General features: G+C 41.6%; 64 protein-coding genes (1 of these 64 only partly in view). 2 read left to right on the forward strand and 62 right to left on the reverse strand.

The window, feature by feature from the left end:
* Window positions 1-76: 76 nt before the first annotated feature.
* The 47 genes from tsf to KFT32_RS04760 form a co-directional block, all read right to left on the reverse strand.
* Complete coding sequence (tsf, locus tag KFT32_RS04530; protein WP_211745916.1) at window positions 77-724, reverse strand: translation elongation factor Ts; 648 nt, start codon at window positions 722-724, stop codon at window positions 77-79.
* 120 nt (window positions 725-844) lie between these two features.
* A complete protein-coding gene (rpsB, locus tag KFT32_RS04535; RefSeq protein ID WP_211745917.1) occupies window positions 845-1,543 on the reverse strand; it encodes a 30S ribosomal protein S2 in 699 nt (232 codons plus the stop codon).
* 198 nt (window positions 1,544-1,741) lie between these two features.
* Window positions 1,742-2,317: a hypothetical protein gene (locus tag KFT32_RS04540; RefSeq protein WP_211745918.1), complete on the reverse strand. Its 576-nt coding sequence runs from the start codon at window positions 2,315-2,317 to the stop codon at window positions 1,742-1,744.
* A complete protein-coding gene (locus tag KFT32_RS04545; protein ID WP_211745919.1) occupies window positions 2,314-2,847 on the reverse strand; it encodes a DUF6115 domain-containing protein in 534 nt (177 codons plus the stop codon). Before KFT32_RS04545 ends, KFT32_RS04540 begins: the two co-directional genes overlap by 4 nt.
* A 31-nt stretch (window positions 2,848-2,878) precedes the next feature.
* Window positions 2,879-3,199 (reverse strand): hypothetical protein, encoded by a 321-nt coding sequence (locus tag KFT32_RS04550; RefSeq protein ID WP_211745920.1) that lies wholly within the window; start codon window positions 3,197-3,199, stop codon window positions 2,879-2,881.
* A 44-nt stretch (window positions 3,200-3,243) separates the two neighbouring features.
* Window positions 3,244-4,650 carry a DUF342 domain-containing protein gene (locus KFT32_RS04555; protein ID WP_211745921.1) on the reverse strand — a complete coding sequence of 469 codons (1,407 nt, stop codon included), beginning with the start codon at window positions 4,648-4,650 and terminating at the stop codon, window positions 3,244-3,246.
* Between the two features lie 42 nt (window positions 4,651-4,692).
* Complete coding sequence (locus tag KFT32_RS04560; RefSeq protein WP_211745922.1) at window positions 4,693-5,481, reverse strand: FliA/WhiG family RNA polymerase sigma factor; 789 nt, start codon at window positions 5,479-5,481, stop codon at window positions 4,693-4,695.
* Between the two features lie 14 nt (window positions 5,482-5,495).
* Window positions 5,496-5,939 carry a hypothetical protein gene (locus KFT32_RS04565; RefSeq protein WP_211745923.1) on the reverse strand — a complete coding sequence of 148 codons (444 nt, stop codon included), beginning with the start codon at window positions 5,937-5,939 and terminating at the stop codon, window positions 5,496-5,498.
* Complete coding sequence (locus KFT32_RS04570; protein WP_211745924.1) at window positions 5,936-6,433, reverse strand: chemotaxis protein CheD; 498 nt, start codon at window positions 6,431-6,433, stop codon at window positions 5,936-5,938. The genes KFT32_RS04565 and KFT32_RS04570 overlap by 4 nt, the downstream gene beginning before the upstream one ends.
* Window positions 6,426-7,052, reverse strand: coding sequence for a chemotaxis protein CheC (locus tag KFT32_RS04575; RefSeq protein ID WP_249435643.1), 627 nt, complete (start codon window positions 7,050-7,052; stop codon window positions 6,426-6,428). The genes KFT32_RS04570 and KFT32_RS04575 overlap by 8 nt, the downstream gene beginning before the upstream one ends.
* Window positions 7,052-7,513, reverse strand: coding sequence for a chemotaxis protein CheW (locus KFT32_RS04580; RefSeq protein WP_211745925.1), 462 nt, complete (start codon window positions 7,511-7,513; stop codon window positions 7,052-7,054). The genes KFT32_RS04575 and KFT32_RS04580 overlap by 1 nt, the downstream gene beginning before the upstream one ends.
* Window positions 7,514-7,561: 48 nt before the next feature.
* Entirely contained in the window at window positions 7,562-9,625 is a 2,064-nt protein-coding gene (locus tag KFT32_RS04585) for a chemotaxis protein CheW (protein ID WP_211745926.1), read from the reverse strand.
* Between the two features lie 21 nt (window positions 9,626-9,646).
* Window positions 9,647-11,059, reverse strand: a complete 1,413-nt coding sequence (locus KFT32_RS04590; protein WP_211745927.1) for a chemotaxis protein CheB — start codon at window positions 11,057-11,059, stop codon at window positions 9,647-9,649.
* A 34-nt stretch (window positions 11,060-11,093) separates the two neighbouring features.
* Window positions 11,094-11,999: a MinD/ParA family protein gene (locus tag KFT32_RS04595; RefSeq protein WP_211745928.1), complete on the reverse strand. Its 906-nt coding sequence runs from the start codon at window positions 11,997-11,999 to the stop codon at window positions 11,094-11,096.
* Window positions 11,992-13,344: a flagellar biosynthesis GTPase FlhF gene (flhF, locus tag KFT32_RS04600; RefSeq protein ID WP_211745929.1), complete on the reverse strand. Its 1,353-nt coding sequence runs from the start codon at window positions 13,342-13,344 to the stop codon at window positions 11,992-11,994. Before flhF ends, KFT32_RS04595 begins: the two co-directional genes overlap by 8 nt.
* Window positions 13,341-15,374: a flagellar biosynthesis protein FlhA gene (gene flhA, locus KFT32_RS04605; protein ID WP_211745930.1), complete on the reverse strand. Its 2,034-nt coding sequence runs from the start codon at window positions 15,372-15,374 to the stop codon at window positions 13,341-13,343. Before flhA ends, flhF begins: the two co-directional genes overlap by 4 nt.
* The gene (gene flhB, locus KFT32_RS04610; RefSeq protein ID WP_211745931.1) at window positions 15,371-16,483 is read right to left on the reverse strand and encodes a flagellar biosynthesis protein FlhB; all 1,113 of its coding nucleotides are present in this window, start codon (window positions 16,481-16,483) and stop codon (window positions 15,371-15,373) included. Before flhB ends, flhA begins: the two co-directional genes overlap by 4 nt.
* Window positions 16,484-16,501: 18 nt before the next feature.
* Window positions 16,502-17,299 carry a flagellar biosynthetic protein FliR gene (gene fliR, locus KFT32_RS04615; protein ID WP_211745932.1) on the reverse strand — a complete coding sequence of 266 codons (798 nt, stop codon included), beginning with the start codon at window positions 17,297-17,299 and terminating at the stop codon, window positions 16,502-16,504.
* 11 nt (window positions 17,300-17,310) lie between these two features.
* Window positions 17,311-17,580, reverse strand: coding sequence for a flagellar biosynthesis protein FliQ (gene fliQ, locus KFT32_RS04620; RefSeq protein WP_211745933.1), 270 nt, complete (start codon window positions 17,578-17,580; stop codon window positions 17,311-17,313).
* Between the two features lie 33 nt (window positions 17,581-17,613).
* Window positions 17,614-18,369, reverse strand: coding sequence for a flagellar type III secretion system pore protein FliP (gene fliP, locus KFT32_RS04625; RefSeq protein WP_211745934.1), 756 nt, complete (start codon window positions 18,367-18,369; stop codon window positions 17,614-17,616).
* Window positions 18,366-18,893, reverse strand: a complete 528-nt coding sequence (locus tag KFT32_RS04630; RefSeq protein ID WP_211745935.1) for a flagellar biosynthetic protein FliO — start codon at window positions 18,891-18,893, stop codon at window positions 18,366-18,368. The genes fliP and KFT32_RS04630 overlap by 4 nt, the downstream gene beginning before the upstream one ends.
* Before the next feature lie 6 nt (window positions 18,894-18,899).
* Window positions 18,900-19,265 (reverse strand): response regulator, encoded by a 366-nt coding sequence (locus KFT32_RS04635; RefSeq protein ID WP_211745936.1) that lies wholly within the window; start codon window positions 19,263-19,265, stop codon window positions 18,900-18,902.
* Between the two features lie 31 nt (window positions 19,266-19,296).
* A complete protein-coding gene (gene fliY, locus KFT32_RS04640; protein WP_211745937.1) occupies window positions 19,297-20,595 on the reverse strand; it encodes a flagellar motor switch phosphatase FliY in 1,299 nt (432 codons plus the stop codon).
* Window positions 20,585-21,583 (reverse strand): flagellar motor switch protein FliM, encoded by a 999-nt coding sequence (gene fliM, locus KFT32_RS04645; RefSeq protein WP_211745938.1) that lies wholly within the window; start codon window positions 21,581-21,583, stop codon window positions 20,585-20,587. The genes fliY and fliM overlap by 11 nt, the downstream gene beginning before the upstream one ends.
* A gap of 42 nt (window positions 21,584-21,625) precedes the next feature.
* Window positions 21,626-22,087, reverse strand: coding sequence for a flagellar basal body-associated FliL family protein (locus KFT32_RS04650; RefSeq protein WP_211745939.1), 462 nt, complete (start codon window positions 22,085-22,087; stop codon window positions 21,626-21,628).
* Window positions 22,088-22,312 carry a flagellar FlbD family protein gene (locus KFT32_RS04655; RefSeq protein ID WP_211745940.1) on the reverse strand — a complete coding sequence of 75 codons (225 nt, stop codon included), beginning with the start codon at window positions 22,310-22,312 and terminating at the stop codon, window positions 22,088-22,090.
* A 67-nt stretch (window positions 22,313-22,379) separates the two neighbouring features.
* The gene (gene flgG, locus KFT32_RS04660; protein WP_211745941.1) at window positions 22,380-23,195 is read right to left on the reverse strand and encodes a flagellar basal body rod protein FlgG; all 816 of its coding nucleotides are present in this window, start codon (window positions 23,193-23,195) and stop codon (window positions 22,380-22,382) included.
* A gap of 82 nt (window positions 23,196-23,277) precedes the next feature.
* Complete coding sequence (locus tag KFT32_RS04665) at window positions 23,278-23,655, reverse strand: TIGR02530 family flagellar biosynthesis protein (RefSeq protein ID WP_211745942.1); 378 nt, start codon at window positions 23,653-23,655, stop codon at window positions 23,278-23,280.
* Window positions 23,652-24,191: a flagellar hook capping FlgD N-terminal domain-containing protein gene (locus KFT32_RS04670; RefSeq protein WP_211745943.1), complete on the reverse strand. Its 540-nt coding sequence runs from the start codon at window positions 24,189-24,191 to the stop codon at window positions 23,652-23,654. Before KFT32_RS04670 ends, KFT32_RS04665 begins: the two co-directional genes overlap by 4 nt.
* 20 nt (window positions 24,192-24,211) lie before the next feature.
* Window positions 24,212-25,642: a flagellar hook-length control protein FliK gene (locus KFT32_RS04675; protein WP_211745944.1), complete on the reverse strand. Its 1,431-nt coding sequence runs from the start codon at window positions 25,640-25,642 to the stop codon at window positions 24,212-24,214.
* 34 nt (window positions 25,643-25,676) lie between these two features.
* Window positions 25,677-26,627, reverse strand: coding sequence for a MotE family protein (locus KFT32_RS04680; protein ID WP_211745945.1), 951 nt, complete (start codon window positions 26,625-26,627; stop codon window positions 25,677-25,679).
* Between the two features lie 41 nt (window positions 26,628-26,668).
* On the reverse strand, window positions 26,669-27,112 hold the full coding sequence (gene fliJ / locus KFT32_RS04685; protein ID WP_211745946.1) for a flagellar export protein FliJ: 444 nt from the start codon (window positions 27,110-27,112) through the stop codon (window positions 26,669-26,671).
* A gap of 11 nt (window positions 27,113-27,123) precedes the next feature.
* Window positions 27,124-28,443, reverse strand: coding sequence for a flagellar protein export ATPase FliI (gene fliI / locus KFT32_RS04690; protein ID WP_211745947.1), 1,320 nt, complete (start codon window positions 28,441-28,443; stop codon window positions 27,124-27,126).
* Window positions 28,430-29,287, reverse strand: coding sequence for a FliH/SctL family protein (locus KFT32_RS04695; RefSeq protein ID WP_211745948.1), 858 nt, complete (start codon window positions 29,285-29,287; stop codon window positions 28,430-28,432). The genes fliI and KFT32_RS04695 overlap by 14 nt, the downstream gene beginning before the upstream one ends.
* Window positions 29,280-30,296 carry a flagellar motor switch protein FliG gene (gene fliG / locus KFT32_RS04700; protein WP_211745949.1) on the reverse strand — a complete coding sequence of 339 codons (1,017 nt, stop codon included), beginning with the start codon at window positions 30,294-30,296 and terminating at the stop codon, window positions 29,280-29,282. The genes KFT32_RS04695 and fliG overlap by 8 nt, the downstream gene beginning before the upstream one ends.
* Before the next feature lie 11 nt (window positions 30,297-30,307).
* Window positions 30,308-31,882 (reverse strand): flagellar basal-body MS-ring/collar protein FliF, encoded by a 1,575-nt coding sequence (gene fliF / locus KFT32_RS04705; RefSeq protein WP_211745950.1) that lies wholly within the window; start codon window positions 31,880-31,882, stop codon window positions 30,308-30,310.
* 39 nt (window positions 31,883-31,921) lie between these two features.
* Window positions 31,922-32,227: a flagellar hook-basal body complex protein FliE gene (gene fliE, locus KFT32_RS04710; protein WP_211745951.1), complete on the reverse strand. Its 306-nt coding sequence runs from the start codon at window positions 32,225-32,227 to the stop codon at window positions 31,922-31,924.
* Between the two features lie 48 nt (window positions 32,228-32,275).
* Window positions 32,276-32,725, reverse strand: a complete 450-nt coding sequence (gene flgC / locus KFT32_RS04715; protein WP_211745952.1) for a flagellar basal body rod protein FlgC — start codon at window positions 32,723-32,725, stop codon at window positions 32,276-32,278.
* A gap of 6 nt (window positions 32,726-32,731) precedes the next feature.
* Window positions 32,732-33,139 carry a flagellar basal body rod protein FlgB gene (gene flgB, locus KFT32_RS04720; RefSeq protein WP_211746032.1) on the reverse strand — a complete coding sequence of 136 codons (408 nt, stop codon included), beginning with the start codon at window positions 33,137-33,139 and terminating at the stop codon, window positions 32,732-32,734.
* 497 nt (window positions 33,140-33,636) lie between these two features.
* Window positions 33,637-35,034, reverse strand: a complete 1,398-nt coding sequence (gene hslU / locus KFT32_RS04725) for an ATP-dependent protease ATPase subunit HslU (RefSeq protein ID WP_211745953.1) — start codon at window positions 35,032-35,034, stop codon at window positions 33,637-33,639.
* Window positions 35,035-35,073: 39 nt separating this feature from the next.
* A complete protein-coding gene (gene hslV / locus KFT32_RS04730; RefSeq protein ID WP_211746033.1) occupies window positions 35,074-35,616 on the reverse strand; it encodes an ATP-dependent protease subunit HslV in 543 nt (180 codons plus the stop codon).
* 74 nt (window positions 35,617-35,690) lie between these two features.
* The gene (trmFO, locus tag KFT32_RS04735; RefSeq protein ID WP_211746034.1) at window positions 35,691-37,031 is read right to left on the reverse strand and encodes an FADH(2)-oxidizing methylenetetrahydrofolate--tRNA-(uracil(54)-C(5))-methyltransferase TrmFO; all 1,341 of its coding nucleotides are present in this window, start codon (window positions 37,029-37,031) and stop codon (window positions 35,691-35,693) included.
* Window positions 37,032-37,130: 99 nt separating this feature from the next.
* Window positions 37,131-39,233 carry a type I DNA topoisomerase gene (gene topA / locus KFT32_RS04740; protein ID WP_211745954.1) on the reverse strand — a complete coding sequence of 701 codons (2,103 nt, stop codon included), beginning with the start codon at window positions 39,231-39,233 and terminating at the stop codon, window positions 37,131-37,133.
* Window positions 39,234-39,308: 75 nt separating this feature from the next.
* The gene (gene dprA / locus KFT32_RS04745) at window positions 39,309-40,439 is read right to left on the reverse strand and encodes a DNA-processing protein DprA (protein ID WP_211746035.1); all 1,131 of its coding nucleotides are present in this window, start codon (window positions 40,437-40,439) and stop codon (window positions 39,309-39,311) included.
* Window positions 40,440-40,635: 196 nt separating this feature from the next.
* A complete protein-coding gene (gene sucD, locus KFT32_RS04750; protein ID WP_211745955.1) occupies window positions 40,636-41,565 on the reverse strand; it encodes a succinate--CoA ligase subunit alpha in 930 nt (309 codons plus the stop codon).
* 60 nt (window positions 41,566-41,625) lie between these two features.
* Window positions 41,626-42,786, reverse strand: coding sequence for an ADP-forming succinate--CoA ligase subunit beta (sucC, locus tag KFT32_RS04755; protein ID WP_211745956.1), 1,161 nt, complete (start codon window positions 42,784-42,786; stop codon window positions 41,626-41,628).
* A 246-nt stretch (window positions 42,787-43,032) separates the two neighbouring features.
* Complete coding sequence (locus KFT32_RS04760; RefSeq protein ID WP_211745957.1) at window positions 43,033-43,503, reverse strand: MarR family winged helix-turn-helix transcriptional regulator; 471 nt, start codon at window positions 43,501-43,503, stop codon at window positions 43,033-43,035.
* Window positions 43,504-43,899: 396 nt separating this feature from the next.
* Here KFT32_RS04760 and KFT32_RS04765 point away from each other — a divergent pair, with 396 nt between their 5' ends.
* Complete coding sequence (locus KFT32_RS04765) at window positions 43,900-45,495, forward strand: YifB family Mg chelatase-like AAA ATPase (protein WP_211745958.1); 1,596 nt, start codon at window positions 43,900-43,902, stop codon at window positions 45,493-45,495.
* Between the two features lie 163 nt (window positions 45,496-45,658).
* On the opposite strand, the gene KFT32_RS04770 is transcribed toward KFT32_RS04765, so the two are convergent.
* From KFT32_RS04770 to rplS, 10 genes are all read right to left on the reverse strand, one after another.
* Window positions 45,659-45,910 carry a YolD-like family protein gene (locus KFT32_RS04770; RefSeq protein WP_211745959.1) on the reverse strand — a complete coding sequence of 84 codons (252 nt, stop codon included), beginning with the start codon at window positions 45,908-45,910 and terminating at the stop codon, window positions 45,659-45,661.
* A gap of 180 nt (window positions 45,911-46,090) precedes the next feature.
* On the reverse strand, window positions 46,091-47,041 hold the full coding sequence (locus tag KFT32_RS04775) for a hypothetical protein (protein WP_211745960.1): 951 nt from the start codon (window positions 47,039-47,041) through the stop codon (window positions 46,091-46,093).
* A 202-nt stretch (window positions 47,042-47,243) separates the two neighbouring features.
* A complete protein-coding gene (locus KFT32_RS04780; protein ID WP_211745961.1) occupies window positions 47,244-47,804 on the reverse strand; it encodes a nitroreductase family protein in 561 nt (186 codons plus the stop codon).
* 222 nt (window positions 47,805-48,026) lie between these two features.
* Window positions 48,027-48,449, reverse strand: a complete 423-nt coding sequence (locus KFT32_RS04785) for a YraN family protein (protein ID WP_211745962.1) — start codon at window positions 48,447-48,449, stop codon at window positions 48,027-48,029.
* Entirely contained in the window at window positions 48,446-48,763 is a 318-nt protein-coding gene (locus tag KFT32_RS04790) for an EscU/YscU/HrcU family type III secretion system export apparatus switch protein (protein WP_211745963.1), read from the reverse strand. The genes KFT32_RS04785 and KFT32_RS04790 overlap by 4 nt, the downstream gene beginning before the upstream one ends.
* On the reverse strand, window positions 48,760-50,835 hold the full coding sequence (locus KFT32_RS04795) for a flagellar hook-length control protein FliK (RefSeq protein ID WP_211745964.1): 2,076 nt from the start codon (window positions 50,833-50,835) through the stop codon (window positions 48,760-48,762). The genes KFT32_RS04790 and KFT32_RS04795 overlap by 4 nt, the downstream gene beginning before the upstream one ends.
* Window positions 50,836-51,111: 276 nt before the next feature.
* On the reverse strand, window positions 51,112-51,768 hold the full coding sequence (locus KFT32_RS04800) for a ribonuclease HII (RefSeq protein WP_211746036.1): 657 nt from the start codon (window positions 51,766-51,768) through the stop codon (window positions 51,112-51,114).
* A gap of 199 nt (window positions 51,769-51,967) precedes the next feature.
* The gene (gene ylqF, locus KFT32_RS04805; RefSeq protein WP_211745965.1) at window positions 51,968-52,834 is read right to left on the reverse strand and encodes a ribosome biogenesis GTPase YlqF; all 867 of its coding nucleotides are present in this window, start codon (window positions 52,832-52,834) and stop codon (window positions 51,968-51,970) included.
* Between the two features lie 55 nt (window positions 52,835-52,889).
* Window positions 52,890-53,510, reverse strand: a complete 621-nt coding sequence (gene lepB / locus KFT32_RS04810) for a signal peptidase I (protein ID WP_211745966.1) — start codon at window positions 53,508-53,510, stop codon at window positions 52,890-52,892.
* A gap of 289 nt (window positions 53,511-53,799) precedes the next feature.
* A complete protein-coding gene (rplS, locus tag KFT32_RS04815; RefSeq protein ID WP_211745967.1) occupies window positions 53,800-54,141 on the reverse strand; it encodes a 50S ribosomal protein L19 in 342 nt (113 codons plus the stop codon).
* Between the two features lie 278 nt (window positions 54,142-54,419).
* On the opposite strand from rplS, the gene KFT32_RS04820 reads away from it, so the two are divergent.
* Window positions 54,420-55,364, forward strand: coding sequence for a polysaccharide deacetylase family protein (locus KFT32_RS04820; RefSeq protein ID WP_211745968.1), 945 nt, complete (start codon window positions 54,420-54,422; stop codon window positions 55,362-55,364).
* Window positions 55,365-55,531: 167 nt separating this feature from the next.
* Here KFT32_RS04820 and trmD read toward each other — a convergent pair whose 3' ends face one another.
* The 5 genes from trmD to ffh form a co-directional block, all read right to left on the reverse strand.
* A complete protein-coding gene (gene trmD / locus KFT32_RS04825; RefSeq protein ID WP_211745969.1) occupies window positions 55,532-56,299 on the reverse strand; it encodes a tRNA (guanosine(37)-N1)-methyltransferase TrmD in 768 nt (255 codons plus the stop codon).
* Window positions 56,299-56,808, reverse strand: coding sequence for a ribosome maturation factor RimM (gene rimM / locus KFT32_RS04830; RefSeq protein ID WP_211745970.1), 510 nt, complete (start codon window positions 56,806-56,808; stop codon window positions 56,299-56,301). The genes trmD and rimM overlap by 1 nt, the downstream gene beginning before the upstream one ends.
* Before the next feature lie 89 nt (window positions 56,809-56,897).
* Window positions 56,898-57,128, reverse strand: a complete 231-nt coding sequence (locus tag KFT32_RS04835) for a KH domain-containing protein (protein ID WP_211745971.1) — start codon at window positions 57,126-57,128, stop codon at window positions 56,898-56,900.
* Window positions 57,129-57,151: 23 nt separating this feature from the next.
* On the reverse strand, window positions 57,152-57,424 hold the full coding sequence (gene rpsP / locus KFT32_RS04840; protein ID WP_160036457.1) for a 30S ribosomal protein S16: 273 nt from the start codon (window positions 57,422-57,424) through the stop codon (window positions 57,152-57,154).
* A 45-nt stretch (window positions 57,425-57,469) separates the two neighbouring features.
* Window positions 57,470-57,671: the end of a signal recognition particle protein gene (ffh, locus tag KFT32_RS04845; RefSeq protein WP_211745972.1), read on the reverse strand. It continues 1,178 nt past the right edge of the window; only the last 202 of its 1,380 coding nucleotides appear in the window; the start codon falls outside the window, past its right edge; it ends in the stop codon at window positions 57,470-57,472.

Raw genomic sequence — 57,671 nt, forward strand, 5'->3', positions numbered from 1 at the left:
TCTTAGATGTAAGTTCTTGCCTATATCTTCAAGAGTAACATGGGCCCGTCTTTTGATTCGTTCATTTTTTCTTTAATTATTTCACTTGGGACATAACTTCTTCAACGAAGTTATCTTGTTTTTTCTCAAGACCTTCACCAAGCTCGTAACGAGTAAAGCGACGGATTGAGATGTTTTCACCAATTGTGCTGATTTTTTCGTTCAGCAATTGTTGAATTGTTTTGTCCGGATCTTTTACGAAAGATTGCTCAAGCAAGCAGAATTCTTCGTAGTATTTACCGATACGGCCTTCAACCATTTTTTCAACGATTTTTTCTGGTTTACCTTCGTTCAGAGCTTGAGCTTTCAAAATTTCTTTTTCTTTCTCGAGCTCTTCTTGAGGAACTTCTTCACGGCTCACGTAACGTGGGCTAGAAGCAGCGATTTGCATAGCGATGTCGCGAGCAAATTCCTTGAATTGATCTGTCATAGCAACGAAGTCAGTCTCACAGTTAACTTCAACAAGAACACCAATACGTCCACCAGCGTGGATGTAAGATTGAACTACGCCTTCTGTTGCTGCGCGGCCAGCTTTGTTCGCTGCTGCGGACAAACCTTTTTCACGAAGAATTTCGATTGCTTTATTTACGTCATTATTCGCTTCTTCCAGTGCTTTTTTGCAATCTAGCATACCTGCACCAGTTTTTTCGCGAAGTTCTTTTACCAATTTTGCATCTACTGCCATTGTTAATTCCCTCCAGAGGATAATTTTGCGTATGACCCTAAAAAAAGGGCAGTGAGAGGTTATCCACCTACCAACCACCCTTTTCATTTAATTCATATACGTAAGGCCTTTAAAGCAATCTTAAGCGGAAGTTTCTTCGCCTTGATGTGCTTCAATAACAGCATCAGCCATTTTACCAGTAAGCAATTTAACCGCGCGAATCGCGTCATCGTTACCAGGAATAACATAATCGATTTCGTCCGGATCGCAGTTTGTATCAACGATACCTACGATTGGGATACCCAATTTACGAGCTTCTGCTACTGCAATACGCTCTTTACGAGGGTCGATTACGAACAGGGCACTTGGAAGACCCTTCATGTTCTTGATACCGCCGAGGAATTTCTCGAGACGATCTTTCTCTTTACGGAGAATGATAACTTCTTTTTTAGGAAGAACAGCGAAAGTGCCATCCTCTTCCCAAGCTTCCAACTTTTTCAAACGATCGATACGTTTTTGGATAGTTTGGAAGTTAGTAAGAGTTCCACCCAGCCAACGTTGGTTAATGTAGAATTGACCAGCGCGCTCAGCTTCTTCTTTTACGGAATCTTGTGCTTGTTTTTTAGTACCTACGAAAAGAACTGTACCGTTCTCTCCTGCAATACTTTTAACGAAGTTGTAAGCTTCCTCAACTTTTTTCACTGTCTTTTGCAAGTCAATGATGTAAATACCGTTTCTTTCAGTGAAGATATAACGATCCATCTTTGGATTCCAACGACGAGTCTGATGACCGAAGTGAACCCCAGCTTCGAGAAGCTGTTTCATGGAGATAACTGCCATCTCCACACACCTCCTAATATTTTGGTTTTTGTGTCCTCCGCTAGCATCATTTCCCGACAAGACTTCCCTTAAAGAAAGCACCCTCGACAGAATTAGCATAGCGTGTGTTTTAACACCGAAAATTAATATATCATAATTGAACCCTAGATGCAACAATGTTTAGAATGAATTCACTAGTATCTACGATAGACAGGTATATTAATGCGGAGATGTTATTTTTTGGATAACGGAACTAACAGATTCATTTTGTACAAATTCATATGTACCCGTTTGGATCTTCGTATTCACCTTTTGACGATTTGCTTCTTTTGTGAAAGCATCTCGATCTTGGATTACATGCAAAGAAGTCAGATGATCCGCAACATCGTTAAGCGTCGCACCTGGGATGACCCGATATCTAACGACTGTATCAGCCTCATCAGGTTTAGACGTTTTTTTAGTAGTTGGTTGCTTTGGCTCTACAGGCTCTTCATTCTTAGGAGTGGCTGGCTTCTTCGGGGAAGCCGAAACTTCATCTGTTTTAGATCCTTCTTTTTGTGAGCCATCCGGTTCCATCTTCAAACTTGTCCATTCTTCTTCAGTCATAACCTCTTGATTCGCATCGTATACCTTCAAATTTAATGTTTCTGCCTGCGCCTCTAGCTCTGAACGAGATAACGCCTTATCTCCACCTGAACTTACAGCGCCTTGTCCTATTAGGGCAAGTTGTAGAATTAGTGTTCCAACTATTATTCCAATACCAAGGCCCATAAGAAAGGAACGATTTTTTATCATAAGATGTTCTCCCGCTCTCCAAGCTGTAGAATCAGCTGCACTTCCCCCTTAGGCATAGCAAGCTTTCTCGCAATAAAATCAGTTGATTTCCCTTGTGACTCCAGTCGAAAAATCTCGGCAAAACGAGTATGAATAGAATGCTGTTCATTTAAAGTGACACTTTCATCTACTACATGATTTGTCTCTTCTTCTTTTAAGCTTTCATTTAAATCTAATCTTGAATCTAAATCCGGGTTTTCTGCTGCCTTATGCATAGAAGATACTTGGTCCTCAAGGCTTTGAAGTTGTATTTTCAAATCTTGAATTTCTTTTTCTCTTAGGTTGTTCATATGTGAAGAGTCCTGCTTCCACTTCTGGATACTCTCTATGACCTTCTCATTCTCCAGCTCAATCTCAGCCAGATACTGTTCTAAAGCCGTTTCTACTTCTTTTACTAACGTTTGCCCTGATTCAGGTTTCGATTTCGGCATAAACCAGGCAAACAGTATAACACAAACACCCAATACGACGAGGGTACTCCATGGTTGCATGAGATTATTCTCCTATTCATGTATTGCCTACTTATAAAGTGTAGTCAATGTGTTTTCCTTTAAAAGGGTGCTCAGCAGGAGTAACATTTAAGGCCTCCACTGCTTTCTCCTCATTCCTATTTGGATTCCTTCCATCAGCGGCTCCAGAAGAACCAGAATGATCTCTAATCCCAGCCTGTTCTGATTCGGATGTCTTCGGACTTTGTTTACTTTCCCTTTTGGCCTTTTTATTCTCGCTTGATGCAAGAAGTAACTGTTCCGATGATCTTCTATGGTCGTATTCGCTTTGATATCGTCCTGCCTCGCTGGTACGAGGTACAGCAATCTGAAGTTCTACGGCTTTTAAACTCATCTCTTTCGTCACTCCTTATCTCTGCTAACAAAAATAAAATACGCCTAGCTGTTTTTAAGAGGGACCATGGAAATATCGCCATTGTGATAATAAAATGAAATTTGCTTAGCGGTGTCTTTAATAAATTTGGTGTACCTGCCGATAACTATTTTAGAACCTCCGTGGATTATCTTAGTTACATCGACAGATGCTTTTGATGTATCTTCCAATATTTTTTCTATACCAAGAATTTGTTCCTTAGTATCAGCAATTTCACGCACAGTAGTTTCACGTGTCACTTGAAGTTTCATTCGCATGCTCATTTTGTCGTTTGATAATTGTCCCGCCGCAGCCATTTGATCTAGTATATGGAGAGCTTTGTCAGTCTTATCTAAATTTTCGTTTAATTCCTTCTGTTTTTTACGAAGATTCGTAAGATCATTACGAAATTTTGGCATTACACCAACCTCAATGGTTGTTACGGTAGACATGGGATTACCGATAGTTCTGGCTGTTACTCTTTCACCAGCTTGAATTAATCCACCAACAATGAGCCCTTTTGTGCCTGCACAAATACATTGTTTTCCTGCTCGTATAGATGAATGCATGATGCTTTGCGATACATAAATGTTTTGCCCTGCCTCTACATTGGCATCCTGGATGAATGAGCTTCTCACATCGACACCCGCCTGAACGAACCCTTTGTTGTAACCAATAATTCCACCTGTTACTTCAATTGATCCTTCTGCCAATATCTCTGCTCCTTCCACCCCACCGATGACCCGAATGTCTCCTGCAGCTTTAACTTTAAATCCAGACAGCACATTCCCACGAATGACCACTGTCCCCACAAAATCAATATTACCGGTTGTATAATCGACATCCCCATTTACTTCATACAAGGGAAATACATTCATTCGATTATTTTCAGTTGGGGTTATCAGACCATCTATTGCCGCGTACATTGCATTACCTTCCGCACTGATCACGACATTTTTACCTGCCTTAAATCTAGCTTCCTTGCCGGGAGTAAAAGGAATGATATCCCCTTTAACACTTTTTCCCAGCTTTCCAGGTCCAGGTTCTAGTTTTTTAGCAATGATCTGACCTTTATTCACATTATTTAGCCGAGCAATTTCCTTATAGTCAACTCTTCCATCTCCAGTTTCAAGCGGTCTTCGTTCACCACTAAAATCTAGATTTGTCAAGAACTGAATCGCTCCGTTTGTACCTGGTTCAGGAGCATCTCCCTCAGCTATCAAAATTTTCTGGCCATAGAAATCTAACGGATTGCTGGCAACTGTACGAATCGTATCTACTTGAACTCCATACGTAATACCTTGTGTCAGAAGAAATGTGTTTAGTTCCTGTTCGGTAAATTCCAATTCAGAGGTTAACTCGATCCACGCCTTGCTTTGATCAGCCGAATACAGTACTTTCACATGTTGCTTGAGCTCTAGTTTCTGGGTCATATACAACCTTCCTTCTTTCTCACGTGATCAGCCTGCCTTTTATTAGTCCCGGTTCATTAATAGTTCACGCTGTTTCTCAAGTGTTCCTCGAAGACGTAAAATGGCCTTTGAGTGGAGCTGGGAGATTCTTGACGGTGATAAGGACATCACCTCTGCGATCTCACTAAGCGATAAGTCTTCATAATACAAAAGTGATACTACGATTCGCTCTTTCTCCGTCAGCTTATCAATACCTGTAACAAGAGCTTGTTTTAGATGAATGTCGCGAACCGTCTGATCTGGTGGATAAGCTCTCTCATCGACCAGAAGAGACATTCTAGTCTCTGCGTCTTCTTCTCGGAGCGGATCTTCTAGAGAATACAGAGACATAACGGCTACTTCTTGAAGCATATGCTGAAAATCTTTGGCAGACACATCCAAGTATTTTCCCATTTCTTCATCGCTTACAGTTCGGGAATACGTTTGCTCCAAATGCTGATAGGCTTCCTCAATTCGTTTAGCCTTCTCCCGAACAGAACGTGGAACCCAGTCTCCTTGGCGGAGACCATCCAAAATAGCTCCCCTTACCCTCCAAGATGCGTATGTCTCAAATTGAAGACCTCTTTGATAATCAAACTTATCCAGTGCATCTATTAAACCCAGAACCCCATTACTTTCAAGGTCGTCTTTAGAAACGTTTTTTGGTAAACCCACTGCTAAACGACTAGATACATAATGAACGATATGGAGATGCTTCTCAATTAATATTTTCCGGGCGTCTAAATCTCCATGCTCCTTCCACTTTTCCCATAGGTCTATGTCGGCCAAATGGGATGAATTACGTTCTTTCACATCGTTTCCCTCCTCTATTTGCCTGACAAGTGACGAACGGCTTGAGCTAATTCTTCAGCATCTTTCGTCCGAACAAGTTTCGGAGGATTTAGTGGTTCAAAGCCGCTCTCCACTGCTGTTTGATTCTTCTTGTCTGCGCTGGGTTCCGATTGGGCATAGTTTAAAATATCCTTCAAAGCATCCTCATCACCCGAAGCAACTACATCAACCTGAGCACCTCTAATTTCTTGAACGACTTCTTCGCTATCAACAATCCCTTCTTCGGGTGGGGACGCCAAGATGTAACCTATTACTAGCCTTAAAATAAAAGCTAGTAAAAACCACACCATGAAAGCAAGCCCTGCCCGAAGTAGACTTGTAGATAATAAATTACTGCTATATGAAAGAAAAAATGTAACAACAAGACCGATAATACCCGCTGTAAAATTTATTCGAACACTGCCAAACATCCTAGTCATAGTTCTTTCACACCCATCTGTACACTTCGAATAGTCAAAACTCCAGTGTCCCGATCTAAATCAATTGTTCTCCCATGACTCCCACCGCAATCTTCCGCAAGAAGAGGGATCCGAAGTTCTGAGATCATTTGTTTACAAACCTCCGTATTACGGGGACCAATACGTAGCGTATCCCCTGCCCCGGCGAAGTGAAACATTTGAGCGCCACCCGCCATTTTGGCAACCAGCCTAAAGCTAGATGCACCAGCATTTGTCATTCTCTCTACCAATTCCACAATAGCAGTGTCTGCATATTTCGCCTTATTCAATATACCTTCTCTAGCAATAGACGAGGAGGGCAGCATCACATGTGCCATTCCAGCGATTTTGGTTACAGGATCATAAAGGGTTACACCCACACAAGACCCGAGTCCTGTTGTTCGAATGACACCGGGTTCCGTTATGATGTTCAAATCCGCCATGCCTACCTTTATCATGTTTTTTTGTTCAATCATGATATTGGACTCCCAATGCCTCAAAAATAACGGTTAGAGAATCAGGATCGGGGATTAGAAAAAATTGCCCTTGTACTTGGTTATGTCCTTCGAGAAAATGAGTATCGATATATAACGCTTCATCACCTGTATGACTCATATGAAGTAGTCCGTAACTCAAAATTGCTCCTGCCATATCTACTGCAAATCCAGGAACAGTAGGTATCATTTTAAGTTGGGTAAAATCTGCAAGGGAAGATAAATATGATCCTGCAAGTATGTTACCAATCTCAGATAAAGTAGAACACTCCATTTCCGTAAATTCGAGCTGTTCATAGCTAACATCTGCGTTGAAGTGATACAATAGCTGTTTTGCAGCTTCCGGGGTCATCATAAAAAACATGTTCCCTGGAGCTTCTCCCTCTACTCGAAAATATACGGCAGTTACAATGCTCTCATCCCCACCGATGCTCTCGGCTATCGCTTCAAAAGGAACCCGCTGTACAGTTGGAACACCCATATCAACGGGTTTATTCAATAGTGTAGCAAGCGCGGTAGCAGCATTACCTGCTCCGATGTTCCCAATTTCTTTTAAGATATCCATCTCGAATTCCTGAAACTGATTAAAGGAACGCACCATTAGCCTTCCATACTTTCAAGCATAATGATTTCACTTTTATTTAGTACTTCATGGAGATTTAGCATAATTAGAAGTCTCTCTTCCCCTAGCTTAGCCACCCCCCTCAAATATTTGGCTTTAATACCCCCCACAATTTCAGGTGGATTCTCAATGTTGCTTTCATTAATATCAACTACATCATTAGCTGAATCGACAATAAAACCAACTTGCATATCAGAAACAGATACGATAATAATACGTGTTTGATCTGTGTATTCAGATTCCGGAAGTGAGAATCGGCCCCTTAAATCAATTACCGGAATGACAACTCCACGGAGATTAACAACACCTTTTACAAATGAATAGGTTTTTGGTACACGGGTAACTGGCAACATTCTTTCAATCGTCTGAACACGTTCTACCTCAATCCCGTATTCTTCTGTCCCAAGCTTAAACACAATTACTTTCATGTCTTCTGCCATGATAATGCCTCCTAATAAGTAAGTAATTAAAGCTTTCGTTGCAAAAGTTTATTTAATCAGACCGTTAGGGTCAACAATTAGTGCGACTTGGCCATCACCTAGAATGGTAGCTCCAGAAATGCCTTGAATAACCGGTAAATATTTACCCAGGGTCTTAATAACAATCTCGTTCTGACCGATAAAATCATCTACTGCAAGAGCAGCAAGCTGATCCCCTTTTCGAATAACAACAATCTCAATTTCATCCTCTTCTGCATCGCTGTAACCTTCCACTTGGAAGAATTCAGCAAGTGATACGTATGGGACCAGAGATTCTCTGAACGTGATCATTTTTGTACCATGGATCTCGCGAATTTTTTCTTTTTTTACGATTCCCGTCTCTACGATCGAAGAAAGAGGAATTGCATATTTTTCACTTCCTAATTGAATCAGCATTGCCGAGATAATGGACAGGGTCAGAGGAAGTTGAACAGAAAAATTTGTTCCTTTTCCTGGTACAGAATGAATCGTTACATTACCGCCAAGCGAAGTAATCTTGGCTTTGACGACATCAAGACCTACTCCTCTACCAGAAATATCCGATATCGTCTCCGCTGTACTAAACCCTGGTGCAAACAATAGTTGGAAGACCTGTTCATCCGTCATATCAGTCGATTCCGCTTCGGTAACGACACCACGAGATATTGCAATTTTCAGCAATTTATCACGGTAGATCCCCGCTCCATCATCCTCAATTTCAATAAAAACATGATTTCCACTATGAAATGCTCTTAAATGAATCGTACCCGTTTCTGATTTCCCCGACGCTACTCTAGCACTGATCGATTCAACGCCATGGTCAACAGCATTTCGAAGCAAATGAACAAGCGGATCACCAATCTCATCAATAACTGTACGATCTAGTTCTGTTTCTGCACCTGAGATCACAAGGTCAACCTTTTTGTCCAGTGACTTAGCTAGATCTCGAATCATTCTTGGGAAACGATTAAATACAGTATCTACAGGCACCATTCGAAGCTTAAGTACTATATTTTGCAAATCCGAACTAACCCTACTCATATGCGCAACGGTTTCTATCAAATCCGTGTGAGCTAAATCATTGGATAGCTGTTCCAAACGTGAACGGTCAATTAGCAACTCACTAAACAAATTCATAAGAACGTCCAAACGTTCGATATCTACGCGAATGGTTTTAGAAGCCGCAGGTGCAGACGTTTTCGTATTGGCTGGACCTTTCTTTTCTGCGACCGGATTTGTTTTAGCAGTTTCAATGTTCGTATTACTACTTTCTACTTGAGATCTTTCCTTAGGCTTCTCCATCACTTCTACCGTTGCTGCTACTTCAGAAGATCCTACGAGCATTTCTTCGGTCAATAATACAACTTCTGCTTTTTCAATCTCTGAAATGTTTAGAATCGCTTTCTTTACATCTTCTGCTTGCATCTGTGTTATGTAATAAAGTGAAAATTCATAGTCAAATTGATCTTGCTCTATTTCTTGAACTGATGGTTCTGTTTTGATGATGTCACCTGATCGCTCTAGCATATCAAATACCATATAGGCGCGAACAGCCTTCAACTGACTTGTACTGCTAATAGTGACATGTATGAACATAACGCCTTGTCCATCAGTAATAGACTGTAAGAGTACGGAGTTTTGGAATTCATCCAACGCAGGCATGGAAGTTTTGGAACTTGACTCTATTACTTCCGCAGGAGCAGGTAATGACTCTTCCCCTTTTTCAATTGCTTGTAAAGAAGAAACGATAGAAGTAACATCAAGTTTCCCTTCTCCGCCGCCCATAATATTTTGAACCATGGATTCGAGTGCATCAAGACTCTGGAATAAGACATCAAATATGGATTCCTTCATTTGAAGCTTTTCATTTCGAACTAGATCTAGTACATTTTCCATTTTATGAGTTAAGGAAGCCAGATCCTCAAACCCCATGGTAGCTGCCATACCTTTTAGCGTATGTGCAGATCTAAATATAACTTGAACGATGGATAGATCTTCGGGACTGTTTTCGAGTTCAAGCATTTTTTCGTTCAGCGATTGCAGATGATCGTTAGACTCATCAATAAACATGGACAAGTATTGATTCATATCCACTTTGAAATACCCCCTTCTTGATTAGGTTTGTTTCATAACGGCTTGGATCAGGCTTGAAGTCAATTCTTCAATAGGTAATACTTGCTGAACACATGCCAGTTCTACGGCAGCACGCGGCATTCCATACACGACACAACTTTCTTCGTTCTCCGCAAATGTTGAATTGACACCCGTGTCATAAAGACGCTTCATCATTCTAGCTCCATCACTACCCATACCTGTTAAAAGAACCACATGCCTTTGAAGTTTCATATAGGGAACGATAGATTCAAAAAGTGCATCTACAGAAGGCCGATGTCCATTGACTATCTCTTCCTTACTCAAAAATATTTCGAATTTCCCTGTCTGCAATTCATTCACTCTCATATGGTAGCCCCCTGGAGCAATGTAGGCTGTTCCTATTTCCAAAAGCATTCCATGTTCTGCTTCAACTACCCGAATATGGCTAAATGAATCTAGACGGCTTGCGAGCGATCTAGTAAAGTCAGGCGGCATATGTTGCACGATGACGATCGGTGCAGGAAAATTCACTGGAATTTGAGATAATAATGTCTTGAGTGCCCTTGGACCACCAGTAGAGCAACCAATAGCTACTAGTTGATGAAAGGACGTGCTTGATATTTGTTTTACAACATGTTTTTCTTTTCTATCGTCATATGATTCTTTATAACCTGGGACTTCAATTGAAGATGCAGGCTTTATCTTTATATCGTTGTTGCTATTTGTTCGTTTCTTACTTTGCTTCTCCTTAACTATATCTCTTTTATTACTTGAAATAGCTTTAGGAGGACTTTTTACTACTCGTTCTAATTTCGGTGTTGGTTTGCTTTGAACTTGATCACGCAAAGTTGCAATATCCGTTAGCTTATCAGAGTCTATTTTTTTGGGTTCTTTAACAAGACGAGAAGTATCCAGATTAGGCGTATTCAATGTATGAAAATGAGAAGGTATGACATAAAAATCCCCCTCATCTTGCCTTTCCTGTTTCTCTGCAAGAGAGTCTTGCAGTATCTTTCTCTCCGCACGCCTCTCTTTCATCTGCATAGCTTCTTTCATCTGATTCCGAAGTTCATAGCCTACCTCATTGATGTCTTGTCCATGGTTGAATGAAGGTTTACGAATAAAATCAAATGCTCCTGCTTCTAGTGCCATGATCGTTTCGCGTAATCCAAGTTCATTAATTCCAGAAAGCATAATAATCGGAATTTGGCTTTCGGACATAATTACCTTGAGTGCATCAAGTCCATTAAGAACGGGCATTTCTACATCCATCGTAATGAGATCAGGCTGGCAGATTCTCGCTTTTTCTATCGCTTCTTCTCCAGTTACAGCTGTACCCATTACTTTAAAAGCAGAATCCTGTTCAATTAAATCGGTAATAATTTTCCTCATAAAAGCTGAATCATCAACAACAAGTACCTGATAGACTGACATGTATGACACCCCTGAATTTAGTGAACAACCCACATTAGATGGTTTTTTTGAGCCATTTGTTCATGAATCCTTTAAACCCTTGTGTATTCTGCTTCAAAGGTGAAGGAAGTTCCTTGTACCCAGATGCAATTCTCTCCATATCTCGGGATGCAGCACACTGTGGATACATTAAAGTAAATGGTTTTTGATTCTTTACTGCACGCATCACGTGCTGATCATCTGTTATATATCCAAGCAAAGGGATTGTCGCATTTAAGAATCGTTTCGCAACCAGTCCAATTTTGTCACTAACCTTTTCAGCTTCTCTTCTGTTTTCTACCCGATTCACCACAATGCTAAATGAAACGGGATCGGTAAGTTGTTTATGCATGACTTTAATTAGTGCGTAAGCATCCGTAATGGAGGTTGGTTCTGGAGTCGTAACGACGATACATTCGTCAGCAGCAGCAATAAAACGTCTGTTTTCTAGAGAAAGACCTGCTCCTGTATCAAAAAAGATATAGTCCATCTCTTGTGCTAGACTTTCAAGATCGGATGTGAATCTATCGATATCTTCCTCCGTTAGAGTCAGCAGCTCTATTAGCCCAGATCCACCTGCTACATAAGGAAGTCCAAGAGGACCCAATTGAACAATGTCCCGAATTCGTTTTTCTCCTTTTAATACATGATACAGGCTGAATCTAGAAGACACCCCCATGAGTATATCGATATTGGCCATCCCCATGTCAGCGTCAAATACTAACACCTTTTTTCCAGATGCATGAAGTTTCAGCGCAAGGTTTAGGGTGAAGTTGGATTTACCTACACCTCCTTTGCCACTGGATACAGCAATCAGTCTGGCTAGATTCTTCTTTTTCATTTGGACCAAGTTCTCTTCATTAAGTAAAGGGACAGAACGCTTTAACATCAGTTCTCTAAGTGAAGCAGCCTGATCATTCATGGGGTTTCATTCCCAGTATGGAATCAGCCAGCTTCTTCGCATCAGGTAACATAATATCATCGGGAACATTTTGACCTGTAGTGATGTAGGCGAGCTTACTCGGATACTGATGAAGCACATTACATAAAGCTCCGAGTGTATCCGTTTCATCTATTTTGGTAAAAATCAGCTTCGCCGGTCCATATTTATGAAAATGTTCGAGTATGCTAAGCATGTCCTCGGTTTTCGCAGTGAGACTAAGTACAATAATGAGTTCACTTCCTGGTTGATCGGGAAGTAAGCTTTTAAGTTCAGACACGGCTAGCTCACTGCGATAGTTCCGACCTGCTGTGTCCATTAGAATTAAATCACAATCTGCAAGACGATCCAGAGCTTGTTTGGTATCCGCAGGTGATTGTACGATTTCTAGTGGAATCCCTAATATTGCAGCATATGTACGTAACTGCTCAATAGCAGAAATACGGTACGTATCCGCAGTAATAAGACCCACTTTTCGTTTATGCTGGAACATTTGCTCTGCCGCAAGCTTTGCTATGGTTGTTGTTTTGCCAACTCCTGTCGGACCAGCTACGTAAACAATCCGGGTGGACTTGTTAATTCCCGCATCGATGTGTTCTGTTAAAAACTGCTCAATCAAAGTTCTTACTGTACTTTCCCCGGTTACATGCTCTTCTTCAAGTAGAGTTTGCTTCGCCGACTCCATCCAGCCGTTCCAGATGTCAGTCGCAATTCCTTGCTTCTTCAGAGTTGCACGAACCTCGTTCAAATCGCCTGGTAGATTCACTTCGTTCGATTGCGTTTGCGCAATAGAAGCCATAAAGGATTTCATCTGGCTGATTTCAGCAAATAGTTTCTCATTTAAATTCCCGTTTCCTGCATCAATTTCCGGTTTCCTATGCTCCCTGCTTGAAAAAACGGAAAAATCCGCCCCTGCTGGGTGCGGCTGTGACTCTACGGGGCGAGGGAAAGATTCACCTAATCCATGAGGTGCTCCGGACAGAGTCGCCTTTGAATTCGCTCTTGTATTTCCTAATGTTGATTCCTCAGTTGCCGCAATTTGTTCCGTATTATTAAAATTCCCTGCTTTTCGGTAAGCTTCAGGAACAGCGTTTCTTGGTGTAGTCTGGATAGCAGAAGGAGGAGCCTGCTGCACAGGCTTCTCCTTCTGCTCTGGATCTTGCTCAACGGCTGCTATCACTTCAATCTTCTGTTTGCGGAGCAATCCTGCTAAACCACTTGCTCGAACAGTCTTTGTAGACATGATGACAGCATCTTGTCCTAATTCATTTCGAATGAGTTTCATAGCCTCGGGCATGGTATCAACGATGTATTTTTTTATTTTCATAAATTCACCACCCCGACGCTTTGAATTTCAACATTTGGTTCGAGCTCACTATAAGACAATACCGGAATATCTTGCATCGTTCTCTCAATAATCTGCCGGAGATACATGCGAATGTTAGGTGAAGTGAGTACAATAGGTTGCTGTCCGGACTGAATCAGACGATTGACTTGTTCCGTCAATTTCTGATACAAAGTTTGACTTGATACAGGATCCAGCGCCAAATAGCTGCCTTGCTCAGATTGCTGCACACTCTCGGCTATTTTTTTCTCCAGATTAGGTCCAACCGTAATCACCCGCATCGTCTCCCCTTTCAGGGTATACTGCTGGGTTATTTGTCTCGACAAAGCTTGTCTCACATATTCGGTCAAAACATCCGGGTCCTTTGTATATGTACCATAATCTGCTAATGTCTCTACAATCGTAACCATGTCACGAATAGATATCTTCTCTCTAAGCAACTTGGCAAGAACTTTCTGAATATCTCCAACAGACAAAACGGAAGGAATTAATTCGTCTACCAAAGCTGGATAACTTTCTTTCAAATTATCAATAATTGCTTTTGTCTCCTGGCGTCCTAACAGTTCATGTGCATGTTTCTTAATAAGCTCGGTTAGATGTGTCGCAACTACGGACGGAGGATCAACGACGGTGTACCCTGATAACTCAGCTCGATCCTTCGTTGCTTCATCAATCCATAAGGCAGGAAGACCAAAAGCAGGTTCCATTGTCTCAATCCCGCTGATAGAATCATCCTCAAACCCCGGACTCATGGCTAAGTAATGATTAAGCAAAAGCTCTCCACCACCAACGGTATTTCCTTTAATCTTGATCACATACTCACTAGGTCTAAGCTGAATATTGTCGCGGATTCGAATAACAGGAACAACAAGTCCAAGCTCCAGCGCACACTGCCTGCGGATCATAATAATTCGATCCAGAAGATCTCCGCCTTGACCCGAATCTGCAAGTGGTATGAGCCCATAACCGAATTCAAATTCAATTGGATCTACCTGAAGGAGATTAATAACACTCTCGGGACTTCTAACCTCTTCAATTTGCTGTTCTTCCTCCAACTGTTCCTCTGAAATTTGCTTATTGTTAAGATTCTTCTGCATTTTCCATCCTCCGAAAAATAACAAACCAGCGAGTGGCAAAGTTGTAATTGGACCGATCGGAGTAAAAAGCCCTAGAAAAGTTACAGTAGCTCCAACAATATAGAGAAGTTTTGGATATGAAAATAACTGTCCGGTAATGTCATCCGCAAAGGTTCCATCAGATGCAGCACGAGTAACAATCAGCCCGGAAGCTGTCGAAATAAGAAGTGCCGGGATCTGACTTACCAGCCCATCCCCGATGGTTAGTAATGAATAGGTAGATAAGGAATCACCGAAACTCATCCCCATCATTACCATACCAATAATAAATCCGCCAACTAGATTAATTAGCAAGATTATAATACTTGCGATCGCATCCCCTTTAACAAACTTACTGGCACCGTCCATTGCACCATAAAAATCAGCCTCACGTTCAATTTTGCTTCGTCTCTCTTTGGCTTGCTGTTCGTTAATAAGGCCTGCATTCAAATCAGCGTCTATACTCATCTGTTTACCCGGCATGGCATCGAGTGTAAATCTCGCGCCTACCTCAGCCACACGTTCTGACCCTTTGGTTATGACGATAAACTGTACAACGACAAGAATCAGGAACACGATAAAACCAACAACCGGCTGTCCACTGGATATCCAGTTTCCGAACGTAGCAACCACTTTACCAGCGTACGCTTCAGCAAGGATATGTTTTGTTGTAGAAATATTCAGGCCCAGCCGAAAAAGAGTTGTTACCAGCAATAAAGAAGGAAAGATCGAAAAGTCCAAAGCTTCCTTGGTGTTCATTGCCACAAGCAAGATAACTAGTGCAAGTGCGATATTGATGACCAAAAGGACATCCAGTAGTCCAACGGGAATGGGGAGAATCATCATTAGCACGATGCCGATAATCCCAACTAGGACTGATAATTCTTTAATTTTCACTGGTTTCTGTGCCTCCGATTCCCCGATGGTTTATTTCTGCCTTTCAAGTTATACACATAAGCAAGTATTTCAGCGACCGCCTGAAACAGATCCGCAGGAATGGAATCACCAATCTCAGCACGTTGGAACAAAGCTCTCGCGAGTGGTTTATTTTCCATAAGCATGACTCCATTATCCTTCGCTATTTCCCTGATTCGTAGTGCCACATGGTCCGCTCCTTTGGCTATTACCTTTGGAGCATCCATTTCACTGCCGTCGTATTTCAGAGCTACTGCAAAATGGGTCGGATTCGTAATAATGACATCTGCATTAGGAATTTCCTGCATCATTCGTTGCATAGCCATACGTCTCTGGCGTTCGCGAATTTTCCCTTTTATGAGGGGGTCACCCTCCATTTTTTTATACTCATCTTTAATGTCCTGTTTGGACATTCGAATATTCTTCTCATACTCGTATTTCTGGTACATATAGTCGAGTACTGCGAGTACAAACAAAGCAATTCCGATATTGAGTCCTAATTTCATTGTCATCTCAGCAGCAAATTTCATGATGCCATCGGAAGACAGATGACTAAGTCCTGCAAATTGATCTTTTGCTCCCCACAAGATGTCATACACTAGAAACCCGATAATGAGCATTTTCAAAACAGATTTAACCAACTCAACAAGTGATCGCATGGAAAAAATATTTTTGAACCCTTTAATAGGATCAATCTTGCTAAACTTTGGAGTAACCCCTTCTCCAGTGAGCAAAAAACCAACTTGTAAATAATTCACAAGGATACCTACGATTACGGCACCGGCAAAAATAGGCGCAAGGATAATCAGAATTTGAATACCAAGCTGTCCAAACAGTGACATTACATTGGGGATGGTTACATCCATACTGAGCCTGTTCAAAAAAATATCTTTGAAAGCATCAGCTATTCTTTCCTTGTAAAAATCCCCGAAAACGAGTAGACACATAAAACAGGTGAGCAAAATGGCTGCCCCGGAAACTTCCATACTTTTTGCAACTTGCCCTTTTTTTCTTGTTTCCTGACGTTTCTTGGGCGTCGCTTTTTCTGTTTTCTCCCCGGAAAACATCTGCAGGTCCAGTTTGAATCTCATCCTACTCTACCCCCGGTTTTACCTAACTAAAGGTTCCTGGCCAACTACTTCCAGCACACCTTGCATTGCTTCAAATAAAACAGCAAACAAATTCTCAAATACATATAGGAATCCTGGAACAATAAGGAGCAACATAGCAAGACCTACGATTATTTTCAGTGGAACCCCAATTACAAAAACATTAAACTGCGGCGCTGTTCTTGCAAGAAAGCCAAGTCCAACATCAGTCATAAACAAGGCAACTACAAGAGGGGCGGCCATCTGAAAAGCAAGCATAAAAGCTTGTGCAAATGCACGCATGAGCAGTTCCGCTACACTTCCGTCAGCAAAGGCCTGAAATATATCATTCCCGGCAAGAGGTACCCAATTATAGCTGTACACAATGGCATCTAGCATTCGATGATGCCCGTTCATGGTCAAAAACAACAACATAGCAAAAGCATATTTGAGGTTCCCTGTTAACGGTGCTGATGCTCCTGTCATCGGGTCATATACATTGGCAATACCAAAACCAATCTGTATATCAATGAACGCTCCGGCAGTCTGAATGGCAGTAATCATCAGAAGTGCTATGTATCCCAGTAGCAATCCCATTAAAATTTCCTTAATGATAAGCAGGACATATGCTCCATCCATGGGGATAACCTGCTCAGTACCAAAGGAAAGATACACAATAATACTAATAAAAACGGATAATCCTATTTTAAATATCCGGGGTACACCCGGTGTAGAAAACACAGGTGCCGCTACAAAAAATGCTGTTATTCGACAAAAGATAAGCAGAGCGACAGAAAATCCTTGAAGCATCATCTCCATGATTGATCAACCTACCCGATATAATTGTGAAGATTGTCTAAGATGTTAAACGTGAAATCAACCATCGATGCGAGAATCCAAGGGCCAAATAACAGCAGTGCCAAAAGAACGGCTACAATCTTTGGAACAAAAGCTAACGTTTGCTCTTGAATCTGTGTTGTTGCTTGAAAAATACTAATGATAAGTCCCACTACAAGTCCAAGGACCAGCATGGGGGCACTAATCTTCAAAGCGACAAATATCGCTTGCCCTGCTAGCTCTATGATAAAATCTGCTGTCAAGGCCGCCACCTCCCGATGTCTAGATGATCCCTCTTATGGACTAAAGCTAAGTAGCAGAGATTTAACGACCAGATACCATCCGTCCACAAGTACAAACAGAAGGATTTTAAAAGGAAGTGAAATCATGACCGGGGGCAACATCATCATCCCCATTGCCATGAGTGTACTTGACACGACAATATCAATGACTAAGAAAGGAATGAAAATCATGAATCCCATTTGAAAGGCAGTCTTCAGCTCACTGATTGCATACGCAGGAACCATAACCGTAAGAGGAATCTCCTCATAAGACTCTGGTTTTTCAACCCCGTTATACTCCATAAACAGAAGCAGGTCTTTTTCTCTCGTATGTGAAAACATAAATTTCTTCATTGGTACTGTTGCTTCTTTCAGTGCTTCCGTTTGTGTTAACTCCCCTTTTAAATAAGGCTGCAGTGCAACATCATTTATTGAGGATATCGTTGGTGACATAATAAATAAAGTAAGAAAAAGAGCCAGACCAACGAGCACCTGATTAGGAGGCATTTGGTTTGTTCCGAGCGATGTTCGTACAAAGCCAAGAACGATAACGATTCTTGTAAAGCTTGTCATAAGTACTAGAATTGCAGGTGCAATACTTATAATCGTTATAAAGAGAATGATAGATAACGAGCTTGTACTCGGTTCTTCACTGTTGCTATTTCCAATCTCAATGTTGATATCCGGAATCGGCTGCGCGTAGGCTTCCGTTCCAAACATGAGATGAAGAGATACCCACAGTAAGCAGACTAATGCAATCTTCTTGTTCATGAATCCCTCGACCGCTCTCTTGTTTCTTCTTCTGCAAGCCAGCTTTCCATCTGATCCTTGCGATCTGGCATTTCCCGAAGTTTCTTCTGAAATAACTCACCAAATGAAGCTTCTTCAATGTCATATGACTCCGCTTTGTTTTTGTTCTTTAGCAGCTGATTCTTGACACCAGTTATCAGTTTGGCTAAGGAAGGTTCTGATGTACCTTCCTGCTCAAACTGGACGATTAGCGCCCTGATTTCCTCAGGATCAGACAAAGTGTCAATCATGTGGACATCGTCCCCGATCCCAAGGATATAAAGTTTGCTACCCACTTCTACAATTTGAAGTGACTTACTAGGTCCAAGTCCAACTCCACCGATGACTCTCATCGTTCGCTTTTGGAAGAATGATTGATTCTTTCTTCCCAAAAACCGAATTAAAAGTACAATACATACAACGATAATGATAAGTACGAAAATTACAGTGAACATCGTCCCAAAGTAACTTGACCCTAGTGAATCCGTACGTCCTGAATCTGTCATTTCAACTTAAATGCCCAAAGTTTTATTGATAGCTTCAATTACACGATCCGATTGGAAAGGCTTCACGATGAAATCTTTCGCTCCCGCCTGAATCGCATCAATAACCATCGCTTGTTGACCCATCGCAGAGCACATAATGACTTTGGCATTCGGATCAATCTTCTTGATTTCCTTAAGTGCTACGATTCCGTCCATTTCTGGCATCGTAATATCCATCGTAATTAAGTCAGGACGAAGTTCTTTAAATTTTTCGATAGCTTGTGTTCCGTCCTGTGCTTCCCCGACGACTTCAAACCCGTTCTTGCTCAAGATGTCCCGAATCATCATTCTCATAAATGCTGCGTCGTCCACGATTAAAATTCGATTTGCCATGTTAGTTCAAATCCTCCTTGAAAATTTGTGCTTATTGTATTTTCTGTAGTCGGTCCCACTCGCTGACGATATCAGTTACTCGTACTCCAAAATTTTCATCAATTACAACAACTTCGCCTTTAGCAATCAGCTTATGATTGACAAGTATATCCACTGGTTCACCAGCCAATTTGTCGAGTTCAATGATGGAGCCTTGAGATAATTCCAAAATATCCTTAATTTGCTTTTGGGTCCTTCCTAATTCTACGGTTACTTTTAGTGGTATGTCCATCAATAAATTCAAATTATTGTCGCCTGTTTGCCCAAAACTACCATTTTGGAAGTTTGCGAACTGCACAGGTTGCACATTTACACCGCGAGCATGCATATTTCCGTAATGTTGCGGCTCTCCATTAGGTATTTGTGCAGGTGGCTGCATGGATGGATTAGGATAATTGGAATACATTGGTTGCTGAGATACTGGAGCTTGCCATGGATCCTGATACGGTGTATTCCCAGTAGTTTGATTAGGAGACATTGCCCCTTGTTGATTTATCTGTTGTTCATATAATGGCGTCTCATAAGCTGTGGTTGGCTCACTTACTACTTCTTCCACAGCTACAGCAGTCTCCGCCATCGTTTGTGGAGTTGTTTCCTCAGGTTCTTCAGTACCATGAATCAACATTCTCACCATCTCTTTTGAAAAATTAACACGCAAGAGCTGCATGATAGTAGAATCTATTAAATTACCGATTAGTAATCGGAAAGAAACCTTAATTAATGTTTCATCGATTGGAAAATTGTTCAATCCCTCGCCGCTCGACATGTTCAGGATATCAATGCTAGGAGGTGAAATATTTACGAATCGGTTAAACAGCGTAGACATCGATGTTGCTGAAGATCCCATCATCTGATTCATTGCTTCTTGAACTGCACTGATGTGAATATCATTCAGTTCCTCGTCCTCAGGATTGCCTTCTCCACCAAGCATGAGATCTGCAATAACCTGAGCATCTCTCTTCTTAATTACGAGAGAATTAATCCCTTCAAAACCGTCTACGTAAGTAACGTGTACCGTTACATGAGGCTTAGGAAATTCCTCTTCAAATTGGGATCTGTTAATAATAGAAATTTTCGGTGTTGTGATTTCAACCTTGTTACCGAGTAAGGTTGAGAGTGCAGTAGCAGCACTGCCAAATGTTATGTTCCCGATTTCACCAAGTGCATCCTGTTCAAGTGGAGTCAAAAAATCATCTACTGTTTGCACTACTGGCTCTCCACTGGAAATAGACTCGGATTGCTTTAATAAAGCATCTATCTCTTCCTGGGATAAATAATCTTTACTCGTCAAGTTCTTCAACTCCTTCAATGAGGATTTCATCTATCTGTACGGCTACACGATCTTTAAGACTTCCTGGACTTCCAATGAATTTAGCCTTTTCCCCTACCTTAATGGTTAAACCTTCATTCACCGGTTTTCCAAGAGCGATGACATCACCAACTCCAAGTGACAGAAACTCTGCAATGGAAATCTGGGATTCACCAAGCTCCGCAATAATAGGAAGTTTGGCTTTCTTTACTCTTTCTTTCAGAGCGACCATCTCTTCTGGAGCTCTCGATTTCTTTTCAGAAATAAACCACTGATGCGTCGAGAGTTTCGACATTATCGGTTCCACTACCACATGCGGAATGCAAAGGTTGATCATGCCTGTGGTATCCCCAATCTTGGTGCTAAGCGAAATCAAGGCAATTGTCTCATTAGGTGATACAATTTGCATAAATTGTGGGTTCGTCTCAAGAGCCTCCAAACGAGGTTTGATATCAAGGACGGTTTTCCATGCTTCTTGCAAACTATCAAATGCCTTGCTGAAGATACGCTCCATAATGATGATTTCCATTTCAGTCATTGTGCTTACTTTAGCGGTGGATGTTCCTGGTCCTCCAAGTAAACGATCTAGCATGGCATAAGCCACATTAGGGTTGACCTCAAGCACCATTCTTCCTTGTAGTGGTTCTGCCTCAAAAATATTTAAAATGGTCATTTTTGGAATTGAGCGAATAAATTCGTCATAAGGCAGTTGCTCCACTTGTACTACATTAATCTGAACAAAAGTTCGCAGCTGAGCTGAAAAATAAGTCGTCAAGTAACGGGCAAAATTTTCATGAATTCGTGTCAAACTTCGAATATGATCTTTTGAAAACCGAACCGCTCTTTTAAAATCGTATGACCTAATTTTCTTCTGGCTATCTTCCTTTTTAAGCTCTTCGGCATCCATCTCTCCCGAGGAAAGAGCTGCGAGTAGGGCATCAATTTCATTCTGTGATAGTACATCAACCATTTCATTCACCCCCTTGCAGGTTTAAAATTGAGCTGTAGCACATTACATAGGTGTAGAGAGAAACTTAGTAATACGGATATCTTGCAACCTTCCCTCTGTTAGTTCCTTGTTAATCAAATCGGTTAACTCATTATTGAAACTTTTTCTCCCAGCGGTTTTATTCAATTCTTCTGGTTTTGTTTCAGCCAGCTTTTGAATAATAATCGGTGTCACTACAATATCTTTGATCTTCTCAAACTCTTCTTTTGCTTTCTTAGTATTCAATTGGAAAGAAAAATTCATTTGAACAAGATAACTTGGATCAGCCAGGTTTGTTTTGACATCCGTAATTTCTGAGGTCACCTCTACAATTTCATCTGCTGAAAGATGTTTTTGGACATTTCCCTCTGCCGAAGCGGTCTTATCCTTCGCTCCATCCATCTGACCTGTCAGTATAAATATAGCGAGTACGATAAGTGTAATAGCAAGCATGGCGGTAGTGAGCCAAGGTAACATTTTCTTCATCTACATATCCTCCGTTTGTTGCTGCAATTTAATCGTTGCCGCATGGATACCAATTTCCTTGTTATATTCTTTGATCTTGCTAATGACTTCTTCTGCTTTTTCCAGTACAATCAAACGCTTGCCTGTAATGAGGGTAATATATGTATCAGGTGTTTCTTCCACAGTCTCAATGAGTAGCGCATTTAAAAACATGGGCTCTCCATTTAGCCTTGATAATGCTATCATCTCTTGCCTACCTCCTGCTATGAATTGCCTAGGAAGCACGAAGGCTTCCCATGCAACTATTTATTCATTATCGTTTAAGATTAACAACTTCTTGAAGCACTTCATCAGAAGTGGTAATAATACGGGAATTGGCTTGGAAACCACGCTGTGCTACGATCATTTCTGTAAATTCCCCTGTCAAATCCACGTTTGACATTTCAAGCTGCCCGGCAACGATAGCTCCTATCCCTGCTTCTCCGTCATTCGCAGTTACAATTTCAAACTCACCGTCGAGATTCGCATTCATTGTCATTCGGTATAGGTTACCCCCGATTTTATCGAGTCCACTTGGATTAGATACTTTACCGATCCCTAGTTGTACTCCCGCTTCCATCGTCCCGTCAGCCATTTGCTGATTGATGGTTCCATCTTGGCCTATGGAGAAGGCCACTACTTCATCATCAAGTGTAATTGCCGCTCCACCTGAATCGAGAACGAACAGTCCGTCAGAAGTTACTAATCTGCGATTTGCATCAATATGAAAATCTCCAGCCCGAGTCAGAAAAGGGACTTCCTGATCTTCAGAGAGGCTAACCAAGAAAAATCCGTCACCGTCAAGACGCAGGTCAGTCGGGTTATTCGTGGTTTGAGCACTTCCCGCCAAATGCATCGTGTCGATCGAACCAACACTCACACCAAGCCCAATTTGCTTGGAATTCACTCCACCCGATTCATCTGTAGGAGCAGTTGCCCCAGCAGTGGTCTGACTCATAATATCCTTAAACATCACTCGGCTTGATTTGAAGCCTGTTGTATTTACGTTTGCAATGTTATTACCGATAACATCTAGTTTCGTTTGAAACCCTCTCATTCCAGATACACCAGAGTACATGGACTTAAGCATAGTTATATTACCTCCGATTTATGATTAGCTGCTTCAGTCGATCCACAGCTTCGGCTTTCCGTTAGGGCCAACCTGATAATGACTATGAAATAATGACGGCACTGTCAATCTGGGTAAACACACCCTCCGTCAAAGAGGACCCATTTACCGCAGTTACGATTGTTCGGTTTTTTACATTTACAATGAAAGCTGTATCTTGCAGGAGGACAAGTGTTTCTTTGGAACCTTTGGCATCAGCCTTATCAATGGCGAGAGCAATTTTCTGCAGTTCATCTTTACCGAGCTCAATCCCCCGTTGCTCCAATCTTTTGGAAGCATGGTGGCTAAGCTTTATAAATTCATCATGAAGTAATTTGTCAAATGAAACATTTCCTTCTGATGAAGACTTACTTGTTTCGCGTGTAGTAGCAGGAGTTACAGTACCTGAAAAAAGTTGACCTACCCTGACAATGCCACTCATGCCTCAGCTCCGTCGGCTCCGCTGCTCTCCTCTTTTCCATTCTCAGGGGCAGAATCATCTGGATTCGTTTCCGTTTCCGGTACCTTATCTTCTGTGTTGACATCACTGATCTGTGTGATATCAGTCAGTGCAACTTCCATATCGTCAATGACTGCATACTGGACCTGATCACGAATAATAATAGAATCTACAATCCCACTTTGAACCTCAGTTTCATTCGATCCTTCGATCTTACCAATCCAGCTTACTTGTTTGCCAATAAGACCAGATACCGCACCTAAAGATTGAGATAAGCTCTGAAGTTGACCCGATATATTAGATAGTTGTTCTACAGAAGTAAACTGTGCCATCTGAGCTATAAATTCTTTGTCTTCCATTGGTTGCATCGGATTCTGGTTCTGCAACTGAGTAATCAGTATTTTTAAAAACTGATCTTTCCCCATCGTATCTGATGGTTCTTTTCTCGCTGCTGTACCCACATTGGAAGCTGAGTAGTTGGGCCATACGTTAGTAGTAGAAATAATATCTGCTGGCATTTTAACACCTCGCTTCCCTATTAGACTTTAGCCGTGAACCCATTTGTCTGATCTGTTCCTGTATATAACTCCAGGTCTTGCTGTTCCTGCATCCAAGTGCGAAGTTCATCTTGAATCTCGGCTGTTCTCAGCGCATCTTCATTTTTCTGCTCACGTTCTTTTGATCGATGCTGATTCCCAGACTGTCCGTTTGAACTGCCTCCATCCTGATACATGTGAGATGATAGTGAAGTGTTCTGAGTTACCTCAAGTTTTTCCACCTGAATTCCTTGGGCCGTAAGTACAGCTCTCAATTGTGTCATTTGTTGTTCTAATAATTCTTTCGCTCCTGCATGTTCTGTCATAAAGCGTGCTACCAAATGACCATTTTGCATCGTTAACTGTACATCTAGTTGACCTAAATGCTGAGGTCTTAAAGAGATAACAGCTTCCGACATACCATGCTGCTTAACAAACTCAAACTTGCTGACTACAAACTCTGACATGTCTTTAGCAAATTGTTGTACCGGCATCACATGCTCTAATTTAGTCAGTGGTGCAGTACCATTTTTTATAGCTAGTTGCCCCGCCGTGGTTAGGTTGGTAGCTTGACTCTCAATACCTTCATCACTGTTAACTGCTTGAGTTACTACCGTATCTTCTGAAGGATCCCCCGGTTCGTTAGCCGCTGATTGAACCATTTCTTTCGTAGCTTTGCTTTGCAGCTCATCGCCTTCATCTACTGTCTTCAGGAATGGTTGCATTGAAAACTCTGTTGCTTCAGTCGATGGGGTACTTACTGCAATACGGCTGAGTTCCGACACTAAGGAACTTAATTTAGCAACTGATTCTGTATTCATATCTGATTTCTGAAATATCTCTTTCAAACTAGCAATAAGCTGCTGCTGGGTATGTATAGATTCTTCTGTTAGTGCAGCTGCATTAGGATTGGTTTTACTTACTTCTACCAACTGGAATAACACTTCTTGTAAAGCATACTTCACTGTTTCAGGATTCTCTGAAAGTGTAGTAATCGCTTGGGATGATTCATTTTGTTCTCCTGTATTTTCATCGCTCACGGGATACAGATAACTTAGAGCCTGCTGCAACCAGTCACTTAATTCTGCGATTAACTCAGCATCCTCACCACTTTTGTGATCCTCATCCTGTTCAAGTGTTGAAATAAGATCTTCAATTACCGCTTCCAGTGAAAGTGCTGCTTCTTCATCGGCAATTAAATTCCCACCTGGAGAAACATTGGCTTCTTGATCTGTATTCATAAAATTGAATACGATAGGAGTTCCACTAGTACTCGCTGAAGTCTGCGATTCACCATCCGTCTGTAACGTTCCTTGTAAAGCAGTCAAAAAACTCACCGCTTCATTTCCCGTACTTTTACTAGTTGCGGATGCTGAATCAACCGTATTTGTTGATGTCTTCCCCATTTGGGAGAAAAAAGAGATCATCGTCATTTTCACCTCCTCTCAAATCGATAAGAAAGATTGGCTACTTTTGGCTCCCCATCAGTCGATTCATTATTTTAGCGGAGACAGCAGCATCCGTTGAAGACATTTTGTCCAGGAATTTGGCTCGCGTAGCATCATCCACCGTTTTCAAAATCGTAATCGCTTGATCAGGGCTCAGTTTGTACGTTTCAAGAATCAATTTTGCTCCACTGTCAGCCGACATCGACGAAAACGTTTGAGTTAGCTCACTTTTGTCCAGGTTTCGACTAGTGGATGTAGTTGTATTGGTTGTTTGATTGCTATTAACCTTTGACTGCAATGCTGCAATGGCGCGACTTTCCGATGTTGTCGTGTCTTTTAAGGCATTAGTAACCTCTGCAGCCATATGAGGAGTCATTTTTTCAAGAATATCTTTACGTTCATCTGATTTCATCTCTGCCAGAAGCTGAACCTGTTCTTCCTTTGTCATACTTTGAATGATAGGTGCTGCTTTACTTGGCTTCATTTGCCCGTACATTTTGGCGAGTTCTTTTACTTGTTTTTCGTATGGATCTACCTTTTCAGCTTCATTAGAAGCTTCCGCGCCATCTCTTGAACTCGTTGTTACCTGTAATTGTTCTATTTCATCTTCTAGTTTTTGTACTTTCGTATCTTGCTGGGCTTTCTCCTCTTTCACCTGCTCAAGCTCCGTCTGTGCAGTAGCAAGTTGTGTCTTCAGTTTGTCTATGACCGCATTGTTGCTTTCGATTTGTTTCTCAGCCTGCCGTTCTTTAAGAGTCTCTGGATCAAGCGATTCATCAGGTATCCATTCTTTAACTACTGGAATTTTACTCGCAATATCAATCGCATTTTTTCTGAAATCTACATTCAGGACGATTAGCAGAACAGTAACAAGTACGAGACAAAATACGATAGGAATGGAAACGATCATAAATTTTTCCCAAGCTCCTCCAGACTCTCGCTCGAGTTCTTCTCTATCCTTGTCTACCAAACCTCATTCCTCCTTCGGTGCATTCACGTAAGCTTTTCTCCTTACCGTGCCTTAACTGCAAAGCGCACCGTCGCCATCTCATCGAGTTCATTTTGTTCACGGAGGAGCATCTCCTGTTGATACTGCATTTTGGCTTTTTCCCGTGCCTGGTTCCACACTTTTTCATCTAGCATTTTATCATTCAGAAAAGCTTGATTTTGTTTTACATTCACTTCCGCATGAGCTACATCACTGTTTTTACGGGTGATGCAGTCATCTAGATAGTGAACATATCGATTCATTTCCTGTAAACTGGAAGCTGAGGCTCTTTTTTGCGAGAAAGAGGAAATGCCTTCCATAAGATTTTCTCGATCACGCACAAGTTCCATCAAGTGCGACTCTTCAGCTTGCAATCTGCCAATAGCAGAGGAAAGGAGCCACTCAGCTTGCGTTTTTTCTTTTGATTTAAGATCAACAACTTTTTGAAAATGATAAGTAAATCCCATAATGTACTAGGTCATCTCCTTGCAAACTCGGTAATCAATCTTTGTCTAACTTCATCCAAAATAACTTTTTCATCTACCTTTTGTCGGGTAAATTGCCAAATGTCCTGAATGCGGTCAATGGACTCATCAATCTCCGTATTTGATCCTTTTTGATATGCACCAATGTTAATAAGATCCTCGGAATTTTTGTAGACAGACATCAAACGCTTAATATTCTCTGCTGCGTCGATCTGCTCTACTGGTGCAATATCTTTCATAACCCGGCTTATACTTGCCAGTACATCAATAGCTGGAAAATGTCCTTTGTTTGCAATGCCCCGATTCAGTACGATATGTCCATCGAGGATACCTCTGACGGCATCTGCAATCGGCTCATTCATATCATCACCATCAACAAGGACCGTGTAAAAGGCAGTAATCGAACCCGTGGGTCCAGTTCCTGCTCTCTCCAATAACTTAGGCAAACTTGCAAACACAGAAGGTGTATAACCTCTCATGGCTGGGGGCTCACCAACCGCAAGTCCTACTTCACGCTGTGCCATTGCATATCTGGTAACTGAATCCATCATTAGCATGACGTTCATTCCACGATCTCGAAAATACTCAGCAATCGTCGTTGCAATCAGCGCTCCTTTAATCCTTACAAGTGCAGGTTGATCAGATGTTGCTACGATAACAACCGAGCGTTCCAGTCCTTCGGGTCCAAGATCTCTTTCAATAAAATCTAGTACTTCACGCCCCCGTTCTCCTATGAGAGCAATTACGTTTACATCAGCTGATGTATTACGGGCAATCATACCCATCAGGGTACTTTTACCTACCCCTGATCCGGCAAAAATACCTACCCTTTGCCCTTTCCCGATCGTCAAAAGTCCATCAATTGCACGAACACCAATACTGATTGGTTCGAGTACCCTCGGTCTATTCAGTGGATTGACCGGGGCACTCGAAGTCGAGTAACGCTGCATTCGAGCCGGAATAATTGAACCATCAAGAGGTTGTCCTAAACCATCCAACACTTTGCCAAGAAGTTCAGACCCCACTTGAATATTTAATGGTTTCCCTGTCCCGACCACATCACAGCCTGGTCCAATCGACTGAAGGTCTCCAAGAGGCATGAGTAGCACTTTATTGTCCCGAAATCCAACAACTTCCGCTTTAAGTGGAACTGCAGAGTTCGTCGGATAGATGAGACAAACATCTCCAATACTTGCGTCTGGACCTTCAGACTCAACCATAAGTCCTATAACCTGCGTAACTTTTCCATTAATTCGAACGGGGTCCAGATGTTTCAGCTGATCCATGTATCGCTGTGAACTAAGAACCTTCATATTGATTTGTTCGCTCCTCGCCATCCAGTGCAACCCGGATCAATTCTTTCTTGATTTCGGTGAGCTGTGTATCAATCCGAGCATCTACACTTCCGAAGGAAGATCGAATGACACAACCTTTGTCTTTAACAGATGCATCCGGCAATATTTTCAGCTCTGCCTGAGAGTCGATCGCGAAGGTTAATTCTTCTCTTGCAGCCTGGACAAAAGAAAATTCCTTAGGGGAAACACATAAAGTGATCACTCCCTGTTCTCTCTTTCTAGCCAGATTCTTTCGAATAAGATCAATCGTAAGGGTAGGCTCTGTGGAAAGCTCATGGTCAATTATTTTTTCAGCAATGGCACTACTCAGTTCAACAAGAAATGGTTCTGCTTCCTGTATAATTTGTTCCTTTGCTTCATAAGCATCGTTCAGTACTTCCTGTGCCTCTACCATTTTTTCTTCCATATATCTTTGAAGTTCATCTTTAGCCTTGTCTGCACCCTCTTGGTAACCCTGCTGGTACCCTTCTGACCGGAGTGCATCCATCAAATGCTCATCTTGGAGTCTTCTTTCTTCCCACCATGATGCGATTTGTTCTCTTGCCTCTTGAAGCATACGTTCAGCTTCTTCAGCCGCCTCACGAACTTGTCTTTCTGCAAAATCCTTTGCATTTCCCAGCATTTCTTGCTTGATTCGGATAGTCTCTTCATCAATCGTAGGCCTTTGTTCTTCTGAAGAAGATATCTCTATCTGATCGGAGTAAGGCTCCTCACCTGATTTATCACCATACTCATGAACCGATTTCACCTGTTTATGGGCATCGACGGGTACATATTGAAAGGATTTAATCAGATTAGACAACGATATCATCTCCTCCGCCGCGAGCAATAATAATCTCACCGGCCTCTTCCAATCTTCTGATGGTTGCTACAATGCGAGTCTGAGCCTCTTCCACATCACGAAGTCTAACTGGACCCATGTATTCCATTTCTTCTTTAAAGGTTTCAGCCATACGTTTCGACATATTGTTGAATATAGAATCTCGTACTTCTTCACTAGCAACTTTAAGTGCAAGCTGCAAGTCTGCATTGTCAATATCACGAATGATCCTTTGAATAGAACGGTTGTCGACATTAACAATATCCTCAAAGACAAACATACGTTTCTTAATTTCCTCAGCAAGTTCAGGATCCTGAATTTCAAGAGAATCGAGTATCGTTCGTTCCGTACCTCGGTCCACTCCATTCAAAATTTGAACGATGGACTCTATGCCACCAGCGTTTGTGTAATCCTGAGTAACGGTCGCTGATAACTTCTGCTCCAGCACCCTCTCCACCTGAGAGATAACTTCAGGTGAAGTACTATCCATCACTGCAACACGCCTTGCAACATCTGCCTGCTTCTCTTGGGGAAGAGAAGAAAGAATGACGGCGGCTTGCTCAAACTGCAAATAAGATAGAACGAGTGCAATCGTTTGCGGACTCTCATTTTGAATAAAATTAAGAATCTGATTCGGATCTGCCTTCCGAGCAAAGTCAAAAGGTCTAACCTGAAGGTTGGCTGTAAGTCGATTAATGACTTCCAGCGCTTTTTGAGAACCAAGTGCTTTTTCTAATATTTCTCTTGCGTAATTAATACCGCCTTGTGAGATGTATTCTTGAGCCAAACAGATTTGGTGGAACTCAGACATGATCAATTCTTTTTCTCCTGAGTCCACTTTTCTTACATTGGCAATTTCCAGCGTTAGCTGTTCTATCTCTTCATCACGAAGATGTTTAAAAATCTGTGCAGATACTTCTGGTCCTAATGTAATGAGCAGAATGGCTGCCTTTTGTCTTCCTGTTAATCCATTTCCTTGTGCTTTAACCAAGTCCCTCACCTCTATTCATCCGCAAGCCAAGTGCGAAGCAAGTTAACGAATTCATCAGGCTTCTTCTTCGCGAGTGACTCAAGTTGTTTACGTACTTGACTTTCGTTTGTAACAGTTTCCAGACTAATAGAAGGAAATTCGGTAGGAACCTGAAGCGGAAGATCTTCTTCGTATTCTTCTTCTTTGTTACGACGATTCCGGTATATCAAGTATCCTCCGCCTGCCAGTAGTAATGCAGCTCCTGCAGCTAGGCCCCAAATCATTCCGGAAGACAACTGAATTCCTGTTTTGGAATCTGCTACAGCTTGTGCTGGTTTCGATATTACGGAAACTTTCTTTTCTAGATCAGCGTCAATATATGTACTTCCTGAATTTGCAAGTGACGCCCTCACAATATTCACTAGAACGGTTTGAATAGCTTCTTGCGTTGGAGTGTCCAACACATTTTGTCCTGCTGGTGGTTCAACTGCTACATTAATGGTTAAATCTTTTACAGTATACGGACTTTGTACAATTTCCTTGGCAATCCGGTTAACCTCATAATTAATTGTAGTGGAGCTGTCTTCCCCACTTGAGGTATCGGTGTCCGCTGCAGGATAATTCACTACGTCACTTTCACCTGTACCTGCGACACCGCCATTCGCGGTAGAACCGCCAGTATAGCTGCTCTGTATATCCTGAACACTAATCTCGATCCCTTTCATGTTTTCTTCGTCTACAGGAGTTACGAGATTTTGAGTTGTGTTTACTTTGTCAAAGTTCAGATTCGATGTGACAAGTACATTAACATCTGAAGTACCAATAATACCTGATAAAAATTCTTTTACACTCTTCTGAACATCACTCTCATATTTTTTCTGGAGAGCCATATTCTCTTGTACTTCGCCAAGGCCACTTCCGCCTCCACGTTCAGATGGTTGAAGTTCTTCGCCTTGATTCGTTGAAATCGTAATGTTTTCTAAAGGCAAGTTTGGCACAGCCGTCTTCATTAAGTTAAAATATCCATCCACAGCATTCTGTGTCATTTGATACCCTGGTTCAAAAGTCAGCACTGCAGAAGCAGATGCAAAATTTTGTTCTGATCCTGCAAATAAGCTCTTTTCAGGAAGATTCACTAGGACCTTCGCCCCGCTTACTCCCTCCATACTTTGAAGCATTTGCTCAATTTCGCCATTAAAAGCATTGGCATATTTTACTTGAAATTCCTTATCTGTCATCCCCATTGTAGAAGCGTTCTGATCGAAGATGTCATATCCAATTGAACCATTCTGGATTAACCCCTGTGATCCCACATCCACTTTTACTCTTGCCGCTTGTGTGCTCGGCACCGAGATGCTCGACCCATCTTTACTTAATTCAAAAGGAATATTCCCGCTCTCAAGGTAATTAATTACTCCGGCAGAATCCTCTGCACCAAGATCGGTAAAAGCTACTTCATATTCTGTTTTAGAAAATTGAATCGTAAGTGCAACAATCGCAATGATGAGAAATACAACCGTGGAAATCAATAATACTTTTTGTTTGCTCGTAAATTTATTCCAATACTGAGATATCTTCTCTCTGTACTGGGCGATTCTCTCGTTCACTCCGTCACCTCATCCGAAACTTTTGCTATTTAACGTCAATTACATTTGGATCCGCATGATTTCTTGATAGGCTTCTATTACTTTATTCCGAACTTGATTCGTTAACTGCAAACTGAGTAGAGCTTGTTCGGAAGCAATCATCACCTGATCCACATTAACATTTCCTTTAACAAACTCTGTTGACATGACATGAGCATTTTTTTCTTGCTGTGCCACCTGCCCGATTGCATCTTCTAAATAGGAAGAAAATTGCTTTATAGTATCTGAGGGGGTTGTTTTATTTTGTAAACTAATATTTGAAGGAGTTTGTAATGCAGATGTTTGAAACATAGTGTTCTCTATCACGAATGTCCCTCCTAAAGTCATAAATCTATATGTACTAGTACTTCTTATTTATTTTCCAATCTCTAGTGCTTTCATAACCATCGCTTTTGAAGCATTGAGAGCTGTAACATTTGCTTCATATGATCTTGAGGCTCCCATTAAATCTACCATTTCTTTTGTTATATCCACGTTTGGCATATATACATACCCCTCAGCGTTTGCATCTGGGTGAGTAGGATTATAAACAGGTTTGAGCGGTGCCGTATCTTCTTGTATTGATGAAGCTATTACACCTTGTTGAACCGATTTACCTTCCATTTGTGCCTGAAGCATATCTTTAAAACTAGATTTGCTTGTTTCTAGAACTACCATTTTTCGTTTATATGGAACTGCTTCTCCATTTTCTACCGTTGCTCTAGTTGTCTCTGCATTAGCGATATTGGATGAAATTACATCCATACGAAGACGCTGAGCGGTTAGAGCAGAAGAACTAATATTAAAGCTACTGCTAATATTCATTAATTTCTATCTCCCTTCTGCCGCAATACGCATCATTTTGATTTGTTCATTGACCTGCTGGATATAGGCATTGTAACGAAGCTGATTTTCAGCCAAAAGACTCATTTCTTTATCCACATCGACATTATTATCATTATTACTCATTGTCGTGTTGTTATCTGTCGAGATTTGTGCGGTTGGGATTTTCATTGAAGGACCTATAGGAATATGCTTTTCATTCGTTAATTTTCCACTCAATGTATTTACATTTCCTTTCATTTCATTTTGCAAAAGTTCTTCAAACTGCACTTCTGACCGTTTAAAATAAGGAGTATCACTATTAGCAATGTTGTTAGTAATCGCACCTTGTCTAACATTTGCAGCATCTATTCCTGCTTGAAGCGTCTTAAAACTTACATCATTTAGAAGATTAATAACAGTTACCTCCCTTCCAAATTAATTATTCTGACTTTTAAAAACATAAGACCTATACCGACTCTCATTCGACAAATATGGCATTCTTTAGTTTCATTCCTAGGTCTTTAGTAGAATTAAGAAGTTATTTGTCATATAACATAAGTTTCTTCGAGTTGGGCATTTATTACAATAAGAAAAAAGCCCTATCTTTTAGTTATAACAAGGACTTTTTGAGGATAAAACGCAAGAAATCTACATTGGAATGAAAATCCAGTCCTATAAAACGTTCTGTTTTTTCATAAAACATTCATATTTAATGTTAGATTAATGACAAGCATATTCATTCAATATGATGACATTGAACCATTCTGAGTATCGACAAACCGCATTTATTGTCATTTTATTGTTTTCATTTTCCTTAACAATTCTTATTCAATTACATTCATTGCATCAAAACGCAATAAAAGTATAAAAAATGCCCTTTAGAGGAGCCAATCCCCTAAAGAGCATTTTTCTTACAAAATATATTGACTAAGATCTCGATCTTTCGCAATCTCACCAAGCTTCTCTTTTACATATTCTGGTGTTATAAGCATCTTATCCAGTGTAAGTTCAGGTGCTTCAAAAGATAGATCTTCTAACAATTTTTCTAAGATGGTGTGGAGTCTTCTGGCTCCGATATTTTCCGTACTTTGATTTACTGCTTCCGCAATATTCGCAATTTCACGAATTGCTTCTGGAGAAAATTCAATTTCGATGTCTTCTGTTAAGAGCAAATCAGTGTATTGTTTCGTCAAAGCATTTTTAGGTTCTGTCAAAATGGAAACAAAATCATCGAGTGTTAAGCTATTCAGCTCAACTCGAATTGGGAAACGTCCCTGCAGCTCTGGAATTAGATCGGAAGGTTTGGATACATGAAATGCTCCTGCTGCAATAAACAAGATGTAATCCGTCTTCACAGGGCCGTATTTGGTCATTATCGTCGATCCTTCCACAATAGGAAGAATATCCCTCTGTACGCCCTCACGGGACACGTCAGGCCCCGATCCGCGGCCCTGACTAGCTACTTTATCAATCTCATCAATAAAGATGATACCAGACTGCTCAGCACGTTTGATCGATTCCTGTGTAACATCATCCATATCAATGAGTTTGCTGGCTTCTTCTTGAATCAGTACCTTACGAGCTTCTTTAATACTCAGCTTACGCTTCTTGGTACGTTTCGGTAAAAAATTCCCAAACATTTCTTGCATATTCATTCCCATCTGGTCATTTCCTTGACCAGCAAACATGTCGAACATGTTAGGAGCTGTATCCTCTACATCGATCTCGATCACAGTATTTTCAAGCTGACCAGATAGCAGTTCGAATTTCACTTTGCGTCTACGCTCCGAAATGGAGGCTTCTTGTGCAGGGTCTTCTTCCTCATCCGTCTGATTATGATTACCAAAAATCATTTCAAACGGATTTTTTTGATTTTTGGATTTATTTGCAGCCGGGACGAGAAGATGTACAATTCGCTCATTTGCATTTTCTTCTGCTTTGTCTTTTACCTTTTCCGTTTTTTCGAGTTTAACTATACGAATGGAAGTCTCAATCAAATCCCGAACCATTGACTCAACATCACGCCCGACATACCCGACTTCCGTAAATTTAGTTGCCTCTACTTTCACGAAAGGAGCACCTACAAGTTTAGCTAGTCTTCTTGCAATTTCCGTTTTACCTACACCTGTGGGTCCGATCATCAAAATGTTTTTAGGTACAATTTCATCTTGAGCGTGCTCAGGGAGTCTACTGCGGCGGTATCTATTTCGGAGGGCAACTGCAACCGATTTCTTCGCTTGCTTCTGGCCCACGATATATTTGTCCAATTCAACAACAATTTGCCTAGGGGTTAAAGCTTCGTTAATCATTATCTTCCCTCCCGGTAATTTGATCTTTTATTAAGTAGTTTACAACTCTTCCACAATAATATTACTGTTTGTATACACACAGATTTCAGAAGCAACAAGCAATGCTTCACGGGCCATGTCTTTGGCTTCCAAATGAGCTGCATTTCTTTTCATAGCTCTAGCCGCAGACAAAGCATAATTTCCACCTGAGCCAATAGCGAGGAGATCATCATCTGGCTCAATTATCTCTCCACCACCGGAAATCAACAGCATGCCTGTTTTGTCCATCACGATCATTAGTGCTTCAAGCTTGCGAAGCACGCGATCTTGACGCCAATCTTTAGCAAGTTCCACGGCTGCACGCTGAAGATTCCCATGATGTTCTTCCAGCTTACCCTCGAACTTTTCGAAAAGAGTGATCGCATCTGCAACAGATCCTGCAAAACCGGCCACAACTTGCCCTCGGTATAGTCTACGAACTTTTTTCGCTGTGTTTTTCATTACTACAGATTCTCCCATTGTTACCTGCCCATCACCAGCAATCGCTGCTTTTCCGTTATGACGTACGGCACAAATCGTAGTTGCATGAAATGTGGTTTGCATCATGAAACCTCCTCTTCATCTAGTGTAAAAAGCCCGGCATGTCAGAAAAAGACTTGCCGGGCGTTCAAGCTTGCCTATCCTTCGTTTACAGGGGATAGTCCTTTTTCTTCTTTAAAACGTTGGATACTTTCTAAAGCACGATTCGCGAGTGCCTCATTCTTTTCCTTCTTATTGCGTATCTTTTTTTCAAGTCCTGGAAGCAAACCAAAGTTTGCATTCATCGGTTGGAAATGCTTGAAATCGGCAGTTGTAATATAGTGTGCCATACTTCCTAGTGTACTCTCTTCTGGAAGTACAAACAAATCTTGATCTTGTGCAAGATTTGCTGCATTCATACCGGCAATAAGACCAGATGCAGCTGATTCGACGTAACCTTCAACACCTGTCATTTGTCCAGCGAAGAACAAATTAGGACGAGATTTGAACTGATACGTTGGCTCAAGCAATTTAGGAGAATTGATAAATGTATTCCGGTGCATCACACCATATCGCACAAACTCAGCATTCTCAAGACCAGGGATCATTTGGAATACTCTTTTTTGTTCTCCCCACTTCAGATGTGTCTGGAATCCTACTAGATTATATAGAGTACCCGCAGCATTGTCCTGACGTAGCTGAACGACAGCATAAGGCAATTCTCCTGTATGAGGATTCACTAAACCTACTGGTTTCATTGGACCAAACAGAGCTGTCTGTTTGCCGCGTTTCATCATAACTTCAATAGGCATGCAGCCTTCAAAGTAAATTTCTTTTTCGAATTCTTTAAGTTCAGCAACTTCTGCGGAAATCAGTGCATCGTAGAAACGATTGAATTCTTCTTCATTCATCGGACAGTTAAGGTAAGCGGCCTCACCCTTGTCATATCTAGAGGCAAGATATACTTTGCTCATGTCAATGGAGTCTTTCTCCACAATCGGTGCAGCAGCATCATAGAAATAAAAATACTCTTCACCCATAAGTTCCTTAATCTGTGAAGACAATGCAGGAGAAGTTAGAGGTCCTGTCGCAATAACAACGATCCCGTCCGCTGGAATTTCTTGCAACTCCTCATTAACAACCTCAACCAAAGGATGCTCATGAAGCTTACGTGTAATTTCTCCAGAAAAGCCATCCCGGTCCACTGCGAGAGCTCCTCCAGCTGGCACTGCATGACGGTCAGCTGAACCAATCACGAGCGAGTCCATCATTCTCATTTCTTCTTTCAGTACGCCTACCGCATTCGTCAGTCCGTTTGCACGCAATGAATTACTGCATACGAGTTCAGCAAATTGGTTTGTATGATGTGCAGGTGTTTTGACAACAGGGCGCATCTCATAGAGTTTTACAGGTACACCTCTTTGAGCGATTTGCCATGCTGCTTCACTTCCTGCGAGACCTGCTCCAATTACCGTTACTTGTTGTGTTGTTTCGTTCATCATTTATCCCCCTCACTGCTGACAGCACATTTATCTTAAAAATCTCGTATGCTGGCAGCAGTCCGGCACTACCGGTTTCATCTATATCATGTAAATTTTTTAAATTTCAACTGATTCTTCATCTGTTTCTTCAAGTAACTCTGTGTGATCGCACACTGTACATTTCAACTTCGTTCCTTGCTTATTCCGCTTCTCAACCATGAGGGAAGAACAGCTCGGACAAGGCTTCGCAGAAGGTTTATCCCAAGATACAAAATCACATTCAGGATAACGATCACATCCAAAGAATATACGACCTTTTTTACTTCTGCGCTCGACTACATGTCCTTCCTTACAGGTAGGACAAACGATCCCTGTATCTTTAATGATTGGTTTCGTATTCCGACAATCTGGAAAACCAGAGCAGGCTAAAAATTTACCGAAACGGCCGAGTTTATATACAAGCGGCTTACCGCATTTTTCACAAATTTCATCGGAAACCTCATCTTCAATCTCGATTTCCTTCATCTCTTCCTCTGCAACTTCAAGACGTTTTTCAAAGGAACCGTAAAACTGACCCAGTACTCTCACCCAATCCTCTGAACCTTCTTCCACATGGTCGAGATCTTCTTCCATATGTGCGGTAAACTCCACGTTCAGAATTTCTGGGAAGAATTGTTCCATTTGTTCTATGACAAGTTCGCCGAGTTCTGTTGGCATAAATTTCTTTTCTTCAATAGCAACGTAACCACGTTTTTGGATCGTTTCTAGTGTAGGTGCATACGTACTTGGACGTCCTATTCCCAGTTCCTCAAGTGTTTTGACAAGACGTGCCTCTGTATAGCGCGGTGGAGGCTGAGTGAAATGCTGTTTAGGTTCAATTTCCTGTTTCCCTAACGCATCTCCACTTTTGAGTGGTGGAAGCAGCTTATCCTCTTCCGTAGTACCGTCGTCATTACCTTCAACATAAACTTTCATAAATCCAGGGAAACGAACCTTAGATCCAGTAGCACGGAAAGTCGCATCTCCAGCCGTAATATCCACAGACAAGGTATCAAGGATCGCCGAAGACATTTGGCTTGCTACAAAACGTTCCCAGATCAGTTTATACAAACGGAATTGATCTCTGCTTGTAAATGCTTTCACCGATTCCGGATCCCTTAGTATTGAGGTAGGGCGGATAGCTTCATGCGCTTCCTGAGCGTTTGCCGCTTTTTTGGAATACTGACGGAACGATTCTGGAGCAAAAGAGTCACCATATTTTTGAACAATATAATCTTTTGCTTCTTCTTGAGCCGATGTTGCAATACGAGTTGAGTCAGTACGCATATAAGTAATTAAACCTACCGTGCCTTCTTTACCAAGATCTACACCCTCGTATAACTGCTGAGCAACCGACATGGTTTTCGCAGCACGAAAGTTGAGTTTACGAGCGGCTTCTTGCTGTAATGAACTTGTTGTAAAAGGAGCCGATGGATTACGAGTCCGTTCTTTCTCTTTTACTTCTTTGACTGTAAAATCTTCATTCTCAATTTGCTTAAGTATAGAGTTTACTTGCTCTTCATTCGTAAGTTCCGTTTTGGTTCCGTTCCACTGATGAAACTTAGCCTCCATTGGGCTGCCATCTGCATCGAGTTTTGCTGTAATACTCCAGTATTCTTCTGGAATAAATTCGTCAATTTCATTCTCACGATCAAGAATAATCTTAACTGCAACGGATTGTACACGGCCCGCTGACAACCCTTTTTTTACTTTTTTCCACAGCAAAGGACTGATTTTGTAACCCACCAGTCGATCAAGAATACGTCTTGCTTGCTGTGCATTCACTAGGTCCATATTTATTTTACGCGGTGTTTTAAAAGCGTCCTTCACCGCTTGTTTGGTAATTTCATTAAAGACAACTCGGCAACTTTCAGTCTGATCTAGATCGAGTGCATGAGCAAGATGCCAAGCAATCGCTTCCCCTTCACGATCGGGGTCAGCTGCGAGATAAACTTTTTTCACTTTTTTTGACGCGTCCTTTAGTTCTTTCAGTACAGAACCTTTTCCGCGGATGGTAATATATTTAGGGTTAAAATCATTTTCCACTTCTACGCCAATCTGACTTTTTGGCAAATCGCGAACGTGCCCCATCGAAGCTTTGACGATATATTTACTTCCTAGATATTTCCCTATCGTCTTGGCTTTCGAAGGAGACTCCACGATGACGAGTGAATCCGCCATAGGTTCATCCTCCTCTCACAATATAGCCTGCATGCCCCTATGGCGAAATCATAGTAATATTTGCGCCAAAGGGATCTATATTAACTTGTATATAGCTCCAGGTAATTGCATAATCTGCTTTTTTATGATTAAAGATAACAGAACTGAATGCAAATGTCCAAAATCAAGATGAAGCCTGTCCACAAAATCGTCTAATGTCATTGGACCCGCTTCAAGTAAATCATATACTTTTCTTTCATCTTCAGTGAGCTGTGGAATCAACTCTCGATCCGAAGCAGAAGCTTGTAGTTCATCATTCATTTGCGCAATACGATCCGTATCCGTTTCAGATGAACCTATGAAATTTACATATTCATCTGTAATATCTTCTACCCTAGTAACAAGCGCAGCCCCTTGTTTAATCAGATTAAGTGTTCCATGACTTTTGGGAGATGTAATAGGTCCGGGTACTGCAAACACATCACGACCTGCTTCCAAAGCAGCATCAGCAGTAATCAATGACCCGCTACGCAGGTCAGCTTCAACTACAAGCGTGCCTAAACTAAGCCCTGCTATAATTCGATTCCTTTCAGGGAAAAGCCCTGGTCTTGGTTTGCGGTGTATCGGATATTCGGATACTAACAATCCAGTAGAAGCAATACGGCTTGCTAGAGCAGTGTTCTCAGCAGGATAAATATGCGAAAGGCCTGCACCCAATACCGCGATAGTTAACCCATCGGCTCTAATGGCAGCATCATGACAAACGCTATCAATCCCCCGCGCGAGACCACTTACAATCGCATAGCCAGCTTTGCAGAGCTGAGAAGCGAACACCTCGCCTACTTTTTTCCCGTAACCAGTAGGCACTCGAGTCCCAACCATAGCAATAGAAGGTTTATGAAGTAGATTGATATCTCCCTTTGTATACAAAACCCAAGGAGGGTCTGCTGTTTCCTTCAATAATATAGGATACTCTTTATCCAAATAGGTTACAAATTCGACACGTTCCTTAAGGAGCAGTTCAAGTCTCTCATAAATCCATGATTCATGGAAGTACTCTTTCATCATAGATGCTCTTTCTGCCGTAAGTCCGGAATGAATCCAGTCCTGAGTTTCGTATTTTAGCATGTCCGATAATAAATTTCCACTCGCCAGCAATCGTGCGATTGTTTTCCTGCCTATTCCGTCCATTTCATGAAGCCCAAATAAGATCAGTCTGTCTTCCATCATACTTCTCCCTTTCTACACAGAAATACAATTACCAGATATAAAAATACAAAAAGCAACCCTTCTGCCGACATATAATCGACAAAAAGGTTGCTTACCTTCACACTGAAATCAAGTTGAATTCAGCGTTATTATATAGAAGAAAAAATTTTTAACAAGACTCCACAACGAAGCTTGCAGAACTTTTCAAATCATATTAATGAGTTGTGCAAAGGTTAAGAATGCCGCGATCTTCGAGAACACTTACGAGTGTTGAACCCATCTCAGAAGGCGTTGGAGATACACGAATACCGCAAGATTCAAGTTTAGCAATCTTCTCTTTCGCTGTACCTTTACCACCAGAGATAATAGCCCCAGCATGTCCCATACGTTTCCCTGGAGGGGCTGTAACACCACCAATGAAACCAACGACAGGTTTCGTCATATTATCACGAATCCATTCCGCTGCTTCTTCCTCAGCAGTACCTCCAATTTCACCGATCATAATGACCGCATGTGTGTTAGGGTCTTCATTGAAACGGGACAAGATATCAATAAATTCAGATCCCTTAACAGGGTCTCCACCAATACCTACCGCTGAAGATTGACCAATACCACGAGTTGTGAGCTGATGAACGGCCTCATAAGTCAAGGTACCGCTTCGAGATACTACGCCTACATGACCTGGCATATGAATATAACCTGGCATAATACCAATCTTACATTCGCCTGGAGTAATGACGCCTGGACAGTTTGGACCGATTAAAACCGTATCCTTACCTTCCATATAACGTTTCACTTTGATCATGTCTAATACCGGAATTCCTTCAGTAATACAGATAACAAGATCAAGTTCAGCATCCACAGCTTCCATAATGGAATCTGCAGCAAAAGCAGGTGGTACATAAATAACACTAGCTGTTGCGCCTGTTGCTTCTTTAGCTTCATTTACTGTGTTGAACACGGGAAGTTTTACAACACTCCCATTTTCGAGTTCAATATCAACAGTAGTGCCGCCTTTACCTGGAGTCACTCCGCCTACCATTTGAGTGCCATAATCCAGTGCACCTTTTGCATGAAACTTTGCAGTAGCACCCGTGATACCTTGCGTAATCACTTTTGTATCTTTATTTACCAAAATACTCACGATCGTTCACATCCCCTACGGTTATTTTCAAGTGTTCGGGTATCCCCGAAAAGGAATGAATTATTTCACGAGGGCAACGATTTTTTGTGCACCGTCTGCCATCGAATCCGCTGCTACGATGTTAAGACCGGACTCTGACAAAATCTTTTTGCCAAGATCAACATTCGTACCTTCTAATCTTACAACGAGCGGTTTGGTAAGTCCGAGCTGTTTAGCTGCTTCTACTACGCCATCCGCAATAACGTCGCAACGCATAATACCGCCAAAGATATTAACAAAAATACCTTCCACTTTTGCGTCAGACAAAATGATTTTAAAGGCTTCCGTTACTTTTTCTGTTGTAGCACCGCCGCCAACATCTAGGAAGTTAGCAGGGTCCCCGCCATAATACTTAATAATGTCCATCGTTGCCATAGCAAGACCTGCACCATTAACCATACAGCCGATGTTTCCATCAAGAGCTATGTAGCTAAGATCATACTTGGATGCTTCAATTTCTTTCTCATCTTCTTCATCCAGATCACGAAGCTCCTGAATATCTTTATGACGATAAAGAGCATTGGAATCAAAGTTCAACTTGGCATCTAATGCCATAACGTTACCATCGCCTGTTACGACAAGTGGGTTAATTTCTGCAATGGAACAATCTTTATCAACGAAAGCTTCGTACAGAGCAAGCATGAATTTAGCTGCTTTGTTTACAAGCTCGTTAGGAATGTTAATTGCATAAGCCAATCTGCGGGCTTGGAACACCTGGAACCCTACAGCTGGGTCAATGATTTCTTTGAAAATTTTCTCCGGAGTAGCTTCTGCTACTTCTTCGATTTCTGTACCGCCTTCTTCGGAAGCCATCATAACAACTCGTCCCGTTGCACGGTCCACGACAACTCCAACATAATACTCTTTGCGAATATCGCAACCTTCTTCAATAAGAAGTCTTTTCACTTCTTTGCCTTCTGGTCCTGTTTGGTGCGTTACGAGCACTTTCCCAAGAATTTCAGACGCATATTCACGAACTTCATCACTATTTTTGGCTACTTTTACGCCGCCTGCTTTACCACGTCCACCTGCATGGATCTGTGCTTTAACTACAGTCACCGGGCTTCCCAGAGACTCAGCGGCAGCTACCGCTTCCTCTACTGTGTAAGCTACTTTTCCGTTTGGAACGGCAACTCCGTACTGTTTAAGTACTTCTTTTCCTTGATATTCATGGATATTCATTCTCGAATCCTCCTATCAACATGACTGCAACAAGGCGGGCTAATTTGTCATATTTCCTTATAAACCCACATCATTGTAACATGTTTTTAAAACGCTTACCTTAAAAATTCAGCTTTAAACGAGTGTATTTTGATATCGGTATCATTCCAAATAAAGAATGTTTGGTTAATAATGGAAAAACCTTCTATTCTCGATTACTAGAGAAATAGAAGGTTTTTATTCGATATACATTGCCTTTATCTAAGCTTATTTATTAATTTTTTTATGCTTCTCTTCAACATTATTTTCGTGAACCTGTGTTAACAGTCCTGAAAATTGATCTAATAACGATCTAAATTGATGATCATCAAGGCAAGTCTCATTTCTCATGGCATTTGGAATGTGAATTGCTTCATTATGAAGCATTTTCCCTTGCTCAGTTAACGATACAAGTACCTTTCGTTCATCATGGACGGAACGTTCCCGGTGAATAAGACCTGCCGTTTGCATTCTTTTGAGCAGCGGAGTAAGTGTTCCCGAATCCAGATAGAGCGCATCTCCAATCTCCTTCACTGTACATTCTTCTCGCTCCCAAAGCACCATGAGCACCAAATACTGGGAATAAGTGACGCCAAGTTTGTCTAAATATGGCTGATAAAGCTTCGTTATTTCTCTCGAACAAGCATATATAGCAAAACAAAGCTGGTTCTCCAGCTTTAACTCTTCATGAATTTTCATAAATGATTCCACCTGCTTCCTGGCATTCAAGTCATGTTGGATTTATCTATATAGTGACAAAAACAACCCACTCTTTACTCTTATATTATCATAGCAAATATAAAAAACCATATTTAATTACAAATCATTTAATTACATGACAGATTTATTTTTATAAATTATATTGTATACAATAGATATAACATAAAACATAAATAATCGACTATATAATTTGAAGATTGACACATTGAAGCGTCGTTGTATACAATTCTCTTGCAAGCAGATATTTTCATCCTCCTAGTTATTTAATTCTAAATTTTATATAAATATGTTCATCTTGAAAATGAGGAAGCACCTTTTTTCATGTTTATTCACTCATTCACTGTAATGAGAATAACGGAAATGAGGTGTTTTTATATGTATGGAAAACTATATGGAGCTTGTTTATACGGTATTGATGGCGTATTAATTGAAGTAGAAACCGATTTATCTAATGGATTACCCCAAACATCGATAATCGGACTTCCCGATTCTGCTATCCGAGAAGCTGTGGAACGGGTTCGAGCAGCTATCAAAAATTGTGGTTTTCAGTATCCTTTACAGCGAATTACGATCAACCTTGCACCCGCCGATCTACGTAAAGAAGGATCTTCTTTCGATCTTGCCATTGCACTAGCGGTTTTATCTACAAGTGAGCAGATTATACTCCCCGCAGACAAAAAGACGCTGTTCTTAGGTGAACTTGCTTTAGATGGAAGCTTGCGTTCGGTACCCGGCATACTCAGTATGGTTGATCTTGCTCGCAGACAAGGATTTGATTCCGTTGTCGTTCCTACCGAGAATGTGGCAGAAGGGTCCTTTATAAAAGGGATTGAAGTCTATGGTCTCCGCCATTTAGGAGATTTAATTCCTGCAGCTTTCGCAGAATCTAATTCATCCGTCCCCAAGGGTAAAATACATATAAAAGATTTCTCTCATCTATCCATAAAATCCGCCGAGTTAATAGATAAATCCCAGCTGGACACCTATATTTCGGAAGATTATATCGATGTTCTTGGACAACAGCATGTCAAAAGAGCACTCACGATCGCTGCAGCTGGCATGCATAATATTATGCTCGTGGGACCTCCTGGTACAGGGAAAACGATGCTAATTAAACGTCTGCCCACCATTTTGCCCCCGCTAACTGACCAGGAATCACTTGAAGTTACCAAGATACTCAGCGCCGCTGGTAAATTGAAAGATGAGCTAAGTGGACTCGCAACTGTTCGTCCATTCCGTTCCCCTCACCACACCATCTCAAGCGGAGGACTCATTGGAGGAGGAACCATTCCAAAACCAGGAGAAGTCAGTCTCGCACATCGTGGAATCCTGTTTCTCGATGAACTGCCCGAGTTTAACCGCCAGGTCCTTGAAGTCCTACGGCAACCACTGGAGGATCGGCAAGTGACGCTTAGTCGTGCCCGTGCTGCGTTTACATTCCCTGCCCATTTTATGCTGGCGGCTTCTATGAATCCATGTCCTTGCGGGTATGCTGGTAATGATCCTAGACAACAACGATGTACTTGTACACCACATAAAATCGCTGCCTACCGCGCTAAAATTTCAGGTCCACTACTAGACAGAATTGATCTGCAAGTCGAAGTCCCCCGTCCCAAAGAAGGACTGGAGGTAAAACTCACTTCCTCTTCTGCAGAACTACAAGAGCAAGTGCTTGCAGCACAGAAAATTCAAGAAGAGCGGTACAAGGGACTACCTATATCCTGGAACAGTGAACTGTCGGGTAGTTTGCTTCGCCGGACGGCTATTCTAGATAAACCTGCGGCAGATATGCTTCATCAAACGATTGATGCACTGGGACTTAGTATGAGATCTTATGATCGAATTCTCAAGATGGCTCGTACGATCGCTGATCTCGCAGGGGCTGAGCAGATGACAACACTCCATGTAGCAGAGGCGATTCAATATCGGAATCTGGATGTCAGGTCGGTGGCAGTGCAGGAGTATGATTGAAAGGGACTCTAGTAGGAAATGGAGGACAACATATAACCCGTCACCTTAACCGGATCGGGTTTATTTCATTTGCAATGATTGAATAACTTAACCGCGAGTCTCTTTAGTTATGAAACCTTGATCCAATAAGCTTGTCCTACATTTTCCCAATATGATGTAGATACTAGTCTCTTGGATAATCCATTCTCATAATATCCATGAAAGGTACTTTATATAGTCCTTCCTGAGACTGAATATGTACTTTACCTGTACGTGAATCCATCGTCACGATCTGGCCTCGTACCGTTTCTTCCCAACCCCATATCGTAAGCTCCACGAATGATTCCTCTTGATAAGCTTCTGTCAACTGGTTCCCTAATTCTTCAAGTACAAATTCATCTCTTGTTGGTCGCTTTGGTACTTTTGATTTTGCCATGATGATATCCTCCTAACATTTGGTCCTATATTTTAAATGTTGTTGATTTAGTGACTTACATTAAAGATTTTATTATATCGTATATCCTCTATTCGTAGTATCTATTTAATCAAATCCTCCCTGTTTTCATCATATCCTCATATCCAGACTTATTTCCCGTTACGACTTACCCCACTGTTTCTACGATCTCCATCCACGATTAAATTTTCGAAGATCATCCAAAGCTTGGTCCATATCATATTTATTCAATAAATCTGCGATCTCGACATATTCGACAACCCCGAACCTTGCTCTGTAAAAAGCCAATTTTTCAATTCTATAAGTTTGAGCTTCTAACTGATTTAATAAATAATAGGCGACTAACTCTGCAGCCTCTTTCCAGTTGTAGCCTGGTTTCTTGTTTGTTTTGACGTCATACAGTGTATCTCCCATAATAAAATCAGCAGATGCCCCGCCTACCTGTCTCCTGCCCTCATCAAACACGGGATGATACTTAATAGGAAAGCCCTCTTGATATGGAAAATGAGTTTCGAAGATGTGCCGTAGTAGCTTTAGATCATCCACTACATCCGGCATTGGTGGATAGATAAATTGCTTAACAAATTCAGTTGGACTTGTGAAAGTAGAATGTACACCAAGCCGGTATATCGTATCAAGTTTACTACACATAAAAATCCCATGAATCAGATCGTCTTCCAAAACATCCTCACCACGTATAAAGGCCTTCCAATTGTCGTTAAAATGAGTAAAGAGATCCGTAAGCTCCTCCATAACAGGGACATCTGAAAAGAACTCATGAATCACTTCATAACCTCTTCTTGCAAGTGGGTTTAGTGCTTCAATAGGAGAATCCCGATTTTTTCTTGCTAACATTGCGCAGGTAAGATACTGAAACGCCACTCGAACTAATCCCGATACATAGCTGGTGAAATTCACATCTGCTAATATCACTTTATTTTTAAAAGGAGGGATATCAATATTATATGATCTAAAATCAGCTGCTTTCGGCGTAACTTTCCGAATCATTTCTTGAAACACCTTATTGGTTTGGATAAGCGAGGTTAAGCTCAACAATGTCACCTCAAATCGACGAATACTTCTAAGCACAAAAGTTTGATCTACAAACAGCATCGTACAAGGCTCCATTCAATTATAGCACAAATGTTCGCATATTATATTATAGAAAACCTCATTTCACAAGAAATAAAACTCTATAGTAATAATCAAAATAAAAAAGAAGTTCTGGGTGACATACCTAGTCAGCAGAACTTCTTCGTAATTCGTAATATAATACCTATTGAGTTTGTGAAATACATAAAATACTTAACAATATTTATTCAAAAACAGTCAATTTCTCAGCTGCTGGCGTCCGTTCTTGTGGCTTAGGCACTACGTCGGGATAACCAATATAGAGCATGCCTACAATTTTCTCACCTGGAACAATACCGAGTGCTTCTCTAAACTTAGGTCCGTACAAGAAAGGTTTTGTTACCCAGAATGTACCTACTTCTTCTGCCCATGCTGCTAACATAAAGTTTTGGACAAGTGCACTGGTTGCTGCAAAATCTTCATCCCAGATCGCTTGTCTCGGATCTTCTTTCATAACTACTAGCATAATCGTCGGCACATTCAGAACGCTGGTCACAAACTTGTTGTCTTCCCCCATTTCGGCTGCAATAGCTTCCGATAACTTTTGACGGCCTTCTTCCCGGAAAAGTAAAAATCTCCACGGCTCGCGCAGCTTGTGATTTGGTGCCCATACGGCTGTATCTAAAAGCTCCGTAATTTTTTCTACAGGTACAGGTTGTTCCTGAAATTTCTTGATTGTACGTCTTCCACGAATAACATCCTTGATATCAGGGTGCTTGGCAACTTGTAAAGGTGTATCGCTCATCTGTATTTCCTCCTCAAATAAGTATCCGATATTATGGACTTCCATAAGTTACTATAGATAATGATAATCTTTATCATTTGAAAACTCTGTTCCTAGCATACCTTGGCAATGCTTGTAAAGTCAATTCATCACAATAGAAAAAGTCCAGAACCGTAGTTATTCACCTACAGATGGTCTGGACTATCCATTTATTATATGTGTTGATGTCAACTTATTTTATTATTAAAAAGCATTCACTATATGTTCAATATGCAACGGTTCACAGGACCAATTCCCTGCTTGTAGCAAAACCCCAATCACATCGAACCGAATCTGCTTATTACCGAGATGACGCTCCTGAAGGTATACCGCCGCAGTGTGACGAACCTGATTTATTTTGCGATAGTTAACCGATTCAAGAGGAGTCCCATATTGATGTGAGCCTGTTCGACTTCTCACTTCTACAAAAATATATACATCATCACATTCGGCAATGATATCTACTTCTCCGCTCCGGCATCTCCAATTCGTATCCACAATTCGGTATCCTGCCTCTTTTAAAAATACGATTGCGGCTTCTTCGCCTGCTTTTCCTTTTGCTTTGCGCGTATCCTTGAGTTCCGTTTTACGAGATGTAGATCCTACAGGAATCTGATCGTTATTCATAGAAACTCCTCTCTACTTGAAAAGGGGGCCTCTTTCGCTTTTTGCTCTGTCTGATAAACAAATGTTAGTACTTCAGCAACCAATTGATAAAGTTCAGGAGGAATTTGCGTATCCAGATCCAACTTGGATAGTACTTCAACGAGTGCCGAATCCTCCTGAATCGGTACGCCATGTTCCATTGCTTTTTCTAGTATGGAATCTGCTAAAGTTCCGCTGCCTTTCGCTACGATGATTGGCGCTTCAGATTCTCCTGGTGCATATTTTAAGGCTACCGCTTTTTTTCGCTCTTGTTGTGTTGAGTCTTCCTTGTTCATACCCGCATATCCACCCCTTTGTAAGTGTCGGGTACATAAGAAGCGAGTATCTGCTTAGCGCTTGGCACGGATTCTTGTGTATGATGTGAGGATTCTCTTGTTATCACTTCAGAACGATAGACGGACAGTTGGTATCCTGTACTTTCTAGTAGAGTTCCAATTTGAGCACGTCCATTTTCGAAAATGCGAGCTGACAGCTCATTGTCAGTACGAATATGTAGACTGATTACTTTACCTACAACCTGCATATCGATCAATGTAGGACCGAGCTGTTTCATGTTCAGATCAAACCAAATTCGGCAATTCGAAGCATCCAGTTCACCGCGCGGTCCGCGCCGAGACTGAATCTGGACATTTGCCGTCATTTGACCGTCTGCCCCGCTCATTGGGATGAACCAATTCATCTGAGCAAAAGGGGCAGTCCGGTCCGTGTTCATCAGCAGCTGATGCCCTGTAAGCAATTGCACGAGTTGTCCGGCTGTCTCTTTGAGGGCCGGCGGAAGCTCTGCTGTTGCCTCCACCTGCATCAGCAGGCCCTTCAGCGTGTCCGCACGCTCTGCTGCGGCCGCCTCCAGATGCGCGGGAGCTAACAGCGTCCCGCGCACCACCTGCTGCTCGTGCTCGGCACCGAGCAGCTTCAGCACACGCCCCACCCACGAGTCTTCACTCGTGGGTGCTTGCGTAATGGGTGCTGGCTGCGCATCAGCACCCGATCCCTGCTGCGGTGTGCCTGGCACCGCAGCTGCTTTGCTGGCCGAGTTTTCACTGGCCAGCGGTGTCTGCGTCGCTGCTTGCAGCTCGCGCAGCAGGTTTGCCACACGCTGGGCCAATTCAGGCCCAGCCGCAGCCGCTGAGCGCGCAGGAAGCTGCTCAGCTCCCCAGGCATCTACTCCTATTGAAGATGCCTGGATGCCAGATCGCCCTACTTCTCCCTCTCGGTTCTTCATATTTGCCTGTGCGGATTGATCCAGCTGTTCATTCCCTCTACTTGATGCAACCCCCTTTGCAGCCTGTTCCTGTCTTTCTACCCCATCCGCTGTAGCTGCCAACGTCAAGGTGCCGCTAAGTTTAGTTGCGTTTTCCTGTGTATGTATCTTATCAGCTCCAATAAGAGCTCCATTGCCGCTGCCCTTACCTATATTACCTGTTATCTCTTCCTGTTCTCCCGAAACCATACTATGGGCCGTAGTAAGCGTAACGTCATCTGTTTTCTTCATTGTCACTCCGGGCATGGTCATTGCAATATCTACCTTTGCCTGGGGTGGTATTGTCTTCCCTTCCATGCTGGGACCCGTATGGCTCTGACTTACCCCAGTGGCATTAGTGGTTCCTTTTTTCCCCTCTGACAGCTGGGCATTCCCTCGTAAATTCTCATCTTGCATCGCAGGATTTCCTTGTATTTGAGAAGTCCAACTTGGCAGTCGATTTCCGCTATTCGTCTCGTCCGATTTCGTTGCATTTCCCAATAGAGATGAATCAGTAAACAATTTTTGCAACAATCCATCGAGATCGGACATCAGTTGATCCAGAGGAGGACCATATAAAGCCATGTGCAGACCACTCACAGTTGTCCCCGTCATAGGAAGTCCCCTTTGCATCGCAAGACTTGCTGAGTTAACCCATTCACTTACCTCTATATTCTCTGGTTTCGCCGTCATGATGTTTTGCACACTTTTTACGTTTTCTTTTGTAAGCTGAATTCCACTCTGCTGCATAGCGATGAGCAGTTGCCTGTTCTCCTTCGTATCATTTAGCTTAAGCGAACTAAGAAGGTCTGTCATTGTGCCAGACGACGTAGAAGCTAGTGTCCCTTCATAAGGTTTCATCACAATCATACCTTCTTTATTGGGAGAACCTACTTGAAGCAAAGCAGTATCCCCTGCTTTCAAAGGAGTATCTAGTGCAGCACGTACTTGAACACCCTTAATTTGAAGTACTGCTTCCTTTTGGTCCGCAGATACCTGTACAACGTTTGCCCGTACCACTTGGCCTTCCTTTAATTCAAGTTGCTTTGAGCCGCTGGCTGCCTTCGAATCACCTAACAGTCCACGCAATGTTTGACCTATATTCATGGGAATACTTCCCCTTTCATTCCATTCTTTCCACTGACTCTGTCATACTTTATACTTTTTTATCGGTTATGTGTCTGTAACACTGAAGAATGAAGAACATATCGTGTTTATGGACTCCTTATGCATCTACGTATTCCTTCCGGAGTTCTCATCTTGACGACTTTTGTATCATCCTTTTCCTATGCACTTAATTAAGAAAAAAGATAACTTCGGTATGATCCAAAGTTACCTTTATTTAAGCAAGTGGTTTGTTCAGTTACGTTCAGCGAGGTTCAGTTAAAATAACGTTGGCTGTTCTTGCTCACCCAAAATTTTTCCGAGAAAACTACGACGATGCATTGGGGTAGCACCGAAAGCCAGCAATTGTTCTCTATGAAACTTCGTTGCATATCCCTTATGTACGGCAATCCCGTATTCCGGATACATTTCATCCCATATTTCTTTGCACATCCGGTCTCTCGTAACTTTAGCTATAATGGAAGCCGCACCAATGGATTGACTGTTTGCATCGCCTTTAATAATTGACAGTTGGGGAATAGGAAGGTCTACTGTTTCTGCATCCACTAGCAAGTGATCAGGTGCTACGGAGAGCAGTTGTACTGCCTTTTTCATAGCGAGCCGGGAAGCTTGTCTAATGTTAATCCGATCAATAGTTTCTACATCACATATGCCGACACCAACGGCGACTGCCTCTTTCATGATGATGTCGTACAGGGCATCCCGCTTTTTATCGGTTAGCTTCTTGGAGTCATTAACGCCATCAAGGATAAGCCCTTTGGGTAAAATCACAGCAGCAGCAACCACATCACCAAACAAACAGCCTCTTCCGACCTCATCAATACCGGCAATATATTCAGCTCCGCTTTCCCAGGCTTCTCGTTCATATAGGAGCATATCTATCGTTTTTTTATCTTCTGCTACGCAATCTAGCATCTCAAACTCATTTTCTTTCAAAGTATATCTTCCCCCTCACGGAATAACTCGGTAACAGTTATCATAGCATATGTAACCTTCTACGAGAACCTTATCTACTTACCTGTTTTCTGTAAAAAGGAGGGTACAAAAAAAGTCCCTGCTATGTGTGCAGAGACTTTTTTCGTATTTCATTTCAACATCCGTCATGTTAATACTATTAATATGGAGCTTCTAGACTGAAACGTCCCAACTTGCCAGCTCTCAGTTCTCTTAGCATCATGGATGAAGCTTTCTCGAGATCTACTCGTCCGCCACTCACAATCGCACCACGTTTACGTCCAATCGCTTCCATAATAGCTACAATCTCGTCAGGATTATCAATATCTTTTGGTTTTTCTTGAAGTCCATAACGTTCCTGCATCGCTGGCCAATAAAACTGAACAAGATATTTAATTGCAAAAAAAGCAATATCTTCAATATTCAGGATCTCTTCTTTAATTGCCCCTGTTACTGCTAGGCGGTATCCTACATTCTGATCCTCAAACTTAGGCCAGAGAATACCCGGAGTATCCAAAAGCTCGATTTCCCTATTTGCTACCTTAATCCATTGCTGCGCCTTCGTTACACCGGGTTTATCTCCCGTTGCTGCAATGTTCCGGCCTGCCATTCGGTTAATGAGGGTCGATTTTCCTACGTTCGGAATACCAACGATCAAAGCCCGTATCGGTCTTGGATTAATACCTTTTGCAATCTGTCTATCGATCTTATCTTTGAACAAAAATTTGGCTGTTGCGGGAATCTCTTTAACTCCCGTGCCTGTATTCGCATCAATAGCAAGGGCAGTATGCCCTTCTTCCTTGAAGTACTTGATCCACTCTTCTGTAACTTCTGGATCAGCGAGATCCGCTTTATTCAGCAAAATCATCCGAGGCTTACCTTGCAGTATTTCATCTATCATTGGATTACGGCTGGATACCGGCAAACGCGCATCAATCAGCTCGATTACCACATCAATCAGTTTCAATTTATCCTGAATCTGACGACGGGCTCTTGTCATATGTCCTGGAAACCATTGTATTGCCAAGTTCATTCACCTTCTTTTAAACAGCATTTTACGAAAACATAATTCAGATTCATTCTTAGTGGTTAATCCACTCAATATCTTTAATTGGCCAGAAGATTACGTCAGCTCTACCTACAACATCTTCAAGCGGTACGTATCCAATCATCCGACTATCTGTACTATTACCGCGGTTGTCACCCATCGCAAAAATCATTCCTTCCGGAACTTTTCCATCCGGGAAAAATTCATTCGGGAAGTTATACGTATTGTACTGACCACCGTTCGCCTCTGCTTCTTCTATTGCTTCTTTCAAATAAGGTTCGTCTACGACTTGTCCATTTACCTTCACCGTATCTCCACTTACTTCAACGGTATCGCCCCCAACGGCAATAACCCGTTTAATAAAATCTCGATTCTCTGAAGGAACATGGAATACGACGACCTCGCCTCGTTTTGGCTCTCTAATATCATACAAGATCTGATTCACAATCACTCTTTCACCTGTATGAAAATTCGGTTGCATGGAAGGTCCATCCACAATAAAAGGTTTAAACAAGAAGAAACGAATAATGAACACCAGCACCAAGGCAATCGCAATGGCTTTAACCCATTCCCAAACCTCATTTTTCACTTTCTTCGATTTAGAATCCCCATCTTCTGGTGTATTCAATCGTCCATTTTGTACATCCTGCTCCATAGCTCGTTCTCATCCTTCCATGTCATCAAAATGACGCATTTAACGAATTTATGTATGACTCCATTTCCTTATTAAAAGGTTACCCATTCTAGTAAAGGAAACATCATCCACCGAGGAAACAATTGCCCCTCAAGCTATTGTAAGAGAAATATGTACCGGATACAACTTTCCCCTTAGTCTCATTTTTTAGGATATCCTATTATACCCGTCTAGAGATGCCCCGAAAGAATAAATAAAGTAAAAAAAGCAAAAAGGGCTTGTTTCCAAGCCCTTTCCGTTATTCGTTATATTAACGAATTTCTTTAATTCTCGCTGCTTTACCGCGAAGTTCACGAAGATAATAAAGCTTCGCACGACGCACTTTACCACGGCGAGCCACTTCGAGTTTATCGATTTTTGGGGAATGAAGCGGGAAAGTTCTTTCCACACCTACACCGTAAGAAATTTTACGAACTGTAAAAGTCTCACTGATTCCGCCACCACGGCGTTTAATTACTACACCTTCAAACAACTGGATACGTTCACGAGTTCCCTCGATAACCTTAACGTGCACTTTTACAGTGTCACCAGGACGAAAGTTCGGCAAATCAGTACGAAGTTGTTCTTGTGTAATCGCTTGGACGATATTCATCTATGACTCCCTCCTTCCGTACAGGTGTTCATGTCTCTTCCGGATAATCTTCATTGTTATCCATCATCATCCACAGCGGACCACCGTATTCCACACAACAGAAAAATTATAACATGTAGAACCGATACATTGCAAGCATTCTTTTCAATTTAGTTAGGAATAATAATATTGTAAGAACCTTGTAACTTTCTATCGAATCTTCTCGTTTAGGATAGAGAAAAGTCTACTTCTACTATGGAATAATGAATTCCGCTTATTGATTGTAAAGGGAGAGTTGTATGAAACGCAAGCAATTTCTGAAAAAATGGAGCCCTAGGCTCATCGTAGTCCTTGTTTTCTTTGTTATCTTCTATGCTGCTCTAGTCACTCATCCAACGAATGTCTTCTCTCAAAAGGCCTGTACTTCGTGGCAATTAGTCAAAAACAAAGCGTTTATATTGTCCCACAATCAGCTTCCTGAGATCGCTCTTGACACCGTTCAGGCTGAAACAATAACTGAGCAAGCCAAGCAAGTGCCAGTGCTTATGTACCATTATTTGGTCCCCAAATCCTTAAATAAAGAACCTGGTAACAAATCGGTTATGAATACGGAGGACTTCGAAGAAGGTATGGATTATTTGCATCGTGAAGGTTACTATACTCCGACCCTTCAAGAGCTTGAACAGTATGTTAAAGGAGAAATTAGTCTTCCTAAAAAATCGGTTGTCATTACCTTTGATGACGGATATGAGAATAATCTGGTTTATGCCTATCCTATTTTGAAAAAATATAACTTCAAAGCAGCTGTGTTTGTCATTGGAAGTAAAGTAAACGAAAGTAATGAACCTTTTGACCCTTCGCGCAAAAGTTTTCTAACAAAGGCACAAATGGAAGAAAGTAAGGACGTTTTTGAATTCCATAGCCACACCTATAATCTTCATTATAAAGGGTTTGCGAAATGTGGTTCCGAATATGCAGCCGGCCTAGATACGAAACTACTGAAACAAGATATGAAACAAATGAAAGAATTGGGAATCGATACTCCTTATTTTGCATATCCATACGGCAATAAAAGTACACAAATGATGTATTATTTGCATGAAGAAGGATATCGTATGGCATTTTCGGTTCGGCAAGGTTTTGTAAAACCTGGGGATAATTTAATGAAACTAAACCGATTAACAGTTACAACAGGAACGGACCTATCTGTCCTACTACACCCGCTGGATGGAAGTCTTGAATGAAGTTTTCTCACATACATGCGAAATAATACGCTGTACATAAACCCAGCGACATAACCATTGCATACACAAAAAGGCTGCCCCAAAAATGTCATGGGTGCAGCCTTTTATATTAGATCATCACTCTATGACCTAAACAAAAAAGCCAGATCGCTGACTTATTTGTTGAATCATTTTTGCTCTGTATCACGAATCTGCTGATCTAGCCAGATTTTTTCCTTCTTCGTCATTTCTACATGCTCCAAAAGGTCTGGACGACGAGTGTACGTCCTCCAGAGTGACTGCTGCCGCCGCCACGTATCAATATTGATGTGGTGCCCCGATAACAGGACATCAGGCACTTTGTGGCCTCTAAACTCAGCAGGTCTCGTGTAGTGAGGGTATTCCAATAGTCCTGTACTAAAGGAATCCGTAATTGCGCTGGTTTCATTACCTAGAACGCCTGGAAGTAATCTTACGACACTATCAATTACGACCATGGCAGGAAGTTCTCCCCCGGTAAGCACGTAATCCCCAGTGGAGATCTCGTCGGTAACGAGATGCTCACGAATTCGTTCGTCATAACCTTCATAATGACCGCAAATAAAGATTAGGTGATCTTCTTTCGAAAGTTCTTCAGCTTTTTTCTGGGTAAATGTTTCACCTTGAGGACACATCAGAATGATCCTCGGCTTCTTAGCAGGTTCAGCAAGACTCTCATTATCCTCTGGGCCTGTAATACTCTCTACCGCATTAAAAATAGGCTCTGGCTTGAGGACCATGCCCCCCCCGCCACCGTATGGTGTATCATCAACTTGATTGTGCTTATTGCCCGAAAATTCACGAAAATTAATCGCATTCAGTGATACGATTCCTTTCGTTTGAGCTTTTCCAAGAATACTCGTTTCAAACACACCATGAAACATCTCTGGGAACAGTGTTAATACATCTACCTTCATTAAATAAGTCCTTCCATCAAATGAACAGTTACCTTTTTATTTGTAATGTCCACATGAAGTATTACTTCTTCAATATATGGAATCAAAAGTTCTTTGCCATTTTTCATTTTGACTACCCATACATCATTTGCTCCCGGTGTAAGAATTTCCTTCACCGTTCCGAGTTCTTCACCTTCATCGGTGATTACATCACAGCCGACCACCTGATGGAAATAAAACTCACCATCAGAAAGTTCGGTTTGATATTCTGCAGACACCTTAAGCATCGTCCCTTTATATTGCTCAACTTCATTGATATTACCAAAGCCATGGAATTGAACAACATACATATTTTTATGGAACCTAGCTGAATCCACAACAACGGGAATCATCTGTTTCTCTGTATCGATGACAAGTTTGCTACCTTTGGCAAAACGCTCTTCTGGAAAATCAGTTAACGGCAAAACTTTAAGTTCACCTTTTATTCCATGTGTATTAACAATCTTTCCTACGTTAAAAAATTGTGACATAACTCCTCCTGTATATCCATTATACGAATTCATATAAGCATGTACGAAAAAGGGCTAGGACATGCATCCTAACCCCCTTTCGTATATCTTTAAGATATGATATCGACGGTAACCCGTTTATCCATCTTAACTGCTGCTGATGTGACGACCGTGCGGAATGCTTTCGCAATCCTCCCCTGTTTACCAATCACTTTCCCTACATCCTCAGGATGAACGGTCAGTTCATAGACAACCAGGCGATCTTTTTCAAGCGTCCGGACCGACACATCTTCCGGATGATCTACCAAAGCCTTCGCAATAACGCCGACTAGATGTTCCATAGATACCCTCCGTTTTCAGCACCTTATTTCTGTAGTTTAGACTCATGGAATTTCTTCATTACACCCGCTTTGCTAAGCAAGTTGCGAACTGTATCAGATGCTTGTGCACCGTTTTGAAGCCATGCCAAAGCTTTATCTTCATCGATTTTAACCACTGCTGGTTGTTCAATCGGATTGTAGTAACCGATTTCCTCGATAAAACGACCATCACGTGGGGAACGGGAATCCGATACCACGATACGGTAGAAAGGAGCCTTATGAGCACCCATGCGTTTCAGACGAATACGTACTGCCATGAAAATTCACCTCCTTCAATGAAATCTAATTTATAATCATGGAACTTACCGGAAAGGGAACTTCATCCCTTTACCACCAGTAAGACCCTTGAGTTGCTTCATCGCTTTTTTGTTGCCTTTAGGACCCATCATATCACTAAACTGCTTCATCACACGGCGCATCTCATCAAATTGCTTGATAAGGCGGTTAACTTCGGCCACGGTAGTACCACTGCCAGCTGCAATCCGCTTACGTCTGCTCTGATTA

Origin of the sequence: Paenibacillus sp. Marseille-Q4541 (genome assembly GCF_018310695.1) — a bacterium.
In the GTDB taxonomy this organism is placed as follows: Bacteria; Bacillota; Bacilli; order Paenibacillales; family Paenibacillaceae; genus Paenibacillus.

What these genes read in the sequence shown, in the direction of transcription:
- tsf (WP_211745916.1), bottom strand. Translation starts at nt 724, where the DNA reads ATGGCAGTAGATGCAAAATTGGTAAAAGAACTTCGCGAAAAAACTGGT.
- rpsB (WP_211745917.1), bottom strand. Translation starts at nt 1,543, where the DNA reads ATGGCAGTTATCTCCATGAAACAGCTTCTCGAAGCTGGGGTTCACTTC.
- KFT32_RS04540 (WP_211745918.1), bottom strand. Translation starts at nt 2,317, where the DNA reads ATGATAAAAAATCGTTCCTTTCTTATGGGCCTTGGTATTGGAATAATA.
- KFT32_RS04545 (WP_211745919.1), bottom strand. Translation starts at nt 2,847, where the DNA reads ATGCAACCATGGAGTACCCTCGTCGTATTGGGTGTTTGTGTTATACTG.
- KFT32_RS04550 (WP_211745920.1), bottom strand. Translation starts at nt 3,199, where the DNA reads ATGAGTTTAAAAGCCGTAGAACTTCAGATTGCTGTACCTCGTACCAGC.
- KFT32_RS04555 (WP_211745921.1), bottom strand. Translation starts at nt 4,650, where the DNA reads ATGACCCAGAAACTAGAGCTCAAGCAACATGTGAAAGTACTGTATTCG.
- KFT32_RS04565 (WP_211745923.1), bottom strand. Translation starts at nt 5,939, where the DNA reads ATGACTAGGATGTTTGGCAGTGTTCGAATAAATTTTACAGCGGGTATT.
- KFT32_RS04570 (WP_211745924.1), bottom strand. Translation starts at nt 6,433, where the DNA reads ATGATTGAACAAAAAAACATGATAAAGGTAGGCATGGCGGATTTGAAC.
- KFT32_RS04575 (WP_249435643.1), bottom strand. Translation starts at nt 7,052, where the DNA reads ATGGTGCGTTCCTTTAATCAGTTTCAGGAATTCGAGATGGATATCTTA.
- KFT32_RS04580 (WP_211745925.1), bottom strand. Translation starts at nt 7,513, where the DNA reads ATGGCAGAAGACATGAAAGTAATTGTGTTTAAGCTTGGGACAGAAGAA.
- KFT32_RS04590 (WP_211745927.1), bottom strand. Translation starts at nt 11,059, where the DNA reads ATGTCAGTCTATCAGGTACTTGTTGTTGATGATTCAGCTTTTATGAGG.
- KFT32_RS04595 (WP_211745928.1), bottom strand. Translation starts at nt 11,999, where the DNA reads ATGAATGATCAGGCTGCTTCACTTAGAGAACTGATGTTAAAGCGTTCT.
- flhF (WP_211745929.1), bottom strand. Translation starts at nt 13,344, where the DNA reads ATGAAAATAAAAAAATACATCGTTGATACCATGCCCGAGGCTATGAAA.
- flhB (WP_211745931.1), bottom strand. Translation starts at nt 16,483, where the DNA reads ATGAGATTCAAACTGGACCTGCAGATGTTTTCCGGGGAGAAAACAGAA.
- fliR (WP_211745932.1), bottom strand. Translation starts at nt 17,299, where the DNA reads ATGGAGATGATGCTTCAAGGATTTTCTGTCGCTCTGCTTATCTTTTGT.
- fliP (WP_211745934.1), bottom strand. Translation starts at nt 18,369, where the DNA reads ATGAACAAGAAGATTGCATTAGTCTGCTTACTGTGGGTATCTCTTCAT.
- KFT32_RS04630 (WP_211745935.1), bottom strand. Translation starts at nt 18,893, where the DNA reads ATGACAGATTCAGGACGTACGGATTCACTAGGGTCAAGTTACTTTGGG.
- KFT32_RS04635 (WP_211745936.1), bottom strand. Translation starts at nt 19,265, where the DNA reads ATGGCAAATCGAATTTTAATCGTGGACGACGCAGCATTTATGAGAATG.
- fliM (WP_211745938.1), bottom strand. Translation starts at nt 21,583, where the DNA reads ATGGTTGATGTACTATCACAGAATGAAATTGATGCCCTACTCGCAGCT.
- KFT32_RS04650 (WP_211745939.1), bottom strand. Translation starts at nt 22,087, where the DNA reads ATGAAGAAAATGTTACCTTGGCTCACTACCGCCATGCTTGCTATTACA.
- KFT32_RS04655 (WP_211745940.1), bottom strand. Translation starts at nt 22,312, where the DNA reads ATGATAGCATTATCAAGGCTAAATGGAGAGCCCATGTTTTTAAATGCG.
- flgG (WP_211745941.1), bottom strand. Translation starts at nt 23,195, where the DNA reads ATGCTTAAGTCCATGTACTCTGGTGTATCTGGAATGAGAGGGTTTCAA.
- KFT32_RS04665 (WP_211745942.1), bottom strand. Translation starts at nt 23,655, where the DNA reads ATGAGTGGCATTGTCAGGGTAGGTCAACTTTTTTCAGGTACTGTAACT.
- KFT32_RS04670 (WP_211745943.1), bottom strand. Translation starts at nt 24,191, where the DNA reads ATGCCAGCAGATATTATTTCTACTACTAACGTATGGCCCAACTACTCA.
- KFT32_RS04675 (WP_211745944.1), bottom strand. Translation starts at nt 25,642, where the DNA reads ATGACGATGATCTCTTTTTTCTCCCAAATGGGGAAGACATCAACAAAT.
- fliJ (WP_211745946.1), bottom strand. Translation starts at nt 27,112, where the DNA reads ATGGGATTTACTTATCATTTTCAAAAAGTTGTTGATCTTAAATCAAAA.
- fliI (WP_211745947.1), bottom strand. Translation starts at nt 28,443, where the DNA reads ATGAAGGTTCTTAGTTCACAGCGATACATGGATCAGCTGAAACATCTG.
- flgC (WP_211745952.1), bottom strand. Translation starts at nt 32,725, where the DNA reads ATGAATATTAGCAGTAGCTTTAATATTAGTTCTTCTGCTCTAACCGCT.
- hslU (WP_211745953.1), bottom strand. Translation starts at nt 35,034, where the DNA reads ATGATTAACGAAGCTTTAACCCCTAGGCAAATTGTTGTTGAATTGGAC.
- hslV (WP_211746033.1), bottom strand. Translation starts at nt 35,616, where the DNA reads ATGCAAACCACATTTCATGCAACTACGATTTGTGCCGTACGTCATAAC.
- trmFO (WP_211746034.1), bottom strand. Translation starts at nt 37,031, where the DNA reads ATGAACGAAACAACACAACAAGTAACGGTAATTGGAGCAGGTCTCGCA.
- topA (WP_211745954.1), bottom strand. Translation starts at nt 39,233, where the DNA reads ATGGCGGATTCACTCGTCATCGTGGAGTCTCCTTCGAAAGCCAAGACG.
- dprA (WP_211746035.1), bottom strand. Translation starts at nt 40,439, where the DNA reads ATGGAAGACAGACTGATCTTATTTGGGCTTCATGAAATGGACGGAATA.
- sucC (WP_211745956.1), bottom strand. Translation starts at nt 42,786, where the DNA reads ATGAATATCCATGAATATCAAGGAAAAGAAGTACTTAAACAGTACGGA.
- KFT32_RS04760 (WP_211745957.1), bottom strand. Translation starts at nt 43,503, where the DNA reads ATGAAAATTCATGAAGAGTTAAAGCTGGAGAACCAGCTTTGTTTTGCT.
- KFT32_RS04765 (WP_211745958.1), top strand. Translation starts at nt 43,900, where the DNA reads ATGTATGGAAAACTATATGGAGCTTGTTTATACGGTATTGATGGCGTA.
- KFT32_RS04770 (WP_211745959.1), bottom strand. Translation starts at nt 45,910, where the DNA reads ATGGCAAAATCAAAAGTACCAAAGCGACCAACAAGAGATGAATTTGTA.
- KFT32_RS04775 (WP_211745960.1), bottom strand. Translation starts at nt 47,041, where the DNA reads ATGCTGTTTGTAGATCAAACTTTTGTGCTTAGAAGTATTCGTCGATTT.
- KFT32_RS04780 (WP_211745961.1), bottom strand. Translation starts at nt 47,804, where the DNA reads ATGAGCGATACACCTTTACAAGTTGCCAAGCACCCTGATATCAAGGAT.
- KFT32_RS04785 (WP_211745962.1), bottom strand. Translation starts at nt 48,449, where the DNA reads ATGAATAACGATCAGATTCCTGTAGGATCTACATCTCGTAAAACGGAA.
- KFT32_RS04790 (WP_211745963.1), bottom strand. Translation starts at nt 48,763, where the DNA reads ATGAACAAGGAAGACTCAACACAACAAGAGCGAAAAAAAGCGGTAGCC.
- KFT32_RS04795 (WP_211745964.1), bottom strand. Translation starts at nt 50,835, where the DNA reads ATGAATATAGGTCAAACATTGCGTGGACTGTTAGGTGATTCGAAGGCA.
- KFT32_RS04800 (WP_211746036.1), bottom strand. Translation starts at nt 51,768, where the DNA reads ATGCTAGATTGCGTAGCAGAAGATAAAAAAACGATAGATATGCTCCTA.
- lepB (WP_211745966.1), bottom strand. Translation starts at nt 53,510, where the DNA reads ATGGAGCAGGATGTACAAAATGGACGATTGAATACACCAGAAGATGGG.
- rplS (WP_211745967.1), bottom strand. Translation starts at nt 54,141, where the DNA reads ATGAATATCGTCCAAGCGATTACACAAGAACAACTTCGTACTGATTTG.
- KFT32_RS04820 (WP_211745968.1), top strand. Translation starts at nt 54,420, where the DNA reads ATGAAACGCAAGCAATTTCTGAAAAAATGGAGCCCTAGGCTCATCGTA.
- trmD (WP_211745969.1), bottom strand. Translation starts at nt 56,299, where the DNA reads ATGAAGGTAGATGTATTAACACTGTTCCCAGAGATGTTTCATGGTGTG.
- rimM (WP_211745970.1), bottom strand. Translation starts at nt 56,808, where the DNA reads ATGTCACAATTTTTTAACGTAGGAAAGATTGTTAATACACATGGAATA.
- KFT32_RS04835 (WP_211745971.1), bottom strand. Translation starts at nt 57,128, where the DNA reads ATGGAACATCTAGTCGGCGTTATTGCGAAGGCTTTGGTAGATCATCCG.
- rpsP (WP_160036457.1), bottom strand. Translation starts at nt 57,424, where the DNA reads ATGGCAGTACGTATTCGTCTGAAACGCATGGGTGCTCATAAGGCTCCT.